Annotated in this window: 45 protein-coding genes and 1 tRNA gene (1 of these 46 running past the window's edge); 9 read left to right on the forward strand and 37 right to left on the reverse strand. The window is 42.8% G+C overall.

Going from position 1 to position 57,671, the window contains the following annotated elements; all coding sequences use genetic code 11:
- From INF28_RS07905 to INF28_RS07955, 11 genes are all read right to left on the reverse strand, one after another.
- Nucleotides 1-182, reverse strand: a 182-nt coding sequence (locus INF28_RS07905) for a hypothetical protein (protein WP_226392930.1), incomplete at its 3' end; no start/stop codon positions are given.
- The gene (locus tag INF28_RS07910; protein ID WP_226392931.1) at nt 163-2,190 is read right to left on the reverse strand and encodes a sensor histidine kinase; all 2,028 of its coding nucleotides are present in this window, start codon (nt 2,188-2,190) and stop codon (nt 163-165) included. The genes INF28_RS07905 and INF28_RS07910, both read right to left, overlap by 20 nt.
- 10 nt (nt 2,191-2,200) lie before the next feature.
- Nucleotides 2,201-2,899, reverse strand: coding sequence for a response regulator transcription factor (locus INF28_RS07915; RefSeq protein ID WP_226392932.1), 699 nt, complete (start codon nt 2,897-2,899; stop codon nt 2,201-2,203).
- 115 nt (nt 2,900-3,014) lie between these two features.
- Complete coding sequence (gene metG, locus INF28_RS07920) at nt 3,015-4,946, reverse strand: methionine--tRNA ligase (RefSeq protein WP_226392933.1); 1,932 nt, start codon at nt 4,944-4,946, stop codon at nt 3,015-3,017.
- A 13-nt stretch (nt 4,947-4,959) separates the two neighbouring features.
- Nucleotides 4,960-6,006 (reverse strand): Holliday junction branch migration DNA helicase RuvB, encoded by a 1,047-nt coding sequence (gene ruvB / locus INF28_RS07925; RefSeq protein WP_226392934.1) that lies wholly within the window; start codon nt 6,004-6,006, stop codon nt 4,960-4,962.
- 15 nt (nt 6,007-6,021) lie between these two features.
- Nucleotides 6,022-6,618: a Holliday junction branch migration protein RuvA gene (gene ruvA / locus INF28_RS07930; protein ID WP_226392935.1), complete on the reverse strand. Its 597-nt coding sequence runs from the start codon at nt 6,616-6,618 to the stop codon at nt 6,022-6,024.
- A 117-nt stretch (nt 6,619-6,735) separates the two neighbouring features.
- Complete coding sequence (locus INF28_RS07935; RefSeq protein WP_226392936.1) at nt 6,736-7,659, reverse strand: DUF2156 domain-containing protein; 924 nt, start codon at nt 7,657-7,659, stop codon at nt 6,736-6,738.
- A 14-nt stretch (nt 7,660-7,673) separates the two neighbouring features.
- Entirely contained in the window at nt 7,674-8,279 is a 606-nt protein-coding gene (locus INF28_RS07940; RefSeq protein ID WP_226392937.1) for a TIGR04100 family radical SAM protein, read from the reverse strand.
- Entirely contained in the window at nt 8,276-9,142 is an 867-nt protein-coding gene (locus INF28_RS07945; RefSeq protein ID WP_226392938.1) for a sensor histidine kinase, read from the reverse strand. The genes INF28_RS07940 and INF28_RS07945 overlap by 4 nt, the downstream gene beginning before the upstream one ends.
- Before the next feature lie 211 nt (nt 9,143-9,353).
- Nucleotides 9,354-10,025 (reverse strand): TIGR03936 family radical SAM-associated protein, encoded by a 672-nt coding sequence (locus INF28_RS07950; RefSeq protein WP_226392939.1) that lies wholly within the window; start codon nt 10,023-10,025, stop codon nt 9,354-9,356.
- Nucleotides 10,018-11,862 carry a TIGR03960 family B12-binding radical SAM protein gene (locus INF28_RS07955; RefSeq protein WP_226392940.1) on the reverse strand — a complete coding sequence of 615 codons (1,845 nt, stop codon included), beginning with the start codon at nt 11,860-11,862 and terminating at the stop codon, nt 10,018-10,020. The genes INF28_RS07950 and INF28_RS07955 overlap by 8 nt, the downstream gene beginning before the upstream one ends.
- Before the next feature lie 153 nt (nt 11,863-12,015).
- Between INF28_RS07955 and INF28_RS07960 the strand changes: the two genes are divergently transcribed.
- Together INF28_RS07960 and INF28_RS07965 are read left to right on the forward strand one after the other, a co-directional pair.
- Complete coding sequence (locus INF28_RS07960) at nt 12,016-12,429, forward strand: hypothetical protein (RefSeq protein ID WP_226392941.1); 414 nt, start codon at nt 12,016-12,018, stop codon at nt 12,427-12,429.
- Between the two features lies 1 nt (nt 12,430).
- Nucleotides 12,431-13,312 (forward strand): M50 family metallopeptidase, encoded by an 882-nt coding sequence (locus tag INF28_RS07965; protein WP_226392942.1) that lies wholly within the window; start codon nt 12,431-12,433, stop codon nt 13,310-13,312.
- Nucleotides 13,313-13,367: 55 nt separating this feature from the next.
- Here INF28_RS07965 and secF read toward each other — a convergent pair whose 3' ends face one another.
- The 7 genes from secF to yajC all read right to left on the reverse strand — a co-directional run bounded on the left by secF (nt 13,368) and on the right by yajC (nt 19,215).
- Nucleotides 13,368-14,477, reverse strand: a complete 1,110-nt coding sequence (gene secF, locus INF28_RS07970) for a protein translocase subunit SecF (RefSeq protein ID WP_226392943.1) — start codon at nt 14,475-14,477, stop codon at nt 13,368-13,370.
- A complete protein-coding gene (gene secD / locus INF28_RS07975; protein ID WP_226392944.1) occupies nt 14,477-15,781 on the reverse strand; it encodes a protein translocase subunit SecD in 1,305 nt (434 codons plus the stop codon). Before secD ends, secF begins: the two co-directional genes overlap by 1 nt.
- 205 nt (nt 15,782-15,986) lie before the next feature.
- The gene (locus INF28_RS07980) at nt 15,987-16,682 is read right to left on the reverse strand and encodes an HD domain-containing protein (RefSeq protein ID WP_226392945.1); all 696 of its coding nucleotides are present in this window, start codon (nt 16,680-16,682) and stop codon (nt 15,987-15,989) included.
- 23 nt (nt 16,683-16,705) lie between these two features.
- A complete protein-coding gene (scfB, locus tag INF28_RS07985) occupies nt 16,706-18,085 on the reverse strand; it encodes a thioether cross-link-forming SCIFF peptide maturase (protein ID WP_226392946.1) in 1,380 nt (459 codons plus the stop codon).
- A 119-nt stretch (nt 18,086-18,204) separates the two neighbouring features.
- Nucleotides 18,205-18,345 (reverse strand): six-cysteine ranthipeptide SCIFF, encoded by a 141-nt coding sequence (gene scfA / locus INF28_RS07990; RefSeq protein ID WP_226392947.1) that lies wholly within the window; start codon nt 18,343-18,345, stop codon nt 18,205-18,207.
- Nucleotides 18,346-18,366: 21 nt separating this feature from the next.
- Nucleotides 18,367-18,774, reverse strand: coding sequence for a TIGR04086 family membrane protein (locus INF28_RS07995; protein ID WP_226392948.1), 408 nt, complete (start codon nt 18,772-18,774; stop codon nt 18,367-18,369).
- A gap of 66 nt (nt 18,775-18,840) precedes the next feature.
- Entirely contained in the window at nt 18,841-19,215 is a 375-nt protein-coding gene (yajC, locus tag INF28_RS08000) for a preprotein translocase subunit YajC (protein ID WP_226392949.1), read from the reverse strand.
- A gap of 288 nt (nt 19,216-19,503) precedes the next feature.
- On the opposite strand from yajC, the gene INF28_RS08005 reads away from it, so the two are divergent.
- The 5 genes from INF28_RS08005 (at nt 19,504) to INF28_RS08025 (ending at nt 26,213) form a co-directional block, all read left to right on the forward strand.
- A complete protein-coding gene (locus tag INF28_RS08005; RefSeq protein ID WP_226392950.1) occupies nt 19,504-19,971 on the forward strand; it encodes a MarR family winged helix-turn-helix transcriptional regulator in 468 nt (155 codons plus the stop codon).
- A 55-nt stretch (nt 19,972-20,026) separates the two neighbouring features.
- Nucleotides 20,027-21,958 carry an efflux RND transporter periplasmic adaptor subunit gene (locus INF28_RS08010; protein ID WP_226392951.1) on the forward strand — a complete coding sequence of 644 codons (1,932 nt, stop codon included), beginning with the start codon at nt 20,027-20,029 and terminating at the stop codon, nt 21,956-21,958.
- Nucleotides 21,955-22,695, forward strand: a complete 741-nt coding sequence (locus INF28_RS08015; protein WP_226392952.1) for an ABC transporter ATP-binding protein — start codon at nt 21,955-21,957, stop codon at nt 22,693-22,695. Before INF28_RS08010 ends, INF28_RS08015 begins: the two co-directional genes overlap by 4 nt.
- Complete coding sequence (locus INF28_RS08020) at nt 22,692-23,876, forward strand: ABC transporter permease (RefSeq protein WP_226392953.1); 1,185 nt, start codon at nt 22,692-22,694, stop codon at nt 23,874-23,876. The genes INF28_RS08015 and INF28_RS08020 overlap by 4 nt, the downstream gene beginning before the upstream one ends.
- Nucleotides 23,877-23,945: 69 nt before the next feature.
- Nucleotides 23,946-26,213: an S-layer homology domain-containing protein gene (locus INF28_RS08025; protein WP_226392954.1), complete on the forward strand. Its 2,268-nt coding sequence runs from the start codon at nt 23,946-23,948 to the stop codon at nt 26,211-26,213.
- A 74-nt stretch (nt 26,214-26,287) separates the two neighbouring features.
- Here the strand turns inward: INF28_RS08025 and murD are convergent, their stop codons facing one another.
- The 12 genes from murD to proS all read right to left on the reverse strand — a co-directional run bounded on the left by murD (nt 26,288) and on the right by proS (nt 40,249).
- A complete protein-coding gene (murD, locus tag INF28_RS08030) occupies nt 26,288-27,673 on the reverse strand; it encodes a UDP-N-acetylmuramoyl-L-alanine--D-glutamate ligase (RefSeq protein ID WP_226392955.1) in 1,386 nt (461 codons plus the stop codon).
- A 120-nt stretch (nt 27,674-27,793) separates the two neighbouring features.
- On the reverse strand, nt 27,794-30,085 hold the full coding sequence (gene ispH, locus INF28_RS08035; RefSeq protein WP_226392956.1) for a 4-hydroxy-3-methylbut-2-enyl diphosphate reductase: 2,292 nt from the start codon (nt 30,083-30,085) through the stop codon (nt 27,794-27,796).
- Nucleotides 30,066-30,677, reverse strand: coding sequence for a lysophospholipid acyltransferase family protein (locus INF28_RS08040; RefSeq protein WP_226392957.1), 612 nt, complete (start codon nt 30,675-30,677; stop codon nt 30,066-30,068). The genes ispH and INF28_RS08040 overlap by 20 nt, the downstream gene beginning before the upstream one ends.
- 5 nt (nt 30,678-30,682) lie before the next feature.
- Nucleotides 30,683-31,372: a (d)CMP kinase gene (cmk, locus tag INF28_RS08045; protein WP_226392958.1), complete on the reverse strand. Its 690-nt coding sequence runs from the start codon at nt 31,370-31,372 to the stop codon at nt 30,683-30,685.
- Between the two features lie 20 nt (nt 31,373-31,392).
- Nucleotides 31,393-32,139, reverse strand: a complete 747-nt coding sequence (locus tag INF28_RS08050) for a precorrin-6A/cobalt-precorrin-6A reductase (RefSeq protein WP_226392959.1) — start codon at nt 32,137-32,139, stop codon at nt 31,393-31,395.
- Nucleotides 32,136-32,633, reverse strand: coding sequence for a zinc ribbon domain-containing protein (locus INF28_RS08055; protein ID WP_226392960.1), 498 nt, complete (start codon nt 32,631-32,633; stop codon nt 32,136-32,138). The genes INF28_RS08050 and INF28_RS08055 overlap by 4 nt, the downstream gene beginning before the upstream one ends.
- Nucleotides 32,634-32,677: 44 nt before the next feature.
- Nucleotides 32,678-33,775 (reverse strand): redox-regulated ATPase YchF, encoded by a 1,098-nt coding sequence (ychF, locus tag INF28_RS08060; protein WP_226392961.1) that lies wholly within the window; start codon nt 33,773-33,775, stop codon nt 32,678-32,680.
- A gap of 33 nt (nt 33,776-33,808) precedes the next feature.
- On the reverse strand, nt 33,809-35,164 hold the full coding sequence (gene glmM / locus INF28_RS08065) for a phosphoglucosamine mutase (RefSeq protein ID WP_226392962.1): 1,356 nt from the start codon (nt 35,162-35,164) through the stop codon (nt 33,809-33,811).
- A 176-nt stretch (nt 35,165-35,340) separates the two neighbouring features.
- Nucleotides 35,341-36,912, reverse strand: a complete 1,572-nt coding sequence (locus INF28_RS08070; RefSeq protein ID WP_226392963.1) for an NAD(P)/FAD-dependent oxidoreductase — start codon at nt 36,910-36,912, stop codon at nt 35,341-35,343.
- Between the two features lie 4 nt (nt 36,913-36,916).
- Complete coding sequence (locus INF28_RS08075; RefSeq protein ID WP_226392964.1) at nt 36,917-37,900, reverse strand: CdaR family protein; 984 nt, start codon at nt 37,898-37,900, stop codon at nt 36,917-36,919.
- Nucleotides 37,897-38,781 carry a diadenylate cyclase CdaA gene (gene cdaA, locus INF28_RS08080; protein WP_226392965.1) on the reverse strand — a complete coding sequence of 295 codons (885 nt, stop codon included), beginning with the start codon at nt 38,779-38,781 and terminating at the stop codon, nt 37,897-37,899. The genes INF28_RS08075 and cdaA overlap by 4 nt, the downstream gene beginning before the upstream one ends.
- A gap of 31 nt (nt 38,782-38,812) precedes the next feature.
- The gene (gene proS / locus INF28_RS08085; protein WP_226392983.1) at nt 38,813-40,249 is read right to left on the reverse strand and encodes a proline--tRNA ligase; all 1,437 of its coding nucleotides are present in this window, start codon (nt 40,247-40,249) and stop codon (nt 38,813-38,815) included.
- Between the two features lie 234 nt (nt 40,250-40,483).
- On the opposite strand from proS, the gene INF28_RS08090 reads away from it, so the two are divergent.
- Nucleotides 40,484-40,963, forward strand: coding sequence for a hypothetical protein (locus tag INF28_RS08090; protein WP_226392966.1), 480 nt, complete (start codon nt 40,484-40,486; stop codon nt 40,961-40,963).
- 122 nt (nt 40,964-41,085) lie between these two features.
- Nucleotides 41,086-41,162, forward strand: a tRNA-Lys gene (locus tag INF28_RS08095).
- A 199-nt stretch (nt 41,163-41,361) separates the two neighbouring features.
- Here INF28_RS08095 and INF28_RS08100 read toward each other — a convergent pair.
- The 7 genes from INF28_RS08100 to INF28_RS08130 all read right to left on the reverse strand — a co-directional run.
- Nucleotides 41,362-43,650 (reverse strand): AraC family transcriptional regulator, encoded by a 2,289-nt coding sequence (locus INF28_RS08100; RefSeq protein ID WP_226392967.1) that lies wholly within the window; start codon nt 43,648-43,650, stop codon nt 41,362-41,364.
- Between the two features lie 94 nt (nt 43,651-43,744).
- Nucleotides 43,745-45,322 carry an extracellular solute-binding protein gene (locus tag INF28_RS08105; protein ID WP_226392968.1) on the reverse strand — a complete coding sequence of 526 codons (1,578 nt, stop codon included), beginning with the start codon at nt 45,320-45,322 and terminating at the stop codon, nt 43,745-43,747.
- A gap of 71 nt (nt 45,323-45,393) precedes the next feature.
- Nucleotides 45,394-46,278, reverse strand: coding sequence for a carbohydrate ABC transporter permease (locus tag INF28_RS08110; RefSeq protein WP_226392969.1), 885 nt, complete (start codon nt 46,276-46,278; stop codon nt 45,394-45,396).
- Nucleotides 46,279-46,290: 12 nt separating this feature from the next.
- Complete coding sequence (locus INF28_RS08115; protein ID WP_226392970.1) at nt 46,291-47,247, reverse strand: ABC transporter permease; 957 nt, start codon at nt 47,245-47,247, stop codon at nt 46,291-46,293.
- 101 nt (nt 47,248-47,348) lie between these two features.
- The gene (locus tag INF28_RS08120) at nt 47,349-51,707 is read right to left on the reverse strand and encodes a DUF4962 domain-containing protein (protein WP_226392971.1); all 4,359 of its coding nucleotides are present in this window, start codon (nt 51,705-51,707) and stop codon (nt 47,349-47,351) included.
- Between the two features lie 45 nt (nt 51,708-51,752).
- Nucleotides 51,753-55,709: a discoidin domain-containing protein gene (locus tag INF28_RS08125; RefSeq protein ID WP_226392972.1), complete on the reverse strand. Its 3,957-nt coding sequence runs from the start codon at nt 55,707-55,709 to the stop codon at nt 51,753-51,755.
- Nucleotides 55,710-55,730: 21 nt separating this feature from the next.
- Nucleotides 55,731-57,671, reverse strand: partial view of an Ig-like domain-containing protein gene (locus INF28_RS08130; RefSeq protein WP_226392973.1) — the 3' portion only. Its footprint extends 591 nt past the window's final position; the window shows 1,941 of its 2,532 coding nt (coding positions 592-2,532); its start codon lies beyond the right edge, outside the window; its stop codon occupies nt 55,731-55,733.

The raw sequence follows: 57,671 nt of genomic DNA on the forward strand, positions 1-57,671 counted from the left end.
CTATTGAAAATATTTCTACTTGATTTCGTTCTTTCTTGTTTGTTCTTAGCATTTTTATCACCCAACCTTATTTTACCACATAACAAACAAAAAGCCCAGCTTTTGCTGAGCTTTTTCGACAGGCTGAGACCGCGGCAAATTTTTACCGCGGTCTTTTTTATTTTATTCTTTCTCTCCATCATTCCATACCGGAAAACCAACCGTAACCTTAAATAAATCTCCATCTACTGAAACGGCCATTTTTCCTCCGCAAGCCTCGGTATAGCTTTGCGCAATGGCAAGCCCAAGTCCGCTGCCTTCAGATGTCCGCGCCTTGTCCCCGCGGGTAAAACGTTCTGTAATTTCATCCGCCGAAAAATCCATTTCATAACCGGCAACATTTTTAAACTGTACAGATGCCCGCTGATTGTATACTGAAATGGATATATAAACCCTGGTACCAGACATGGCATATTTTATAATATTTCCCAGGAAATTTTCCATCACCCTGGAAAGCAGCCGCCCATCTGCCAAAACCATAACAGGAAAGCTTTCCGTCTGAAATCTACATTCCAATCCTGCCTGTTTCATTTGCGCTTCTACTTCTCCCACACATTGCCGCACCAATTCTGACAAGTTTAATTTTTCTGCACGCACTTCAATATTACCGCTTTGGGCTTTAGAAATCTCAAACAAATCCTGCGTAAGTGTTTTCAGCTTCTCGCTCTTTTCGCGAATAATCTGTACATAATCATTGGCGGGTTCTGGTGTCAACTCTTCTTTTCCCAAAAGTTCTGCATAATTAATGATGGAGGTCAGCGGTGTTTTCAAATCATGCGATACATTGGTAATCAGTTCTGCTTTCATTTTTTCAGCCCGTACCTCCTTTTGAACGCTTTGGCTGAGGCCTTCCGCAATGCCGTTGGCATTGACTGCCATTTCCCGCAGTATTCCATTCTCCGGAACTGGAATTTTGTAATTCAGCTCTCCCGCCCGGACTTTAGCTACCCCTTCGGCAATTTGAGAAAGTTCTTCCCCTCTTGTTGTCAAAAAACGAATCAACAGCACATCCGCCGCCACGGCCAAAAAAAGCCAAATCAAAATTCCATATGGTACTGCTCCTATTAAAATGCCTGTCAGAATGTGCACCATTGCAATAAGAAGAATCCATCGCAAAATTTGTGCGCGCAGAGATTTTTTTTGACTAATCCCCGTAAACAAGACGCCAAACAATTTCTTCCAAATTTTTATTATCCAGCGTATAAACTGTACAATAGCAGATCGCTTCAAAAAGCACTTATCCTTGACATTGCGTATTACACTAAAAAATACAGTAAGCCATAAACAAACCGACGCGGCAAGAGCCGTCAAAAGGGGAACTTTTACCAACTCCAGCATATCCGCCCGCGAGGCCTCTGCCCATCCCTGTACAACTCCGGCTCCTGTCAGAGCCGGAATCAAAGGGAGCAAAATACACAGACTGATTTCTGACCAAAGGCGATCGATTAACATGTGATGTATGCTATCATCTTCCGGTTTTTTCCCACAAACGATACATAGATAAAGAAGGCAAAGCAGCGCCAATATCAGCAAAATAACACTTTGGATAATACACCGCGAGATTTCTGCCGCTGTATATTCAAACGCTGCCTGCTGCGCAGCAGTGTAGGAATCATCCAAAGCAATATAGATACGATAGTTCTCCCGATCCGGAATGGGCTCCGAAGCAGAAATTTCCCGATGGCTGTCAAACCGCATACTGGTCTGCAGTTCCTCCATGTAAGACTGATCATCCTTTTGAGGATAATAGGTAAAAATCTCTGATTCATGGTCTGCCACCAAATAATTTTGCGCTGTGAGAAATCCAAACGCTTCCGGCGTATCCTGCTCAATGTTTTTGATGACCAAATCTCCCGCCTGTGCATAATACTGAACGCCTCCCATTGCATTCAATCTCTGCTTCCATGCTGAAATCTGATATTCCTGGCTCATAGTCCCATCCGTTGTTGTCCGGTAATCTAATATAGAATTCAATAAATCTGCCGCTTTCAGCTTATATCGATAACAACTGTAACTTACTGCATAATCCGGTGTTTTGATATCTTCTAACATCATATTCAGCTGACTTGCTTGGTACAGATTTTCCCAAACAGAAACAAATGCCCAACAAATCGACACAACGCACAGAAGAAACGCTGTTGCTTTAAGCAAAACGTTCCTGCTAATCTTTTTGAATTTTGTATCCAAGGCCCCACACCACCTTTAAATATTTCGGCTCTTTCGGATTGATTTCGATTTTTTCACGGATTCGTCGTATGTGCACTGCAATGGTACGGTCATTCACTACAATTTCTTCGTTCCAGACCCGGCGGTATATCTCTTCGGTGGAAAAGACACGGTTCGGATTTTTGCACAAAAGCTCCAAAATTCCGTATTCTGTAGGAGTCAACCGCACCTCGTTTCCGTCTACACTAACCGTCTTTCCCTCCGTATCCACCACAAGCCCGCCGATTTGAACCACTTCATTTTTCGCCGGCACCATGGTTCCAAGCATGGTGTACCGTCGAAGCTGGGATTTCGCTCTGGCAACCAATTCCAGCGGATTAAACGGCTTTGTAACATAATCATCAGCCCCAATGGTCAATCCCAGAATTTTATCCGCGTCCTCTGATTTTGCAGAAACCAGAATAATAGGAATGTTTTTGCTCTCCCGGATCTTCAGCGTTGCCTTAATACCGTCAAGATGCGGCATCATGATGTCTAAAATAATCAGATGAATTTCTTTCTCCTCCAAACAGCGCAAAGCCTCCAACCCATCATACGCTTTTACAACACAAAAGCCCTCGCTTTCTAGGTAAAGCGCCGTGCTATCAACAATCGCATGGTCATCGTCCACAATCAGTACACATTGCTTTTTCATACTTTCACTCCGTTTCACCGATACTATGATTATAAAAGCAAGTTTTTAAGGAAAAGGGAATAAATTATTTAAGAATTTCTTAAGAAAAACGCCGGCGCAAGGCCGGCGTACATTATTATACAATACAAGCACCAGACTGAATATCGTCCATGGTAGTGGTTACCACCAAATCCTCTCCGTACTCCGCAGATAAAATCATACCATTGGATTCCAGCCCCATCATTTTGCGTGGCGGGAGATTTGCAATAAACAGCAAATTTTTACCTATCATTTCCTCGGGTTTACAATACTTGGCAATACCGGAAAGGATCTGTCGACGTTCTGAACCCACCTCCAATTCAAACCGCAACAGCTTGGATGATTTGGGAACTTTTTCACAGGCAACGACCTTTCCCACACGAATATCCAGCTTTTCAAAATCAGAAAATTCAATCAAAGGCTTAATGGGTTCTATTTCAATTTCCATCTGCTGAGGCTGTGCAAGCTCCGCCTCCAGCTCTGCCAGCTTTTTCTCCGGATCTAACCGGGCAAATAAGGGCTGTGGATCTGAAACTTTTGTCCCGGGCTGAACACCCCCAAAGGAAGCTAGGCTCTCCCACGACAGGTCACCAAAATTCACCTGCTGTGCAATGGACACAGACGTATCCGGCATAAATGATGACAGTAAAGACGCAATAAACCGAATCGCCTCTGCCAAATGGTACATTACCGTTTTGAGTTGTTCTCTTCCCTCTTCCGTTTTTGCCAACACCCAAGGAGCAGTCTCGTCAATATATTTGTTGGATCGGTCCACAATTTTCCAAATTTGATCCATTGCATCTGCCACCCGAAGCTTGTCCATGCAGGCCGCTGTTTCTTTTGCACAAGACAAACAAACCGCCCGCAGACTTTCCTCTGTTTCTCCGCATTCTCCCGGTACAGGAATCTCTCCGTCAAAATACTTTTTAATCATGGAAACCGTCCGGTTAACCAAATTCCCCAAGGTATTAGCCAGATCGGAATTAAAACGGCTAATCAAAGTTTCAAACGTAATGGTTCCATCCTGAGCAAAAGGCATCTCATGTAAAAGATAATACCGTACTGCATCTACTCCAAAATTACGAACCAGATCATCGGCATAAATCACATTACCAATGGACTTGCTCATCTTGTCCTGTCCGTTTAAAAGCCACGGATGCCCAAATATCTGCTTTGGAAGAGGCAAATCAAGAGCCATCAGGAAAATTGGCCAATAAATAGTATGAAACCGGAGAATATCCTTACCTATGATATGCACATCTGCCGGCCAATATTGTTCAAACGGAGCTTCTACAGAGTCACCACGGTAACCAATTGCGGTAATATAGTTGGTCAGTGCATCCAACCAGACATAAATCACATGCTTTGGATCAAATGGCACTTGAATCCCCCATGTAAAGCTGGTTCTTGAAACACACAAATCCTGAAGTCCGGGTTTTAAAAAATTATTCACCATTTCCTTTTTTCGAGATTCCGGCTGTATAAACTCCGGATGTTCCTCAATATATTTCATCAGTCGGTCTGCATACTTGCTCATCTTAAAGAAATATGCTTCCTCATGCTGTTTATGCACCTCCCGGCCACAATCCGGACATTTGCCATCCACCAGCTGGGTATCTGTCCAGAAGGATTCGCACGGCGTACAATACCAGCCTTCATAGGAATCTAAGTAAATATCTCCCTGATCATACAGCTTCTGAAAAATCTTCTGCACCGTTTTTTCGTGGTAATCATCTGTAGTACGAATAAATTTATCATAGCTGGTATTCATTAAATCCCAAATGCTTTTGATCTCTCCTGCCACTTGGTCCACGTATTCTTTGGGAGAGATCCCAGCAGCTTCTGCCAACTCCTGAATTTTCTGACCATGTTCATCTGTACCAGTACAGAAAAAAACATCATATCCCATATATCTCTTGAACCGGGCAATAGCATCAGTCAGCACCACTTCATACGTATTGCCGATATGCGGCTTCCGCGAAGTATAGGCAATGGCAGTTGTAATATAATACTTTTCTTTCTGATCCATTTCAATCACTCCTTCAATCTTCGTCAAACATAGAGATATTTTCCACTGTTTCTCTTTGACCGTAGGGAATTCCAAAATGCTCATATGCTCTTTTGGTTACCACCCGTCCCCGCGGTGTGCGGTTGATAAACCCAATCTGCATCAAATACGGTTCATAGACATCTTCAATGGTGTCGCTTTCTTCGCCAATAGTAGCGGCAAGTGTATCCAATCCCACAGGGCCTCCGTCATAATGTTCTATCACCGTTTTTAGCATTCGCTTATCACTGGCATCAAGGCCCAAATCATCAATTTCCAGCTGCCGCAAAGCATGATCCGCCACCTCTTTGGTAATGACACCGTCAGAAATCACCTGAGCAAAATCCCGAACCCGCTTAAGCAAACGATTGGCAATTCGCGGCGTCCCCCTGGACCGGGAGGCAATTTCTGCTGCGCCAGATGGCTCAATTTCAATATTTAAAATACCGGCGCTACGAGAGACAATGGTACTTAACTCTTCCGTTGTATACATTTCCAATCTACTGATCACACCAAACCGATCGCGCAAAGGCGCCGTCAGGGCTCCAGCTTTAGTTGTAGCGCCAATCAAAGTAAATCGGGGCAAATCCAGCCGAATAGATCGGGCCGACGGCCCTTTTCCAATAATAATGTCTAAAGCAAAATCCTCCATAGCAGGATAGAGTATTTCCTCCACACTCCGGCTCAGGCGGTGGATCTCATCCACAAATAAAATGTCATCCTGTCCCAGATTAGTAAGCAACGCCGCCAAATCCCCCGGTTTTTCAATGGCCGGCCCAGAAGTAATCCTTAGATTGACTCCCATTTCGTTGGCAATCACCCCAGCCAGAGTCGTTTTACCCAATCCTGGCGGTCCATATAACAGTACATGATCCAGTGCTTCGCTCCGCTGCCGCGCCGCTTCGATAAAAACACGCAGGTTTTCTTTTACCTTTTTCTGCCCAATATACTCTGACAGTTTTTTCGGCCGCAAACTATATTCATTATCATTGTCCTCTGCCATTTCGCTGGAAGTGACAATCCTGTTTTCATCCTTATCCATACTTTGTTCCTGCCTTTAACCCTTCATCAAATTTTTCAATCCCGCTTTGATCATTTCTTCCAGAGAACCAGAAACCCCTTTTAAGGCCGCTTTGGCTTCTTGCGCCGAATATCCCAACACAACCAGGGCGGACACCGCCTCATCCGGCTCCTGCGCTTCCGGCGAAAAAATTTCCTCACCGGGGATTTCCTGAAGGTCTACTCCCTTAAATTTATCCTTTAATTCCAAAATGATTCTTTGGGCTCCTTTTGGTCCAAGTCCCGGCGTATGCGCTGACAAATATTTTGCGTCATTGGTAACCACACAAAGAGCAAATTTTGACGGCGAAACATTGGACAGCAAATTTACTGCTGTTTTTGCGCCAATACCGGAAACACCAACAATCATTTCAAAAATATTCAATTCTTCCATGGTGGAAAAACCATATAAAACACAAAGATCCGATGCTGTTTTAAGATTCATATACGTATACAGCCGGGCCGATTCCCCAATATCCCCCAAATTTTCCAGGGATACACGGGTTGAATACAGTTTATATCCCACTCCGCCGGCATCAATAACGGCAAAGGCATCGGTTTTATGCACCAGTTTGCCCGAAATATAATAGAACACAGTCACCCCTCCATATTTTTTTATTTTAGCATAACTGTACAAGATAATCAAGCATAACTTCAATACTTTTTTCATATACAAAAAACCTGCACACGCATCGCATATGCAGGTTAGCCTTTATGCCTTTACTTCCGACATCATAGTTGCAACGTATTTTTTCACCATAAATACGGGTCGGTAAGATTCCTTTGCCTTACGCATACCAGGAATTCCCATATCCTCCTCCCGGTTAACAAGCTCAAAATCTTGCCATTCATGCTCCAAAAACTGTTGATTCATAATGGTAAAAGCGCCCTCATAATCTGTATCGGCGTGTTCAAGGTGAATCACCGCCATCTTTTTACATAACGGCTCACCTACCGAAAAAGCTACCATCTTTCCGTCTACTCGAATACACCCGCCGGTAATATCTAAATCTTTCCAGTTCCGGAACAATTCCAAAACCGCTTCCCGCTCTTCCTCAATTCCTGGAATTTCATTTTTTTTATTGGTATACCACCGATCAAATAAAGCAATGCATTCCCCGCTGTTTTCCGGAGTCATTTTTTGATATTCCCAATGATATAGCTTTTTAAACCGGTTAATATGATTCTTTTTTCCATGATAACGTTTTCCAGCAAGCCGCGTTAAGTCCTCAACACGATAAACATAATCAAAATAATTCACATCTTCTGTGATCAAAAATTTTCCTGGAAACGCCTTTATCAATCTTTCCACAGCATCATCGTCATACAAACGAATCAATGGCTCTGCACCCGTTTCGCGGAAATATTCCAGCAACATTTCAATAACCGGAACAATATCACCTTCCGAACCATCTTCTCGCATAAAACCGATAGGGAACGTAGCGCTGCGTGGACCGCCACGGTGCTGTGGCATAATACAAAGCATATCATTAAGAATCACATAACGCATGTCATAGCTTTTACGCCACATAAATAAATTTGTAAAAGTAAACTCTGAGTTTTTACTGCATTTTCTCTGCAAATAACGACTAATAACATCCTTTTTATCCAGCGTTATCTTTTGTAATTCCAGCATATACCCTCCTGTTTTTATTTAATAAATTCCCTCACGCGAAATTTTACGCCACAATCCTGCGCAATTTTTCTGCATGCTTCAATTTCAGCTTCCGGCATAATATCTACCACGGAAAAAACCACTTCCGGCACATATTTGACAGCACGCGCCGCAAAATCCAAAATACCGGAAAATGCTGTTTCTCCGCCAAATTCACTTTGACAAAGCTTTTGATATTTTTCCGGATTTTCAGCGTTTAAACTAATAGATACACAATCAATACATCCAGCCATTTCCGGTGTAACATCTCTTTTGCAAATTAAATTTGCCTGACCATTGGTATTGATTCTGATAGGCAAATCCGGCTGTTTTTCCTTAAGCCATTTTGCAATCACAATCACATCATCAAAACGCATGGCCGGTTCACCATAACCACAAAAAACCACCGACGCATACTTTGACAAATCCCTCTTTTCAAAATCCGCTTTAATTTCTTCTAAAGATGGCTCACGCTCCAGCCACAGATTGTCCTTGCCATTGACATCATCATGTTTATTCCGCACACAAAAGGTACAGGCATTGCTGCAGCGATTGGTCAGATTAACATACAGTGAATGATAATATTCGTAAGTGATGGTCATTTATTTTCCTCCTTTATCATCCGGCTTGCATAAAGCAGCAACAAGTCAGCCATACAGCGCTCCAGCAAAGCAGGATCCGGCTGAAAAACGCACACTTCACGCAGTCCAGCCGACACTTGCGGCAGAACGACAGTAAAACGCGCACCAGAAACATAATTTTTAAACACAAGTTCACCATTCATATCTTTGGCAAGCTTCCTGCACAGCGGAAGCCCAAGTCCTTTGATCTGAGGCGGGAACATACCAAGCATTTGATTTTTAAAACTAAAATCTTCCAAAAAGCGATGAAAAATATGAGGTTGAATCTCTTTGGGGATCCCACCGCCGTGATCCCGCACGGACAATTCGAATTTATTTTTAAAATTTCGGCACCGAATTTCAATATTTTTATTCTGCGTTATGCCGTGCTCCAAGGCGTTGGATACCAAGTGATATACGATCATACAAATTCGGCGTGCATCAAAAGAAGCATCTGGTTCCGAATCTTCTGTCAGAGAAAAAGTGATTTCTCCTTTTTCTTTCAACCCCAGCGTCTCATTCATCTGATCCGTCAGTACAGTGAAAAACTGTGTCAAATTATAGGTCACCATCCGCACGCCGGAAACCATATCCTCAGAACCGTACAATTCCGCAATGGCACTAATTCTACCGACCAACCCACGGCAAAGCAATTCAGCACGCCGTGCCGCATCAAACTCTTCCGGCGTAAGACTGATATTATGCACAAAATACTGAAGCGTCGGTGTGACTTCGGCCATGGTTTGAAACACAACATGCTCCGCCACCCGGGCAATATCAAAACGTACTTCCCGCTCCTCCCCCATCTGATTAAATACTTGATTGTCCTTCTGCACCATCATCATCCTCATATGATATTTTATCTCATTATATCATATTTAAAACTGCTTGTAAAGCAATATACTGCGGCAAACTTTCACAAAATAGACGGGTATAGACTGACACTTTCGCTCAGTCTATACCCTACTGTCACGCAAAAAAATACATTATCGAATATCTTTTTGTATTTTCGCACATCAGATCAAAAAACGCCGTAAATTCCTCAATCAACAGTGCTTAAGCAAAAACCTCTCTGGTTCCATCCTTGTTATTACAGAAAATCTTACAACGATGCATTTCTTTTTCCTCAATACGCAAAGGAAGGAAATAATTTTCTATAGCTTTTGCAAGAATTTCCGGCTTTAAATTACGCTCTCCACCTGCATCCAGAACCACGCGAAGAGTAAATTCCCCCTCCTCTGCGATCAGCACCTCCCACGCATGTACATAATCCAAAATATTGATCTTCTTTTCTCCTTTGCGTTTGGTTTTTTTTACCGTCCATACCTCTGTTTGCCCGAAAAATTCCTGGATTTGTCTTTTGGTCACTTCTGTTGCTGTAGTAAACACCATTCTATATTCGGCCGCCGTAATCTCTGCCGCCGCATGTACCGGAGTTTCTACAGCCAAAACATAGAGATCCACCGGCAGATTCTGGTTTAGCTTCTGCCGTATTTCCGCATCAGACACTGTATCTTCAAAAACAATATCCACCGTCTCACATTCGCTGGTAACGCCCACAGGCAAAGGAAGCGCAAACGTCATCTTCTGGTGAGGATTAAACCCCTGCGAATACACCACCGGCAATCCGCTTCGCTGTATCGTTCTCGCAAAACACCGTAAAAGATCCAGATGGGAAATATACTTTCCCATTCCGGTTTTGGAAAAGAAAATTCTCCGTTTACTCAAAACACACACCTCCTCCAAACTGTGCGGCGCCGCATCCCATACATTTTTCACGGCAAGAAGGCGTAGTAATCCCAGCATATGCTCTTTGCAGCTCCTGCTTTAAAAACTCCTTGCTCACCCCAATATCCGCATAATCCCAGGGTAGAATCTCATCTTGTCCTATGCGACGGTGCGCGTAAAACGTCGGGTCAATGCCGCAGTCAGCAAAGGCTTGCTGCCATTTCGCATAATCAAAGAAATCTGACCAACCGTCAAATTTACAGCCCAGTTTTTGTGCCTGGATCAGCACTTCACCCAGTCTGCGATCTCCCTTGGCAAAGACCTCTTCCAAAAAGCTAACATCACTGGAATGCCAGTTATAGACAATTTTTTTATTGGTGATTGAATCCTTCAGTTTCCTTGCTTTTTCTTCCATTTCACTGATACGATTCTGCGGTTCCCATTGAAACGGTGTAAAAGGTTTGGGAACAAAGAAAGCTGTGCTGACCGTTACTGAAACACTTCTACCCTTGCGTACTTCCTGCGGCAATTCATAAAATGCATCTATCACTTTTTGCGCAAGCTTTCCAATACCTAACACGTCTTCCTCTGTTTCGGTGGGAAGTCCCAGCATAAAATACAGCTTAATCCGATTATATCCTCCGCTAAACGCAATTTTAGCCGTACGAATTAAATCTTCTTCTAAAACATTTTTATTGATTACATCTCTTAGTCTTTGGGTACCCGCTTCCGGGGCAAAAGTCAATCCGCTTTTTTTCACTTTCTGTACTTTTTCCATCAATTCCATAGAAAAATTATCTACACGCAGGGACGGTAAAGATAAATTAATTTTTTTATCCACAGTCATTGCCAAAAGCCCATCCGTAAGCTCAAACAGCCGTGTATAATCACTGGTGCTTAATGAAGACAAGGAGATTTCTTCATATCCAGTAGATTGAATACATTGCTCCGCCACTTCAAAAAGCCGCTCTGGAGAGCGCTCCCGTACTGGCCGGTAAATATATCCCGCCTGACAAAACCGGCATCCCCGGATGCAGCCGCGAAAAAGCTCTAACATAATTCTGTCATGCACAATTTCCATAAAAGGAACTATCAGCTTCTCCGGAATAAAGGTGTGATCCATGTCCTTAATAATCCGTTTTTTAACGCGCTGAGGAATTCCAGGCCGATTTGGTGCAAAAGACGCAATGGTTCCGTCCTCATGATAGGTTACATCGTAAAAAGAAGGAACATAAATACCCTGAATTTTTGCAATCTGCTCTAAATAAGCTTCCCTACTTTCCCCGCTGTCCCGCCATAGTTTAAAGACATCCATGATCTCACTGTTCACTTCTTCGCCTTCTCCAAGCACAAAAAAATCCACAAGATCTGACAAGGGTTCTGCATGATAAGCGCAGGGGCCGCCACAGTAAACAAAAGGCTCGTCCCGCTTCCGCTCTGCCGCACGCAGGGGCACACCTGCCAAATCCAGCATATTGACCAGATTGGAATAACTCATTTCATACTGCAAGGTAAAAGCGATCATATCAAATTCACGAATCGGTTTTCTGCTCTCCAGCGAAAGCAGCGGTATACCTTCCCGGCGCATTTCCTGCTCCATGTCATCCCACGGAGCAAAGACCCTTTCACAAACCGTATCTTCCCTTGCATTGAGCATATGATATAAAATTTTCATTCCCAAATGTGACATACCTACTTCATACACATCTGGAAAACAAAATGCAACCGACATCAACTCCGGAGTCCATTCCTTATGGATACTGTTAAATTCATTTCCAATATACCGAGCCGGTTTCTGCACTTTTTTTAAACATTGTTCAAATTTCATGGAATCCATCTGTTTCCTCCCACGGATAAAGAATTCTTAACTTATTTCTATATGATACACCACATATTCAAAAGTTGCAAGCATAAACCAGAAGAAACTTCCGTAAAATGTATCAAAGGTGTTGTCCATACCACACCTCACTTATGAAAGCAGGTGAAAAATATGAATGATATCTATCAGGATCATTCCCCAAGAGCCCAAAAGCCACGCAAATACACAAAATCCAAATCATCCACCTCTTCGAAAAGCCGTTTTTTCCCATTATTATTGAAACAAACTGCCGCCGCTGTGGTTTGTACTTTATTGGTATGGTGTATGCATACGCTTCCGGTAACGCGTCTAAATCAATGGATGGATGCTTTAGGCCGCGCTCTGCGGTATGAATCGGATCTTACTGATGTAAAAGAAACAGGAACGTATATTATCAACTGGTTCAGTGAACTTTTTTCTCCCACTGACAAACAGCCAGTACAGGAGTCCCCCGAACAAAATCCTGATAATAGTCAAGGAGCCGCTCCCGCTACATCCCAGCAAGACATACCGTCTGAATCCTCAGGCGAGATTACGGAGCATTAATATGCGGAAAAGATTCTTCTCTCATGCGGGTGAAATTCCCATTGGACATTACATACGTCTTCATGTTCTACTCCTGCCATTATGCGCTGCATCTATTTGGGGAAATTATTGGCAATTATTTAGTATAAGCTGGATTACAGCATTATGTCATGAAGCGGCACATATTATTGCAGGGAAATGCCTTGGAATTGATGTAAGCGGTATTACACTTCTGCCTTTCGGCGTATGCGCCAGGCTTAAGGAACCTTTTATTAAATCACCGGCCAAAGAAATCATTATGGCTTCTGCCGGTCCTCTTTGTAATTGCATCATTGCAATAGCTTTATATTGTATTTACCGTCTTCTCCCCTTTGCCTGGATTCCATATGCGATCACGGTGAATCTGGCAATTATGGGCATGAATCTTCTACCGTGCCTGCCGCTTGACGGGGGAAGGATTCTGCGTGCTGCCCTGACTTTGGGTTCGGACGCCATTACAGCCGGACAAACCACATTGCGCATCAGCCGATTTTTTTCCGCTGTTTTATTATGCATCTCGGGTCTCCTTCTCATTACTGCCCAATTTAATTTTTCCCTGATTTTAATCGGGGTATTCCTTTTGGGCAATCTTTACAGCGAGCAAAGAAATTTTTCAAAACAAACCATACGTGAAATTTTATATTATAAAGAAAAACTAGAGGAAAATACCCTGAACCGAACGACAACACTGACAGCCTATGCCAAACTACCTGCGCGTATGCTTTTACGGCATCTTTCATATCATCGCTATTATATTATTCAAGTAGTTGATGAACATCAGAGAATAATAAAAACCGTTACGGAAAGCCAAATTTTAGATGCACTGTTACATCAAAGTATCCGCATTACTTTAGGGGAAATATAATACATTTGAAAAAAACCGGCACGGAATATCCCGTACCGGTTTTATATTGCATTTCTTATTTAGCAGCAGCCTTTTTGCCTTTGACTGCCGAATCTCTCCAGAATGCCCACAGTGAACCAGACACAAATACCGAAGAATAGAAACCAACCACAATACCGATAATGATTGGCAAGGAAAATGCCTGAATGGAAGGTACACCTAGCAGATATACCATACCAATGGTCAGCAATGTGGTAATCGTTGTATTGATAGACCGGGTCATGGTCTGCCAAATACTGTTATTTGCAATTTCTGCATAAGTTTCTTTTCTTGCATGACGTGTATTTTCACGGATTCTATCCATGATAACAATGGTATTATTGATAGAATAACCTAGTACGGTTAATACCGCAGCAATAAAGTTGGTATCTACACTCCACTGAAAAACAGAATAAACTCCAAGCAAAATCAATACATCGTGAATTAATGCAAGAATCGCTACGACACCGGAAGTAAACTCAAACCGGAAGGTTACATACAGTAAAATAGCAAGACATGCCAGTACGGACATAATTACAGCCGATCTTGCCAAATCCCGGCCCGTTGACGGTGATACAATATCCTGGTTTTTCAATGTAACACCAGTAACAGATGCCGTGGCTTCTTCACCTTCTGTTTCAGGAGCTGTTGTTGCTTCCGCCTCAGGCGCTGTTGTCGCTTCCGCCTCAGGAGTCGCTGTTGCTTCCGCCTCAGGCGCTGTTGTCGCTTCTGCCTCAGGAGCCGCTGTTGCTTCTGCATTTTCATTATTCTCTGTATTTTCTGTATTTTCAACAGGGGTTCCGTATTTCTCCTGCAACGCAGAAGTAATTGCCGCAATCTTATTCATAGAAAAATCAGAACGCTCTTCATCGGTCTGCAAATTGTTATCAAAACCAAATTTTATAATAACCTCATTACCAGACTGTTGAACTGAAGAAGGACTTTGGTCAGAGCCAAGCGCATTATCCACAATTTCCTGAACTTCGGAAACAGAAAAGGCTGTATCTATTTGATAGGTAACCGCCATACCACCGGCAAAGTCCGTATCCAAATTAAATCCGCGGAAAATCAAAGAGGCAATGGAAACCAGCACAAGCACACCGGCAATTGTCAAGAAAATTTTCTTATTTTTAACGATGTCAAACATTATGCTTTGCCTCCTTTCAGTGTTCCATCTTGTTCTTTTTTACGAACACCATAGAACCACAAATTCTTTACATTCATACCAATCATCTGTTTGAGCAAGAACTTGGTAACAAAAATTGCGGAAACCATGGAAACAATAATACCAATAAACAGCGTAATACCGAATCCTTTAATGGTACCAGTACCCAGCACCCACAAAATAACAGCTGAAATAATAGTAGTAATGTTAGAGTCAATAACCGCGGAAAGGGCACGGTGGAAACCAGCATCTACAGCACTGCGAACGGTTTTCCCTAAGCGCAGTTCTTCCTTAACACGCTCAAAGATAACAACATTGGCATCTACCGCCATACCAATGGACAGAATGATACCGGCAATACCCGGCAATGTTAAGTTAATATGCAAATTTGCAATAATAATAAACACAATAGCAACATAACCGATCAAAGCCAAGTCCGCCATTAGTCCCTGCAAGCGATAAACCAAAAGCATGAACAGCAAAACTAGAATTAAGCCGATAATACCTGCTTTCATCGCATTACCCAGCGCCTCGTCACCCAAGGTTGCGCTGACCGTCCGAACTTCAACCTGCTCCAAAGAGAAGGGCAGCTGACCGGATTTGATATTAGCAGCCAAAGCCTTAGCCTCTTCCGCTGTAAATTCACCTGTAATAATACAACTGTTGCTGTCAATACGTTCGTGAACCTGAGGCATAGAAATAGGCTGATTATCCATCATAATAGCAATATAATTTTGCCCGGCTGGCTGAGAAGCCAATCTACCAGTTGCCTCAGCAAATTTGGTACGGCCTTCATCCGTCAGTTCAAGACTGATATAATAAGAACTCTTCGTCATTCCCTGCTCGGTTTGTCCGTATTCGGCAGTAGCATTTTTTACTTCCTTTCCGGTCATAACCTCCGCGCCGGTGGGATCTGCAAAAATCAGCTGTGCAGTTGCCCCCAGGGTCTCTACCGCTTGTTGTGCATCCTGAACATCCGGTAGCTCCACTCGAACTTTATCGACTCCCTGCCGTGTTAAAGTAGCTTCTGTATACCCCTGATTATCCAAACGGGTACGCAACATGCTGACAACCGTATTCATTTCATCATCGGTAGGATTATCAGACTGCGCCTTATAGACGATAACAGTTCCGCCTTTCAAATCAAGTCCCTGTGTGATTCCGTCTTCATCCAGAATACCAGGGAAACGTACTTTGTCCGTAATGTCAAGACCATAAAGTCCAACATAGAAAAGTGCGGCAATTACCAAAATAATAGCCACAAATTTGACTAAACTTCTGGACACTTTTACTTCCTCCTTTGTGTAAGCAAAGCCTACAAAATATAACTTCATCCACTGGCAACCTTGCCAGTTTAATTATTTTACCTCACCAAACCATTTTTTAATGGTATATAACAACCGAATTATTATAACCTTTCCTTTTCCGCAAGTCAAGCGTTTCAGAAAATTTGTTAAATATTTTTAAACTTAGCAGCAAAGCCATCCTAGTTTATACCAGTTTTGTACCATTAATAATTAGTTCAAACGAAGTACCCAATGAATCAGCTGCACGTTTACACATAACCATACGCGTCAAAAATATTTCAAAATAATCCATCAAAGAACAAATTTCCGTATCAATTTTAAGTTCCAGACGAATCGTCTTATCGTGAAGGACCGATACGTCTGATTGCGTTACCGCATAATTTACGCGGTCATGAATATCAAAAGAAGACATCTCTCGATTCCGTACTCTGCTGCGGCGCACATCGGTTTTATCAGCTAAAATCAATGCAGCTGCAATATGATTTACCGGGGTCCCGGTTCCTTCATCATGGTTGCCAATTGCCGCTATAACTTTAGCAATCTCCCGTGGTTCCATTCCCAGACGCGTAAGTATATGAAACGCAATCACTGCACTGCTTTGGGCATGGTCGATACGATTTACCACATTGCCAATATCATGGATATATCCTGCAATTCTTGCCAATTCCGCAGTGCGCTTATCATAATTCAATGCTGTTAGAATACTGTATGCCACCTTGGCCGCCCGTTGAGCATGAAGCAAGGAATGATCGGTATATCCCATGGTACCAATATACTTATCCCCTTTTTCCAGATAGGTCTTGATTTCTTCGTTTTTGACAATATCGTAAAAAGTTACGCCAGCACCGCGTTCTGTATTGCCTTTTTCTTTATTGGGCATAAGGCTCTCCCCTTTCTGCAATGTTAAAGGCCCAATTCCGCCTCAACCGCTTTCGCATACAGACTGCACTCCACCCGCTTCCGCTGAAGCTTACAGCTGATTTCATGCGGCTCATTGATATCACCATTAAGCAAACATGCGTTGGCCATGCATCCGCCACTACAATAAAACTTTGCGAAACACTCTCTGCATTTCGGCTTGGTATAAACATTACATTCTTCAAACATACCCCGCAGCTCCTGATTCAGTGTATCCTGCGCAATATTACCCATTTTATATTTTTCAGTACCGACAAACTGATGACATGGATAGATATCTCCATTGGGCGCAACCGCCAAATATTCACAACCTGCTCCACAGCCTGAAAGGCGCTTAATTACACAAGGTCCCTGCTCTAAATCAATCATAAAATGAAAGAAATTAAAACCTCTGCCTTCTTTTTTGCGTTGCAAATATGCTTCTACCAATTTTTCATATTCCTCAAACAGCTTGGGCAAATCCTCCTCAGTAATGGCATACGGCGCTCCCGGTTCGCTAACTACCGGCTCAACTGAAGTCTGTTTAAATCCCAAATCTGCCAAATGCAGAACATCCTTGGAAAAGTCAAGATTATATTTGGTAAAAGTCCCACGAACATAATAATTATCCTGATGCCGACTTTCCGCTACCTTAATCAGTTTAGGAACGATACTGTCGTAAGAACCACTTCCATCAACTTTGCATCGTACGCGGTCATTCACCTCTTTTCGCCCATCGAGGCTCAAAACCACATTGGACATATTTTTATTAATAAAAGCAAGGTTTTCATCATTGAGCAAAACTCCGTTGGTAGTTATGGTGAAACGAAAATTCTTATTATGTATTTTTTCCTGTTCCCGAGCATATTCTACCACTTCTTTCACCACATCAAAATTCATCAAGGGTTCGCCGCCAAAAAAATCTACTTCCAGATTTCTACGGTTCCCTGAATGCTGAATCAAAAAGTCCATTGCTTGCTTTCCAGTCTCCGCGCTCATTAGCTCACGCCGGTTATGATATGCACCTTCATCAGCAAAGCAATAGGCACAACGCAGATTGCAGTCATGTGCAACATGTAGGCACATGGCTTTCACCGGTGAATGACGTTTCATATTCACCGCAATATCCGCATATTCATCGGCAGAAAACAAAACCCCATTTGCATAAAGTTCTTTGATTTCATCCCAGCCTTCTTGTAGCGCATCACGTTGATATATCTTTCCCAGTTGATCCACAGTTTTTTCAAAAACCTCTGGCTCTGGCAGCAGATCATGATCGCAAAGGAAACAAATGATATCATAACACAGCTTGTCCAATACATGAACACAGCCGCTGTTAACATCCAGCGCAATATATTTATCCTTCATTTGAAATGCATGAACCATTGAAAATCTCTCTCTTTCCCTGAATGCTCTTGGTCTTTGCCGGAGCATTCATTATTAAAACACAAAAAGCGGACGCCCCCGCGGGCGTCCAGCTTTTTTTCTTTTCTGTAAAGTCTTGCTTACGCTTTTTCACATTTCTGATTTGCTACCGTACAGGAAGTCTTGCAAGCAGACTGACAAGAGGTCTGACATTCACCACATCCGCCTTTTGCAGCGCTTTTCTTCAAGGTTGCCTGATTTAGTGTTTGAATTCTTTTCATAAAACAATCTCTCCTTTAGATTTATCTTCTTTTCTTCGGTTTAGTATTAACACCAGCCATTCCACCAATTGCTCCGCATGCGATTCCAATAATAACGGAAAGAACAGCTCCGACCCGAAAAGCCAAAGCACCGTCTACCAGCGAACCGATCAAATACAGTATAACCGTATATCCCAATCCAAACAGCGCTCCGGTCAGCAGTCCATGCCTTCCAGCATGCCGAGCCGAACGAAATCCGCCCCACATAATACAAACCGCACTGATTACTGCTGTCAAAATATCGATAGCAGAATCCGGCATGGCAAAATATGCCGCAGCAACAGCCGAGACAAAAAGTAATACGATGGTTACCGCATAACTCAGCAATAGGTTTTTCGCTCCGTACACCATATCAAACCAATTGTTTCCATTGGGTAAATCTTTCGTCACAACGTCCGCCTCCTGCACTTTTTTACTAAAGTATATGGACAGGGGCGCTCGTTTATGACTTAAATTTTATTTTTCCTCTGTGGTATCCGCCGCATCCATCTCCTGGGGCTCATCTGGCAACGGTTCCAATTCTTTTTCTTTAGATGAACCTTCCTTAATCAAACGGCTAATTGCGCTTCTTTCCAGAGAAATAAAAGATTTGGTTGTTCCAACCCCACTTTCAAGCACAAATACATCATCTTTCACCCGAACAATTTTACCCCGGATCCCGCCAATTGATGCCACTTCATCTCCGACTCGAAGATTTGCAATCATTTCGCGCAGTTTTTTCTCCTTTTTCCGCTGCGGGCGAATCAGGATAAAGTAAAAGACTGCCAATACCAGCAACATCATAAGCAACGGCGCAAACGCCGCAGGTCCTGAAGCCACTTGTTGTTCCATAATATACCTCCTCAGTAAATATAAATCGTACTTCTTATGATTATATCCATATTTCGCTTATTTTGCAAGAGTTTTTTTTATCTTTTATCATTTTGTTATAATTTTATTAGATACATCAAAAAAATCCTGTGCATAATCCCCTTGACATACTATTCGTTTAGCGTTAAAATAATTAAGATTCTTAACAATATTGTATGATGCATCGTCCACAGAGAAAAAAGAAGAAAGGGAGCTTCCTTTTTCTTTGATAGTATAATTGAATGAATGCGTTTATTTGGGGGAATTTTTATGGATTGTACATTTATTGATCAATTTTACACAATTATCGAACGCTTGCGCCGCACAATGATGACGCAGCCGCATAGTGAAAACATGACCAAACAAGAATTTTTTACGATGCAAGTCATTGGCTGGTTGGAAGAGCACCACAAGAAAGCAACCACTGCACGGTTAAGCCAAGAACTGACCGTCAGCAAATCTGCAGTGTCTCAAACGGTGAACAGTTTGGAAAGCAAAGGCTTTGTTCGTCGAAAACTGGAAGCTACAGACCGGCGTCAGCCTTCTGTACATTTAACCGACCAGGGGCAACAGGCTCTTTTGCAGGAAAAAGATACATTGTATCATCAGCTTTTTTCCATATTTGGACAAATGGGTGAGGAAAAAAGCCGGCTTTTTCTTGATCTACTGCAAGATTTTACCCTGCTGTCCGAGCAATCTTTTCAGGAAGACAAAAAATCTCAGGCACTCGGGTCATAAACTTTAAAAAATATGATATGGATATAAATATAATCATCTAACGGGAGACGCATGAATGAATAAATTAAAAACCTTTGCAGCCGCGGCTGGCAAAAAACTCAAGCGCTTCTTTTTGGGAGTATGGAAATTTATAAAAGCGCATAAAATCTTATCTATTGTTATACTGCTCCTTTTGATTTTGGTACTTTTCATTTATAGCAGCGGGAAAAAACGCCAAGCCAACCTGAATCCGGGATTTTCTGAAGTTCCAGTATCGCGTCAAGATATTAAGGCTACTGTAACCGGCAGTTCCGTGGTAGAACCCAACGCAGAGTATTCTATTACACCTTTGGTCACCGGCGAAATTTTAGAGGCTCCCTTTGAAGAGGGCGACTATGTGGAAAAAGGCCAGCTTATGTACCGGATTGATGCCGAAACCGTAGAAACCAGTTTGGCAAGCGCCAATATTTCCATTCAGAAAGCACAGCAGGCTTATAACGATGCTGTCAACGCACATAACTCACAAACCCTGAGCAATAGCGTCCAAAGTGCGGATATTGCCGTACAAAAGGCACAGCAAAGTTACAATGATGCGGTTGATTCACAAAACGATCTTTATGTCCGGGCCGGCACCGAAGGGCGAATTACTGAGCTTTATGTCAAGCAAGGGGATACTGTAAACAGCGGCAGCAAAATTGCTGATTTAGTAAATGATACCTACTTAAAAATCCGCGTTCCTTTTAACGAAGCAGACGCAGAACAAATTTCTCCCGGCATGACTGCAGAACTGACGCTGGTAGGCACAGGCACTAAAATTACTGGTTCTGTAACTTCTGTCAGTAGCGCAAGCGAATCTACAACAGGATATATGCGGATTCGTTATGTAAACATATCCGCTGAAAATCCCGGGGCACTCTCAGCAGGAGATTCTGCCACCGCAATGATTGGCAGTATAGCCTGTAATGATGTAGGCGTTTTTGAAGCCTTTGATTCGATTAGCATTACCGCCAAAACCTCTGGCACCATTGCTTCTTTGCAAATCGAAACCGGTGACCGGGTTTGGCCTGATACTATTCTTGCTGTATTAGAATCTGACACACTGGATTCTCAGCTAACCAATGCAGAACTTTCCCTTCGCGATGCAGAACTTGCAAAAGAACGTTCTGAACTTCAGAAGGCAGACGATAACACCAATTCTTCTATCCTCTCTGCAAAACTCGCCTTAGACGATGCAATTTTATCCCGGGATAAAATTTTAAAACAATTGGAAGACTATAATATCACTGCACCAATCTCGGGTACCATTGTCACTAAAAATAAAAAAGCCGGCGATAAGCTGGAAAGCGGCATGTCTGCTTCGGCGGCATCCACATCCAGCACTGGCAGCGGCACGTCTTCTTCCTCCGGGAGTCTCGCCGTTATTTACGATATGAGCAGCCTTTGTTTTGACCTAGATATTGATGAACTTGACGTGAAGAAAATTCAAGTGGGCCAACCAGTAACAATAACTGCAGACGCCTCCGAAAAGACCTATACCGGTCGGGTAGAAAACGTCAGCGTCAACGGAACCGCAGGCACCAATGGTGTAACTACATATCCCGTTAAAATACGTATTTTAGATTTCGACAGTGATTTGCTTCCCGGTATGAATGTAGAAGCAGAAATTGCCATCAGCCAGGTCAGCAACGCACTGTCTGTTCCAGTCAGCGCTGTCAACCGCGGCGATATTGTCTATGTTAAAGGCGAAAAAAGCGATCCAAACGACACCGCTCCAGAAGGATTTTACTCTGTCCAGGTAAAGACGGGTATCAGCAATGAGGAATATGTAGAAATTACGGATGGATTACAGGAAGGAGATATTGTATACATCCAGCAAGCTTCCCAGGAAGAACTGTCCCCTGAAATGATGATGATGCGTCAAGGCATGTCCGGAGCTGGAGGTGGGCCGCCCTCAGGCGGCGGGGGGCCGCCAGCAGGAGGAGGCGGTGGCGGAGGTGGTATGAGATGAATACACCTCTGATTGAATTTAAAGACGTCTACAAAATCTATCATATGGGAGACACGGACGTCCATGCCATCGATGGCATCTGCATGAAAGTAGAAAAAGGAGAATTCTTGGCTATTGTAGGACAATCTGGAAGCGGAAAATCCACCTGCATGAATATCATAGGTTGTCTAGATGTACCCAGCAGCGGTCAGTATTTTTTAGAGGGCAAGGATGTCAGTCAGATGAATGATAATGAACTTGCTGAAATAAGAAATAAAAAGTTAGGGTTTATTTTTCAGCAGTATAATTTAATTCCGAAACTGACTGTACAGCAAAATGTGGAGTTACCCTTGCTTTATGCTGGAATGAGTGAAAAGGAACAGGCCCGACGTGCTCTTGCCTCACTTGACCGGGTTGGGCTCCGCTCCAAAGCGAAAAACCTCCCTGCACAGCTGTCGGGCGGGCAGCAGCAACGAGTATCCATTGCCCGCGCTCTTGCCGGAGATCCTTCTATTATTCTGGCAGATGAACCTACCGGGGCATTGGATTCCAAGACCGGAAAAGAGGTTTTGCAGTTTCTGAAACAACTGCACCGGGAAGGCAATACAATTGTTCTGATTACACATGATAATACCATTGCCGCGCAGGCAGAACGGGTGATAAGGATTCAGGACGGCAAAGTTGTGTATGATGGCATTGCTGATATCAATTTATTTGCACCCATTGCCCATGCGGGAGATGAGGAGGCGGCAGAATGAGTTTAAAAAAGTCTTTTTTATTGGCCCTCTCCAATATTCTGTATGACAAAATGCGTTCTCTCCTGACGATGCTGGGAATTATTATTGGTGTAGCTGCTGTCATTATTTTAATCAGCCTCATGAACGGAATGACAAAAATGATGACGGATCAGTTTGCCGAAATCGGAACCAGTACCATTACCGTCATGGTACAAAATCGTGGCGGCAGCCGCACCATTGATCCAGATACCTTCTATCAATTCCGGGACGAGCACACAGATCTTGTAAACTGGGTCACCCCAACTGTAACAGTAAGCCAGGCAACCGTAAAAACTGCGTCTTCTTCTGATTCCATTTCCACCTCAGTCACAGGCATTAACGAAGAATATGCTGATATAAAAAAGCTAGAACTGACGGAAGGCCGGTTCCTGCAATATATGGATGTTGAGCAAAAGCAAAAAGTATGTGTTATTGGTTCCTACATCCAAAAAGAATTTTTTGGTTCCGCCTCAGCCCTAAATCAATTGATAAAAATTAACGGAAATTCTTTCAAAATAGTTGGCATTTTGGAAGAAAAAGAAGACAGTGAAAGCGGAAGCGGAGACGAAGTCATCTATATTCCATATACCACGGCTATTAATTATGCGCAAACCGATTTTATCAGCAGCTATACCCTAAACGCCGTTTCAGATGACAAGGTAGATGCTGCCATGGCGCAAATTAATACTATGCTCCTACAAAAAGTAGGCGACAGCGATTATTACCAAGTAAACAGCATGAAACAAATTATGGATATGGCCAATCAATTAACAGGAACCATGAAAACCCTGCTTGTTTGTATTGCCGGCATTTCTCTGCTGGTGGGCGGTATTGGAATTATGAATATTATGCTGGTTTCTGTCACCGAACGCACCCGTGAAATCGGTATTCGGAAATCTTTAGGAGCAAAAGGCAAAGATATTATGTCCCAATTCGTCATTGAAGCAGGCACAATTAGTGGAGTGGGAGGCGTTTTAGGCATTATAGCCGGAAGCGTACTTTCTCTGACCTTTGGGAAGATGTTGGGGCTAACAGCTTATCCGTCTCTGGGCGCCATTGCGATCGCTTTTGGCGTATCTGTAGGAATTGGTATTTTGTTCGGCTATCTTCCTGCGAAAAATGCTGCTCGACTTAACCCCATTGACGCTCTGCGACACGAGTAAATACTATAATAATCAGAATAACAGTTTTTGCTGTTGACTGTAATGACTTTGACAAAGGAATGTATCATTATGAAAAAGAATTTGATTGCACTGTTCATCTTCTGTTTTTTATTAGCAACACAAATCCCCTCTGTCTTTGCAGCACAACCACAAGATGGCGTGCTCTCCTTACTGAATGAACTAAATATTATGCAGGGAGATCCGGATGGGAATATGCGTCTTGATGATGCGGTAACCCGGGCAGAATTTACCAAGGCCGCAGTAGCCAGTTCTAGTTTCCGCAACAGTGTTGCTGCCAACCTGGCCATTTCACCCTTCCCTGATGTGACCTATCAACACTGGGCTGCGCCTTATGTCCGTGTGGGGGTCACCAATGGTTTGGTCAGCGGCTATCCGGATGCCACCTTCCGTCCAGATGAAGGCGTACTCTATGAGGAAGCTGTTACCATGATGCTCCGGGTACTGGGCTATACCAATGATGATTTCGGTATTTCCTGGCCCTACGGCCAGCTTGGCATGGCTGAAAATCTTGATATGACAGAAAATATAGATTGTGCTGCGGGACAGGTTATGGATCGTGGGCAAGTGGCACAGTTGATTTATAACACCCTTCGCGTCAAAATGAAGGGACAATCAACAACACTTATCAGCCTGTTTGACGTTCAGCTCATGGAAGATATTACGCTAATTGCCGATCAAAATGATGATGCCTCTATTGCTTCGGATGAAATTTTTACCTCCAACGGCACGTTAAAAATTAAAGACAACTTTAACCGAAGCGTCCTGGGTTTAAAGGGCGATGCAGCCGTCAAAAACGGGAATCAGCTGATTGCTTTCATGCCGGATCCTGACAGCAGTGCCAATGAAGAGTACGTAGTTTATTCTGTATTGACAGATACGGTCATTGCTTATCAAAACGGCTCCATGAATCAAATAGACATTGATGATAACACTACTGTATACAAAGGTAAAACACAAACTACCTTTTCGGCAGTAAAACCAACCCTGGCAATGGGCGATAAACTAAGAGTAAAAAAATCAGGAGATAACATTGATTATGTAACTTGGCAAAAAGGAAGCGTGGATGGTCCAATTACTGTTTTAGCAACAGGTTGGGGCTCAAGCTGGGGGATTGATGAAAATACTTCTGTCATGAGAAACGGCGAAGCATCGTCTTATTCCGGGCTTCAGCCTTACGATATTGCATACTACTTAAAAGATCTGAATTTAGTTCTGGCTTACAGTGATAAAGTAACCGGAGTATTCGAGCAGGCTTCTCCCAATAAAGATATGCCCACCTCTGTTACTATTTCCGGAAAAACCTACGAGATAGAAGGCAGTACGGCATTTTCCAAACTTTCTTCTGGTGGCAGCTTTTTATTTGGAGATACGGTTACTGCTCTTTTAGGAAAAGACGGAAAGATCGCCGATGTAGTATCTCCCTCTGCTGGCATAAGTGATGATCTGATTGGTTATATTATTGAAACCGGGCGCAAAGATTTTAACACCGGCGCCGTAAACACTTATACAAGCTATTACGTAAAAACAGTTTTACCGGATGGCACAGAAACAGAATATACCACTGACCGGGATTACAAAGAGTGTAAAAACACCGTTTCCAAAATCTCCATTCAGGATGGGTACGCACGTCTTGTACCTGTTAGCAGTAGCGGAAAAGGAAATATAGGAGGCGTTTTTAATTGGCAAAGCCGCCTGCTGGGCAATACGCCGGTAGCGTCCGACGCTGCCATTTTGGACATTGGCACCATGGATACCAATGATACCAGCGTATATGCAAGGATTTACCCCCAACGCCTTGACAATGTGAATATTTCCTCCAGTCAAGTTTTATATGCCGAAACCAATCAAAATGGTGCCATTACCACACTTATTTTGCGAAATGTAACAGGCGATGGATTCCGGTATGGTTTAATGACAAGCGCCAGCAACAGCAGTGGAATGTCTATCAGCGGAACATATTCTTATTTGATTGACGGACAGCTTTACAATTTAAACACCAATGGCAGAATGTTTAATATTTCTTCCGGCTCCGGAATTCAAATCAGCGGATCACCTTCTAATCCGGATACCATTGTAAAACTGATAGAAGCCAAAGGCAAAATCAGCAACATTTCATCCAGTAAGATAGTAATCAATGACAAAAGTTATCCGATCAGCGCCAATGTTTCTGTTTACCAAAAGAGCAATTCCATTCCGGCAACCTATGTTAAAATTCCTTTCACAGATATCATTGGAGAAACAGACGGAGAATACTCTGTTTATTACGATAACGAACCTTCTGCAGGCGGACAGATTCGAGTCATTGTGGTCTATTAAAAAACCAATTTTACCGCATACCAAAAACGCTTCTGTATCCGAAAATAATCGGACGCAGAAGCGTTTTTCTCCTCTTATTCAAACTGGTTGACTATTTCTTTAAAAGTATTGCCGCGAACCTCAAAATTTTTAAATAAATCAAAACTGGCACATGCCGGTGACAAAATAACAATATCTCCAGGTTCGGCCTCTTTTCTTGCGGTGCAAACCGCATCTTCAAATTCCGTACATCGGAAAATTGGTAAATCCACATAATTTCTTGCAGCCTTTACAGCAGCTTCAATTTTTTCTGAGGTCAGCCCCACCAACACCAGTTTTTTTACATGGTCATTTACAACAACCCCAAAATCATCAAAAGGAATCTTTTTATCATATCCTCCGGCAATCAGAATCACTTTCTTTGTACCAAAAGATTTTAGGCCAGCCGTTGTTCGTGCCGGACTGCTGGCAATAGAATCGTTATAATATTTCACACCGTCAAGTTCCCGCACAAACTCAATGCGATGCGGAACCCCCTTAAAGTCACGTGCTGTTTCCCGAATCACATCATCTCCGACCAATCCATCTACCGCTCCTATAGCGGCCATATAATTCTCAACATTATGCATACCGGGAATGTAAATATCCCGAATATCCAAGATGTCTCTTTTAATCTGTCCTCCCTCGGCATAAACAATATGGTGATTTTGCAATGAATATCCGTTCGGAAGAAATTCCCGGGAACTGAAACAAACAGCACAATGTGCCTCCGTTCTAAATCCCCGTGTAATCTCATTGTCAAAATTTAAAATCACTTTCCCATCTTCGTTTTGGTAAGCAAAAATGGCTTTCTTTGCATCAATATACTCCTGAAAATTTTTATGCCAATCCAAATGATTTGGGGTTACATTGGTGACCACAGCAATATCAGGGCTTTGCTTCATAGTATGAAGCTGAAAACTGGACAATTCCAAAACCGCTACATCCCCAGGCTGTATTTTTTCTATTTCACCAATCAGTGGATGTCCAATATTGCCGCCCAGATAACAGGTATACCCAGCTCTGCAAAGCATATCATAAATCAAGCTAGTTGTAGTAGTTTTCCCATCACTTCCCGTCACAGCAATTTTCTTTGCAGGACACAGAGAGAAAAACAATTCCATTTCAGATGTAATTTCTGCGCCGCATTCTGCTGCTTTCAACAAAGCAGGAACATCATAACGGACACCGGGGGTTTTAAACACTATCTCTGCAGAGTCAGAAACACAATCTAAATAATGTTCTCCCAGCACAAGTTTCACACCCACCCCCGTGAGTTCGTCGTAAATTTCTCCAAGCTGCTCTGGAGTTCGTTTATCATGTGCCGTTACTTTTACACCGCAGTCTATCAAAAAACGGATCAACGGCAAATTACTGACACCAATACCAATCACCGCCATTTCGCGGTCTTTCGCCCATGTTTTCCATTCCTGTACGGTCATTTCTTTCTCTCCTTTATTATTACTAAAAACCCGTGCGTGGACAAAGGCCGCCGGTTACGGCGGCCTTTTCAAATGGCTCCCGTACACGGAAAGGCCGCCGATTGGCGGCCTTTTCTCGTTTTATTCGGCAGAACCATCAGAACCTTCAGAATCCAGAATATCTCCTAAAGTAAAGGAACTCTCCTCGGTATAGGACATATTTTCTTCCTCATCAGCTTTACTATCAGCGCTTTCGCCATCGTTCATCAGCGCTTTCATAGAAAGCCCAATTTGCTTGGTATCCTGATTGATTTCAATAATTTTAGCGTCTACTTCATCACCAATTGCCAAAACATCAGAAGGCTTATTAATTCTTTCATTAGAAATCTGGGAAATATAAATCAAACCATCCACATAGGGTGCAACCTCCGCAAATGCGCCAAAGGGCAAAATACGAACAATCTTACATTTAATGACATCACCCACATGCAGATCTTTTGTACCCTGAACCCAGGGACTGTCTTCTTCTTTTTTATATCCCAAAGAAACCTTGCCGGTCTCCTGATTCATATCCTTAATATAAACATCCAGTGTATCGCCAACTTTAACCACTTCAGAAGGATGCTTGATTCTCTGCCAGGACAACTCAGAGATATGAACCAAACCGTCAACACCGCCTAAATCCACAAAAGCCCCGAAGGAAGTCAAAGATTTTACCACTCCGGTATAATGTTTTCCAATTTCAGCGTTTGCCCAGAATTCGGCAGCTTTTTGTTCTTTCAATTCTTTTACCAAAGAAATACGATTTTCTTCTTTATTCAGCTCTTTGATATAAACCTCAATTTCATCTCCCACCTTCACTACCTCGGACGGATGAGAAATTCTCATTGGTGACAATTCGGAAATATGGATCAAACCATCAACACCGCCTAAATCCACAAAGGCACCGAACGAAGTCAAAGATTTCACAGTTCCCTTATACAGCTTGCCTACTTCAGCATTTGCCCAGAATTCGGCAGCAGCCTTTTCGTTTTCTTCCTTAATAACAGACTTAATCGAGCCAACCACTCTCTGACGGCCTCTTCTATCCACATCCATTTTAATAATACGAAAACGCTGTTCCGTATTCAGCAGAGTACCTAAATCTGCCAAGAACCGCTCTGCACATTCCGAAGCCGGGATAAACACCCGAACTCCCTTTGCAATGGTAACTACACCGCCCTTTACCAATTCAACAACACGGCCGGTGAGAATTTCATTATTCTCAAACGCTGTCTTAAGTTCTTCCATGCCTTTAACAGCGTCTATCTTCTTTTTAGAAAGAGTGACGATGCCGTCTCTGTCGCTGACATGCACTACATAAACGTCAACCTCTTCACCCATCTTTACCAGCGAATGAATATCCGCGGTAGTGTCATTGGTCAATTCATCAAAAGGAATGACGCCATCGTATTTGTTTCCAATATCCACTTGTACTTCTGTCGGGGTAATTCCAATTACAACACCCTTTACTACCTCACCTGAATTAAGCGGCTTTAAAGTTTCCTCCAAAGCCTCTGCAAAGTTCATTTCATTGTTTTCCGCCATGGTTAAACAGACCTCCTTGATTACCGCCTCCGGCGTGGATGCCCCAGCAGTAATACCCACTTTAAAATTTTTGTTCTTAGGGATAATCCCCTGTAAAATATAATAATTTAATTCTTTACTGTTTTCAACGCACCATGTGTTTGCACAATAATCCCTGCACACATCACACAGCTTGCGTGTATTGGAACTGTGTTTCCCGCCGACCACAATCATACAATCACTGCGCGCGGCAAGTTCCGCAGCCGCTTTTTGCCGTTGTGCCGTTGCACTACATATTGTATCAAATATTTCAGCATTTGTAAAATGTTTTTTTAATATTTTTGTAAAATTTTTTAAAAACTTGCTTTGAATCGTGGTTTGCGCTACAATTGTCACTGGAATTTCCGGATCCATCTGCAAAAAATACTCTGCATCCTCTTCTTTTCCAGCCACAAATGCTGCATTGCCGCACCACCCGTTAATACCCTGCACTTCCGGATGCGCAGCATCGCCGCAGATAATAACAGTTCTTCCCGCTTCATGTGCTTTCCGGACAATTCGGTGAATTTTTTTTACATAAGGACAGGTCGCATCTATAATCTCTGCGCCGCGTTCCGCAATGGCACTTTGTATCTCTTCCGAAACCCCATGGGCACGAATCAAAACCTGCATTCCAGGATGAACTGCCTCAACTGATTCTACAGCCGGCACACCCCGCTTTTCCAAGTCATCTGTTACATCTTTGTTGTGAATCAAAAGGCCCCATGTAACATGCTCTCCATCTTTATTGGCCAGCTCATAAGCCATTTTTACCGCACGATCCACGCCAAAACAAAAACCTGCCTTTTCAGCTACTTCGATTTTCATAGGTCTTCACCCCCGCCAATTCAGCAATCGCAGGCATGATCGTTTGGTCAGTAATCTCCTGGAGCACACTGCTTTCCAATTTTTTCCCAAAATATTCCTCAAGAATAATTGGTTTCCCAATTCGGACGTTAAGCCTGCCAAACAAACGGTATCGTCCTTGAATTCCCACCGGGAGAATATTGACTCCTGCCTTTGCCGCGATCAGCGCCGCACCCTGTTTGCCTCGGCGCATATATCCTTTATGGGATCGTCCTCCTTCAGGAAAAATAACCATAGATTCTCCATTTCTCAACATTTTGACAGCTGCACGCAGTGCACCCACATCGCTCTTGCCCCTTTTGATGGGAAATGCGCCTAAACTTCGAATCAATTTTGCAAATAGCTTATTATGAAACAGTTCTTCCTTCGCCATATATCGAAGCCGCATTGGAAAACATGTTCCCAAAAGCGGCGGATCCAGATTACTCTGATGGTTTGCGCAAAGCACAAAATTCGTTTCAGAAGGAATATTTTCCGTTCCTTCCACCTGTACACGAAAAGCGGTGCGGAAGAAAGAAGTAACTACCACTCTGGCAAATCCATAAAAACTCATTTTCGTCAGCTCCGTTCCGGCAGATCACCCGTCATCTGCCTTACCATATCGGTAATCTGATCAATGGTTTCCTGCAACGTCCATTCCGTGCTGTCCACAAGCACACTGTCTTCCGCAGGTCTTAAGGGTGCAAAGGCTCGACTGGAATCGTTTTTATCTCGAAAAAGCATATCCTGATAGACTTCTTCAAATGTAGTCTGTACACCCTTTTCCCTCAATTCATCATATCGCCTGCGTGCACGCGCCTCAGGCGACGCAGTCAAAAACACTTTCAACTGTGCATTAGGCAAAACATAAGTTCCGATATCTCTACCGTCCATAATGACATCCGTTTCCTCAGCAAGGGTCCGCTGAAGCTCCACCAGTTTGAGCCGCACAGCAGGAATCACCGCGACCAGCGAGGCCGCAACCGATATTTCTGGCATCCGAATCGCTTCCGATACATCTTCTCCGTTTAAAAAAATCATCTGCCCCTGTGGACCGTGTTTCATTGTCACTGTTAATTCATCCAAAATTTTTTCTACCGCTTTGGCATCAGAAGCATCAATACCGCGGCGCACGGCGCCTAATCCAATGGCTCGATACATAGCACCGGTATCAATATAGACAAAACCCATGGTTCGTGCCACCGCTTTTGCCACCGTACTTTTTCCGGCCCCTGCTGGACCATCAATAGCAATTTTCTTAGTTGACATGATATCCCCGCCTATCTTCCTTATCTCCGCCAGCTTTGAACCAACTCCCGGATTTCCTCCAGACGCAAGGCGGTATTTGTATATTCAATTCCCATATTATGTGTAATAATCAATGGAATATTGCTCTGTTCCGCAGCCTCGGCCTTATCTACAATACCTGCTGTCCCGTCACAAACAAGAAGTCTGGCCTCCAGCCTTTCTATCAAACTAGAAACAGTATCCTCAACCCCATCCGCTTCCAGAACATTCACCAACGGAATTCCATACTCCAATGCCTGTTCCACATCAAAAGATGCGCCGCGTAAAACCGATACATACAGGCAGGAACAATCCAAAACGCGCTTTGCAATAGCACGCACAGTTCCAGGGGCGGCATAAAAAAGCACATTCCCAAGGTGGGTATTAATCAATTCGGCTATCACCGCATAGGACCCCGTAACCATACCTTGTGTACATGGTTTGGACGAAACCGCTATACGCAAATACTTCACGTATGGCACGTTTGCCTCCCGGCATGCTACCATGGCTTCCAGAGACGGCTCGACACCGCCTCCAAAAATGGCATCAATAACCCCGCAAACATTATTTTCTTCAAATACTTTTTGAAAAAACCGGCGTCCCATTTTTCCCACCACGGCATTTCCGCGTCCATAATTGCCCGCTTCTGCCAAAGTCGAAAAAATACACAGATAGGGTATTTTTTCCTGTTCCAACAAACCAATCACTTCTTCGGATTCCCTTCCACCGCCGGCCAATATCAAAATCATTTTTTATCCTCCGCATCGGTATCCAATGTCTCCGCTGGTTCCGCTTTTTCTGCAGCTTCCATTGGTTCTGCTGCTTTAGCCGGTTCGGCTTTCTCTTCGCGAATTACAACATGCGGAACCTCCACCTCTGCTTCCACAGCCAAGTCTGCTCCGCAATGAGGACAATAATTTTGCTCCTCACCGCATTCACGTCCGCACACAGGGCAGGTGATTCCTTTTTTCATCTGGTTTTCTTTGGTTTTTAAAGCCGCAATCCTGGCCTTTTTTGCCTCAATAATTTCACATTTAATTTGTATATCCTCAGTCAGTGCCGTACTCTCTCTTAGTTCTTCATATACCAGTTTGCCGATTTCCAGATAAAGCTTCTTAATATCGTTGTTTAAATCATACACCTCATATTTAATTTTAGAAATCTCAACAAGTTCATTCGACTTCTGTGCCACTGTCTGTGCCACATTCACCGCAGTTTGTTTTACTTGATCCATAAAATCCATACAGCACACCTCCTATAACAATTCCATACGGCAAAACCGCAAATTTATACATTAAACCGAAATAAAATAATATCGCCGTCTTTTACAACGTAATCTTTGCCTTCTGACCGAACCAGACCTTTTTCCTTTGCTGCAGCCATACTGCCGCAGGCCATCAAATCATCAAAAGCCACCACCTCGGCACGAATAAAACCGCGTTCAAAATCAGTATGAATTTTACCGGCAGCCTGAGGCGCCTTCGTTCCCTTTTGAATGGTCCAGGCCCGAACCTCGGGTTTTCCAGCTGTCAAATAACTGATGAGTCCCAACAATTTATAGCTTGCTTTAATCAGTTTATCCAACCCAGATTCTGCAACTCCCAATTCATCCAGAAAAAGCTGTTTTTCTTCTGGATCAAGCGCCGCAATTTCTTCTTCGATCCGGGCAGAAATCACCATAACTTCCGACTTTTCCGCCGCAGCAAATTCCCGTATTTTCTGTACCCACGGATTCTGTGTTTCCGCATTGCTGTAATCATCCTCCGATACATTTGCAGCATAAATCACAGGTTTTAATGTTAAAAGCGACACATCAGAAAGCCACTGCCTCTCATCGTCTGACATTTCCATACTTCGTGCAGTTTTTCCATTTTCCAAAGTTTCATGCAGCCGTTCCAGAAAATCAAGCTGTTCCTGAAATTTTTTATCGCCGCCTTTTAAAGCCTTTTTCGTCTTATCAATCCGTCGGTCCAAAATTTCCAAATCCGACAAAATCAGTTCAAGATTGATGGTTTCAATATCCCGTATGGGATCCACCGAACCCTCAACGTGTACAATATTCGGATCTTCAAAGGCTCTGACAACATGGACGACCGCATCTACCTCACGAATATTGGACAGGAACTTGTTTCCAAGTCCCTCCCCTTTACTGGCGCCTTTCACCAACCCTGCGATATCCACAAATTCAATAGTAGCGTAGGTGACCTTATCCGGTTGATGCATTTTTACAAGTTCATCAATCCTATAATCCGGAACCAGCACCGTACCTACGTTTGGTTCAATGGTACAAAACGGATAATTGGCCGATTCTGCCCCCGCTTGCGTAATTGCATTAAAAAGGGTACTTTTTCCTACATTCGGCAATCCTACAATTCCCAGTTTCATTTATTTTCCTCTTTTCTCGCTCGTATGCATATACTAATTCAGTTTTTCTTCCAACAGAGCTGCCAATTCCTCCGCTCGTCTGCGGATCAATTCCTGGTCTTTGCCTTCTATCATCACCCGCACCAGCGGCTCTGTTCCCGATGGCCGAATTAATACTCTTCCCGAATTTGCAAATTCCTTTTCAATTTTTTCAATTGCTTCTTTAATTTCCGGGAAAGCCATATATTTATCTTGCTGTTTGTATTCGTTTTTCACATGGGCATTAATCAGCACCTGAGGATATACCTGCATCACAGAAGCCAATTCGGATAATTTCTTTCCGCTGCGCTTTAAAACAGAAAGCAACTGGAGCCCGGTCACCAAGCCGTCACCAGTCGTATTATGATCCAGAAGAATCACATGTCCAGATTGTTCACCGCCAATCTTGTGTCCGCATTTCAGCATCTCTTCGAGGACATAACGATCTCCCACTTTGGTACGCTTAATGTTTAAGCCTTGCTCCTCGCCCATAACAAAGAACCCCAAATTACTCATTACTGTGGCAACAATGGTATTATCCGGTAAAAGTCCTCTTTCCCGCATATCAAGAGCACAGATAGCCATAATTTTATCTCCATCCACATATGCTCCATTTTCATCTACTGCCAGTACACGATCCGCATCGCCGTCAAACGCTAAGCCCACATGCACATCATGATTTTTGACATACTCCATTAAACCTTCCATATGGGTTGATCCGCAGTTATCATTAATATTAATGCCATCGGGCTGGTTATGAATTACCAGAATCTCTGCGCCCAATTCCTCCAAGGCATATGGAGCGGTTACGGATGCCGCACCGTTAGCGCAGTCAATTGCTACCCTCAAACCGTCCAGACGGCATCCAATAGTATTTTTGGCAAACTCAATATAGTCTCTAACTAAATTTTCCGCATGAGAAATATGTCCAATGTTTTCGTGAGTTGGGCAGGTTACCTCTTCAGTATGATCTAGAATAATACTTTCAATCCGCTCTTCAATGGCATCGCTAAGCTTATACCCCTCACTGCTGAAATACTTAATGCCATTATGTTCAAACGAATTATGCGAAGCCGAAATCACCACTCCAGCATCAAATCCATGCGTCCTCACAAGATAAGCCACCGCCGGCGTTGGCAATACACCTACCAGCACCGCTTCAGCGCCAACACTGCAAATACCTGCAACCAATGCCGCTTCCAAAATGTCACCAGATATTCTTGTATCTTTACCCACCAGAATTTTGGGTTTTCCGCCTTTTTCACCCGTCAATACATAAGCTCCGGCCTGGCCGATTTCAAAAGCCAGCTGAGGCGTCAGCTCCGAATTTGCTACGCCTCTTACGCCGTCTGTTCCAAATAATCTTCCCATAAACTTCCATAGCCTTTCTGCCCACCACATCAGCAATATTTATCCATCTTACCGTGGGCGGATAAGATACGGACTGTTCCATTTCCAATGCCGGAGATTGCTCCCGCACAGCATATGCCAATAGATATACTTATTAAAGATTATATGCCAAAACCCTCATTTTGTCAATTCCTTTCTCATTCCATCCCATCCTGTTCCAGAAGCATCTGAGCGACACGAATCCCGTCCACTGCTGCACTAACAATGCCACCTGCATAACCGGCGCCTTCTCCGGCAGGATAAAGTCCTTCCACACCGATACTTTCCAGCATTTGACTGCGCAATATACGGACAGGTGCCGAAGTGCGCATTTCTACTCCAGTTAATACACCTTTTTTAGAGAAATCACGCAATTTCCTATCAAAATCATGCAATCCTTCCCTCAACGTTTGGGTAATAAACAGCGGAAGGCACTTTTTTAATTCTGCAAATCGCCAGCTTCCGGCAAAATCAGGATTGGTTTCCCGCAGTGCACTGGACGGCCGGTCATTCATAAAATCTACCGCCAGCTGTACCGGAGCACATCCATCACCACCGCCAATCTCAAACGCCAACCGTTCGTATCTACGCTGAAACGCAATACCAGCCATTGGATCTGCACCATCAAAATCCTCGGGCCTCACTGTAACCACCAATGCGCTATTGGCATTTCGCCCATCTCTTTGGTATCTGCTCATTCCATTAACAACAAGACATCCCTGTTCTGACGAAGCATTCACCACCTGCCCGCCAGGACACATACAAAAGGAATAACAGCTGCGTTCTTTCCCATTATATGCCAATCTATAATCCGCCGGAGGAAGATTCTCTGCCGCGCTTCCATATTGCAGATGGTTTATAAAACTCTGCGGATGTTCTACACGTACTCCTGCCGCAAATGCTTTGGGGACCATCGGAATACCCATGTCTGCGAGTATCTGATAAGTATCCCTGCTGCTGTGGCCAATGGCCAAAATCAATTTTTTACATGGCATAGAGATCGAATGATTTATTTCTATTTCTGAAATTTTTCCACTCTTTGTCTTAATTCCTGTCAAACAGCTATTAAATTGTACTTCTGCACCCTGCCGGATAAGTTCCTCCCGCATGGACCGCACAACAGCTTTTAAGCAATCCGTACCGATATGTGGCTTTGCTTTGTATAAAATATCCTCCGGCCCACCATGAGCGGCAAAAGTTTCCAAAACATACCGCTGACGGGGATCGCTGATTCTCGTAGTTAATTTTCCGTCTGAAAAAGTACCTGCTCCCCCTTCTCCAAACTGTACATTAGACTGCAAATTCAGCTTTCCGGTGTTCCAAAAATCCTGAACCGTTTGTGTTCGCCGATCCACATCCTCCCCACGTTCTAAAATGATTGGGGGATTTCCAGATAACATTAAAATATAAGCTGCGAATAATCCGCACGGGCCCATTCCCACTATCACCGGACGATACGGTAAATGCCGAGAAGTAGGAATATCCAAATTCGCACCGTTTTGCATCGGCTGTATTTGTTTTCCACAAGACGCAGGAAGATCCAGAGTTTCCGCAGAAACACTGTACACATAATGAATGTTCTGCTTTCGACGTGCATCCAGCGACTGCCGATAAATCTGGAAATTTTCTGCCCGAACACAATGCAGCCGCACAATTTCTTGTGCGGCCCGCAAAACATCTTCTTTTGTATGCCTGACCGGCATTGCAATGTCTTGAATTACAATCTGCATAATACTATCCTTCGTCCTGCTGGGTATTTTGCTGCAAGGTAACTTCCACCTCGCTAATATCCCGCAGTATTTTCACCCCATCCGGTATTTTGAGCTTTACTTTCACTTTTTGATTATTCAAAAATTTTTCAACTGAAATCGGCTCTGTCTGTATCTCTGTAATCTTGGCGGTCAACTGGTCATCACCATATATTTGTACTGTCTCCGGATTCACAGAACAATTAAAGTTTTGATTGGATACCGTCCCATCAGCCTGAACAACCGGTTCAAAATTCGGAACCACTTTTACTTCACGAAGTTTCACCACGGTACAATGGATCTTCGTTGAAGTTGCATCCTGCTGAATTCGCTGAAGAATCGCATCGAGGGCTGGAAGTTCCTTTCCGTCTGTACCATAAAGAATAATAGGAACTTCTTCATCAATATCCACATCCGCATTGGCATAGTCTAAAATAACACCAGCTTTAGCAATTTTCCCCACTACCGATTCTGGTCCTTTCACAGTAATGGTTTCAGGATCCGTCTTGATAGGCCCCGCCATATAGTTTGCCGCCAGTGTTCCTTTTGTAGTTACCTCTAAATTGAGTTGTTTTTCCACCAATTTCTCTACTTTTACATCTACATTATAGTGATTTTGAGAGGAAATTCCAGCATTTTCAAAAGGGACGACAACTTCTACTGGCAGCGAAGCCGTTCCTTCAGTTTGAATACCGGAAACATCCACTTTGGCAATAATGGTTTTCATATCATTGTTGCCCATTTTTTTACGGCTTCCTCTTACCTTCAAACTGATTGTAGTTGCCGATTCATTAACTACACTAAGACCGTTTGCGTTAAGCTGTTCCTCACCGATAAACTGAATGGGAAGATCCCGAACGTTCACTTCTACATCAGGGTCCAGAACAATAATGATATACAGCCAAATGACAATTGCAACAACAACAGATATTACTTTTAAAATATTATCATTGGCAAATGCCTTTTTCATTCCTCCTTCCCCCTTTTCGTGAGATTTTTCAAGCTGAATTTTCCTTCAGATGTATTTTGGGTCAGACCGGAGGAATTTAAAAGCTCAATAATCCGATCCCGCAGAGAATCCTCATGATATCCAGTATCTAAAACTCCCTTATAAGCGATAGATATTTTCCCAGTTTCTTCAGATACAATGATCACCACAGCATCAGACTCTTCAGAGATTCCTATGCCAGCTCTGTGGCGTGTACCCAGTTCCTGTCGAATATTGGGGTTCTGCGATAAAGGAAGTACACAAGTTGCCAATTCGACTTTGTTATCCCGAATGACTACCGCTCCATCGTGCAGCGGGGTATTGGGGACAAAAATATTTTCCAAAAGCTCGCTGGTTGTCTCGGCGTGCACCTTAATTCCGGAGCTAATTAATGTATCAATATTATCCTCATTTTCAATGACGATCAATGCTCCGGTATGGCTGTTAGCCATTGCCTGCGCTCCCTTAGAAACTTCACGGATCATCTGCATCGCTTCCGCATCAAATTCACCTTTAGAGTTAAACCATTTTCCCATAGAAGTTCTGCCCACATGTTCAAGAACTCGACGCAGTTCTGGCTGAAATACGATTAATAATGCAATTAATCCAAGCTGCAGAACATTACTTAAAATGTAATAAAGTGTATTAAGCTGGAAAAAATAGCTTAGCTGGGTAATGACAATCAACAAGACTACACCCTTAAGCAGGCGCATCGTGCGGGTTTCACGAATAAATTTCAGTGCTTTATATACAAGATAAGATACGGCTAAAATATCAATGACATCGGTAATCCGAAACAATGCCAATTGATTCAGCGCCGCATGATAAAAATTTTCCCACCACATTGCTTCGGTTACCTCCATTTTTTCAAAGTTCTAATTATTTTTAATTATTTTAATACGCCTTTCCCCAATAGACCATTTTAGCAGCAGGTTTTCCACAGCAGACACAGGTATCACTCAAGTTCTCCTGCTCAAACGGAATACATCTGGACGTTGCGGTAGTATCCTCTTTGATCTTCAATTCACAAGCTTCATCGCCACACCACATTGCCTTCACAAAACCACCTTTTTGAGCGATCTGTTCTTTGAATTCATCATAAGTAACTGCTGAACTGGTTTTTTCTTCCCGGTTTTTCAACGCGGCTGCCAGCATTTGTTCTTGAATGGCGGTTAATAATTTGTCAACCTCTTCTTCAATATTATCCAAAGATACAAAGGTTTTACTCCGATCCATCCGGCTAACCAAAACAGCCTGATTTTTTTCGATATCTTTGGGGCCTATTTCAATCCTGACAGGAACTCCCCTCATCTCATATTCGCTGAATTTCCAGCCAGGAGATTTCTCGCTGTCATCCAACTTAACACGGAATTTGCGCGCCAACTGATCCTTTAAGCTGCGGGCACGGTCCAAAACGCCTTCTTTATGCTGCGCAACCGGAACAATCACAGCCTGAACCGGAGCAATCCTAGGTGGAAGTTTTAATCCAGCATCATCACCATGCACCATAATGATAGCACCGATAATGCGTGTAGAAACACCCCAAGAAGTTTGATGTACATATTCCAGTTCGTTATTATCATTGAGATACTGAATGCCAAATGCTTTTGCAAATCCATCCCCAAAATTATGACTGGTACCAGATTGCAATGCTTTTCCGTCATGCATCATGCTTTCTATTGTATAAGTTTCCCTGGCACCAGCAAATTTTTCCTTATCTGTTTTCTGACCTTTAATCACTGGGATTGCCAATTCTTGTTCACAAAAATCAGCGTAAACATTCAACATTTGAATCGTTCTGCTTTGTGCTTCTTCTTCCGTAGCATGTGCCGTGTGCCCTTCCTGCCATAAAAATTCTGCACTCCGCAGAAAAGGCCGTGTCGTTTTCTCCCACCGCACCACACTGCACCACTGATTATAAAGCTTCGGAAGATCTCGGTAAGACCGAATCGTATTCGCATAATGCTCACAAAACAGCGTTTCTGAAGTCGGTCGCACGCAAAGCCTTTCCGGCAGTTTCTCATTACCACCCTGCGTTACCCACGCCACCTCAGGAGCAAAACCTTCTACGTGATCCTTTTCTTTCTGCAGCAGACTCTCCGGTATAAACATGGGCATATAAACATTTTCTACGCCCGTTTCTTTAAACCTGGCATCTAACGCTTTTTGAATATTTTCCCAAATTGCATATCCATACGGCTGTATCACCATACATCCCCGTACTCCTGAATAATCACAAAGCTGCGCTTTTTTAATAATATCTGTATACCATTGGGCAAAATCTTCCCCCATTGGTGTAATCTCTTCTACCAGCTTTTTCTCCTGTGCCAATGCTCTCATTCCTTCCAATTCACACAAACTTATGTATCCAAACCGCTTATCAAAAGCTTAAACACACATAACATCAGTATAAAGGAAATTCTGGCCAGTGTCAAGACTTCCAACCGGTTTTTTCACGGAAGAAGCAAAGTTTTTTTCTTGCTCTCAGGCAAAAATTTCCCTTGCTTTTCCATGTAAAATATGATACGCTTATAAAAAATTTATTTTACAAAGGAAGAAACTTTTATGCAAAGCTTTTTTACCAATACTCTGATTGTGTTACATCTATTATACACAGTGGCGCTTTGTGCTGGTACCGCCATAAGCTTATACACCATCGCCAAACGCCAGAACATTCCCCATGCATGGATTGCCTTTATTCCCGTACTGCAATACTATATTATCGGTTCACTTTGCGAAGAATATGTACTGCTGGGAATGCGCATCCGTTTTTTACAATGGATTATGGTTCTTCTGGAATTGCTGCAGGTCGTTCTGGGCTTTTTGGGCGGTATTCTTCTGTTCCCGCTTCGGATTTTCATTAATCTTTTGCTTGTATTGGTTCTGCATAAATTCTTTTATCTCTTTGACCCCAAACATGCTGTACTTTATGCAGGGCTGAGCTTGCTTGGTAGACTTCCCTTTGTTATTATTTTGTTTTTCCTTCGGAAAAAACCGATTGTTATGTCAGCAGGTGCATTCCCCTACCCGTTTGCTCGACGGTAAAGCCAATTTTTTCTTAAAAATTAAAAAAATCAAAAAAAGTATTGACAAAGCCCTCAAAAAATAGTATAATCTTTTTTGCGCTCAAGAAGAGAGTTCTAAGATTAGGACAAGCAAAATCGTATGCACCTTTAGCTCAGCTGGCTAGAGCACCTGACTCTTAATCAGGGTGTCCAGGGTTCGAATCCCTGAAGGTGTACCATACAAGGGCCCCGCAAGGTTTTACTTTGCGGGGTCAGATTGTAAAAAACCCTGTTTTCGTTTGAAAACAGGGCTTTTTTACAGTCTGACATAAAAGATCTGTCTTTTTTTCTTCGTGGTCTGTATCCTTATTTCATTTATAATTTTGTTTTATAGTTACTAATCTGTTGATCTACCTCTGCATTTTCTTCTTATATTTCTTATATACGGTTTTCATTTTTATAATGACCAGGAGTAACAGATGTCACCTTTTTAAACGCACGGATAAATACATTGGAGCTGCAAAAACCGACCTTTTCAGCGATTGCTGCCACAGTTTCATCTGTATTACGTAAAAGTTCCTTAGCCTTTTCCACGCGATACTTAACAATATATTCTGCCAATCCCTCAGACATCTGATCCTTAAAATAAAAGGATAAATAACTCACAGAGAGCCCAAATGCATTAGCAATCGAACTCACATTTAAGTTAGGATCCGCATAATGCGCTTCAATATAATTTTTAATATTCTCACACCGTGAATCCACGGTTTTTCTAGTGTTCTCTTCATAAAGTTTGCTGAGTTGCACGGTAAAACATTTCAGTTCCTCTATGACCCCTTCCATTTTAGAAAGATCTGTCAATTCTGAAGAAAGGCGGCAGACAGAACGAATGTCCATATCCTCCGGAAGTTTCATTTCCACCGTCATTTTTAGAATGGTACTAGTCAATTCTGCTACCAAAATCCGCACCATATCCAAACTCATCTTTTTATCCAAAAGATTTGTTTCAATTATGTGATGCACATAATTCGCCGCCTGTGTTCCCTGTCCTGATGCAATATATGTCTTTAATTGTTCCCCCATTTCCGGCGTATATTGATATACTTCTGTAGCATTCATCATTTTATCGTAAATAAATGTGTGTGTGTCCTCCGTCAGAAAACGATAGGTGATCATCTCATATGCTTGCTGGTACAACACGGGCAGCTTTATGGCTTCATTGCTTAAGCTACTGATTCCGCAAACAAATTCCATCTGTAAATGTTCCCGTAAAAACTGATTGGCATACTCCACTTTTTCCGCAATCAAAGTATTGGTTCCAGCATCACTCATGAAATTCACAACCGCAGCATACATATCTTCCACCTCGCAGAAATACACTTTGGCCATCCCACTCATAAGCTCTGCAAATACGTTCGAAATCACAAAATGTGCCATTTTGTAGCTTTCCCAGTCTGCCTCTCCGCTTTCATCTTCTACTAAGCCCAATTCCATGATGTTAAACAATACAACCGCAAACAGCGAACCGTCCAACTCAATACCATATTCCATAAGGTATTTATTGTTTTTACCTGCAATTTCCACTTTACCAAGCAACATTCGAGCCAAAAAAGTCTCACGTAGCGTGTTACGCTGACTGTTCATTTTCTTCTCAATTAAGGAATGATCATGCATCATGGTTGCCAAGCGATTTTCAATATATTCAAATTCTCCGCCGTCCCCTGGTTCCGCTTCACTGTCCGCCAAAGTGTGCAACAAACGCTTCACTGGCCGATAATTGATTTTAGCAAAAAAATACGCCATAGCCGCGCCAATACATATACATAGCAAGAAAGTAATCAAGAAGAAATTTCTTGTTGCATTAATCTTGCTGATATAAACCGAATTTTCCGTCATCTGAACATAATATGCACCGTCTAGCACAGTAGATTTTTCATAATTCACCACATATTTTTGTCCATGGTAAGCTTTGACCTTCATACCGTATTGGCCTTCCAACTGTAAATCCAATGGTTCCTCAATCGGGGATGCAGAAAACATAACTTCTCCCGTCGGATCAACAATCAGAGCATTACCGCCATTCGTTTCAGAGATTTTAGATAGATACTGCGCAAACACCTTTTGACTTACTTCAGTCACAACAACAACCGGGCTAAGCCCTGCAGTTGGAGACATATACAAATACAAAAAACGTGTATTTCCATTTTGATCTGTAATAATTTTATAATCCGTTAAGCCAGTAATGAACATATCATTGAGCCATGCATCCTTGCTGGAATAAAAATCATCATACCGGATTTCATATAATAGTTCTTTTGTATATTTCGCACCTTCATCAATACAAATATCTTTGTCCCTAAATAAAACTTCAGTGGTTTCGATCCATTCCTTGGCACCGTTGCTGAGCCGAACCGCTGCAATAAGATCCTGAAAAAGCTCCACCTCACGCTGATGTGTAACTTGCAGACTTGCCAGTGTTTGTACCGCTGGTGAATTAAGCATCTGGTAGCTATTGCTCTCAATCGCCTGAAAATAGCTATCATACACTATTTGCATCTGTGTCATGGCTCCGCGGTTAACATTTCCTACCTCTTGCTGCGTCGTCCGAATTGCATAAGAATATCCTACCAAATTCACCAACACCGAAACCGCAACAACTACCATATAACTGATGAACCAAAGCATGAACTGCCGTTTTTTTCTAAGAATTATTTTCAGCCAATTCATGTTTCCCACCTCTTTTCATACCATATATAGTCTATACAGCAGAGAAAGACGGCATTTTGCGCGCCGTCTTTCTCTCACGCCTATATCTATTATACTATCTGGCATTGTAACGATCAAGTGCTGCCTGATTAAGTTCTAGGATTCGATCCACTCCCATTGATTTTAAAGTGGAAATAAACTTATCATAATTTTCCATCGGCTCAGAGCCATTAATAAATTTAGTAACCATTTCTTCTACATAGGTAGTAACTTCTGTATTTAAACTGCTAAGTTCCTCGGCTTCCTCACTAAGCGAAGTAATCGGGGGCAGCATATACTCTCTTGCATTGTCAGTGTAAGTAGTCCATACATCCAATGCTTCTTGCTGCTCCGGAATCTGATAATACTGCTTAAGATAATCTTCAAGCTGATTATATCCTGGAGAGGGTTCATTAGCCCGGAAGTGTTTTGCCATTGCTTCAGCAATACTCAGTCCATCCGGATTATGCAAAATTTCATCCGTATAGACATAGTGGTCTCCCTCTTTATTATAGGTCACACCTTCCTGACCAAAATTCTTAACAATCATACCTTCAGGGCTATAGAGGTAATCTGCCCATTTGGCAGCTTCTTTTGGATTTTTACATGCTGTAGTAATAGCCAATCCAGATCCATAAACTTCAGTTTGGAAATCCATAAACATAGCTTCATCACCTTTGTTCATTACAGGATACTGACAGGCGGTCAACCTGTAATTCGGTTCCTTTGACTGCATTGCTGTCATATATTTTCCAATTGTTCCACCAATATATCCAAATACTGCTCCAGAAGAACCATTTGTCATTTTGGCATCCACCGCTGCACTGTTATTGGTAGCATATTCGTTATCCAAAAGTCCTTCCTGGTACCATTTATTCATCAAAGTCAAAAATTCTTTATATCCTGATTCCAACGGTCCATATTTAATCTTGCCGTCTTCCATGTACAGACCGTGATTTACCTTGAACGCATTATTAAAGGTAGACTTTAATCCATTTGATGCAAACAAAGAGGCATCGCCCGTAAACGGTGCTGTAGCACCTTTCTTTTCTTTAAATGCACGCAATACAGTTTCCCATTCTTCAATGGTTTCCGGCCGCTGGAGGCCAAGTTCATCCAACCAATCCTGGCGGATAATGATGCCTCCAAACGTTCTATATTTTCCTACATTTAAACCTGGGAAAGCATAATATGTATCATCATCCGTTTTTGCCTGGCGATCATATTCCGAATTCTCATCCAGCGCTTTTTTCAAATTAGGTGCACATTCTTCCATTAAATCATTCAGTTTAATAATGATATTATCATCGACAGCTTTTTGCGGTCCACCGGGATACCCCATCCAGGTCCATTCAATGATATCAGGCAGTTCCCGCGAAGCAATCATCAGGTTAAACTGCTCCTGCTCCTGTCCAGCTGGTGGATGAATGAAATTAATCTTAACTCCAGTCTCCTTTTCCAATTCTTTGTACATGGTAACCTCGCCCATTGTCTGATATTGCGAAACGATCGCACTGGGCATTTTACACCAATAACTAAATTCTTTACCATCTGCAGATGACGAACTTCCTTCATCCGTTCCGCCGCATCCAACCAACATTCCCATTGCCAGGGCGGCGGCCATAACGCCGCAAATTCGTTGATACTTTTTCATAACTTTCCTTCCTACCTTTCCTTATATTATATTTATTTTCTTATCGATGAAATTTCAATATATATAAACTTTTATCCTTTAACCGCGCCAATGAGCATCCCTTTGACAAAATATTTCTGAATAAATGGATACACCACTAAGATCGGCAAGGTAGCCACAATAATTGTTGCGTATTTAATACTTTCTCCAATGTTATATTTATCCACGCTGGAAGCATCTCCTGTCATAGCATCCGTGCTGTTGAGCAGTAAGATTTCCCGCAAAATCAGCTGCAGAGGATATTTGGCTCTGTCTCTGATAAACAACATAGCATTAAACCAAGAGTTCCAGTGTCCCACGCCATAAAACAGTGTCATGACTGCCAAGATCGGAAGAGATAGGGGCAAAATGATTTTAAATAAAATTACAATTTCATTTGCACCGTCAATCTTTGCGGATTCTTCCAGGCTGTCCGGAATCGCAATAAAATTAGTCCGCATGATAATCAAGTTGTAGGTGCTGATTGCGCCCGGCAAAATCAATGCCCAAAGTGTATTGCCAAGATGCAGCACTTTATAGGTCAGCAAATACCCCGGAATCATACCACCACTAAAATACATTGTAAAGATAATAAGAATGGTCAGCGTTTTTTTAATGGCAAACCGTTTTCTGGAGAGCACAAAAGCTCCAATGGACGTCATCAATACATTAACCAAGGTACCCACTACCACTAAGATCAAAGTCACACGGTAACTTGATAATATATTGGGGTTCCGCATTACCATTTGATAGGCGCCCATACTAAACCCTTTTGGCAAAAGCATAAGCCCCTTATCCCCAATAATCATATTACTGTCTGAGATAGAACAGGTAATGACATAGTAAAATGGATACAAAGTAATGACAATCATAAATAGCATAAACAGGGTATTGAAAATATCAAACACCTTACCGCTCCATGTTCGTTTTGTTACCATAACATCACCCCCTCAATATAAGCTTGTGTCCGTAAATTTTCTAGACACTGCATTAGCTCCTACCAACAAGACCAGATTTACTACCGATTGAAACAGTCCAACCGCCGTTGTATAACTATATTCAAAGGAGTTACCAAGACCTCGCCGATATACAAACGATGAAATGACATCTGCTGTTTCATAGGTGCTCGGGTTATAGAGAAGAATAATCTTTTCATAGCCTACACTCATTACTTGGCCAATTCGCATAATCAGCATAATAATAATAGTTGGTGCCAATCCCGGCAGCGTTACATGAAGCATCTGCTTCCAGCGTCCTGCCCCATCAATTACCGCTGCTTCATAGAGTTCCTGATCAATACCGGCTAACGCTGCCAGATAAATAATACTTCCCCAGCCCACGCCCTGCCATATATCCGTTGCAATATATATGGTCCGGAAATATTTTGCATCACCCAGATAATTGACCTGAGGTCCTCCCAACGCATGTATGACTTTGGTCACAATACCGTTGGTTGAAAAGAAATCCATAATCATGCCACAAATAACGACCAGTGAAATAAAATGTGGCAGATAAGTAACAGTTTGAATGGTTTTCTTAAACTTGCTTCCCTGCACCTCGTTGAGCAAAAGTGCGAAAACAATAGGTGCTGGAAAAGCAATCAATACACCATAAAAACTAATCAGAAGCGTATTACGTATCAGCCGATAGCAATACATACTGGAAAAAAACTCCTTAAAATACCGTAATCCTACCCATTCACCGCCAAACAATCCCGAAGATGGCGTATACTGTTTAAAAGCGATTACGATACCACACATAGGACCATAGCAAAAAATTAAATAATATAAAATCACTGGTATGGCCAAAATATATATGTATTTATTCTGAACCAATTCATTCTTCAATCGCACCCTTAACGGTTTTTTTACTTCTACCGTTTGCACCGCTGCCTTTTTATGTAACATGGCACTCTCTCCTTCCTTTGTCTGTTTTTATTGTATCTGTGACAGCTGCAAAAGTAAATCGCCACTTATTTGGAATTGATATACTTTTTTTTTGATTTCACTCAAAAATCCCATTGAATATCAGGAAATTCTGTATCTTCATAGGATAAATCCCAAATCGGGGTAAAAACTACCGCAATTTTCGCACTTGAAACATTGGGAAGATGAATGGATAATCTGTTGTGTCCCAACAAATCTCCTGCCGGATGGGGTGATTCTGGCAAGGGTTGTGCACGTTCCACCTCAAAAACTGCCCCAGCAGGTTCAGCAATTCTAATTTTTAATGTCTTTCCCTGCTGCTGAAGAACAGCTGTCCTCCCATTCTCTGAGATTGAAACAGAGGCAGGCGTCTGCAAAAACCAAAACAAATCTACTTCTGTTTCACAAGTTACCCAATCTTGCAGCAATACTTCTGTGCTGTCATGAAAGGTAGTCAGTCTGCGTTTTGCACTTTCCGCATATTCACTATATGCCGCCGACATATCCAACACTGCACTTGCGCCATCGTCCGTTTCTGTTATTTCTCCCATTTCTGCAGTCGCATACACATTTTGATCAGGCCCTTGGCCTGGATTCATCACCAAGGTATTATGTCCTTCTGCACGCTTGCGATAATAAGTCCATCTGCCAGCTGCCGCATCACTTTCCCAGTATCCATCACTATGGTAGTATGCTGCTCCCAATTCCTCTGCCCATCGCAAACCCATAGCATCCAGTACAAAGGTACCGATATCCAAATCACCATGACTGGATTGGTTATCTCCGCCTTTAATTGCTGCATATAATGCATTCTTGTCTGTCCAATTCTGGCGAAAAACCGCTATACTTTCTGCTCCTGACCATACTTTATTTAAAGATAAGCCAGCTTCTGCAGGATGCATAATATATGAAAAATCATACCAAAGCAAATCATACGCCTGCGGTTCCTCGGTTAAGGTTTCCAAATATCCTTGCGCAGGCTGCTGGTATTGCTTGGCCAGCCAAAATTGTTGTGGAGCCCACAGCATATTGTCGCCACTATCAGCGAAGTTAAAGGTTTTACCAATAGGAGAAGTCATATATAAGGGGAAAAAACCTGTATTGTTCATTCCAAGCATATTTTCAAGTCCAAAACTTTCACCTGCCGCTGTTTGAAGTGCCGACAAAAAATACACCATATATTCTGTGCCAAAGTCCCAATAACCCGGTCCCTCCGGATACGCTCCTTCTGGCGCCAGTGCATAGAATCCACGCATCATATATTGTACCGCATATGCCACAGCTTCAGCGCAATCATCTCGCCGTTCGGCAAAACACAATGCCGCTACACCAATTCCTCCATTGCATACACTATTCCAGTTGTTGGTGTTGTTTACAAAACCGCTTCCGCTCCGCATATAAGGCAGCGCTTGACTGATGCCAAGACGAATAATACCATCCTCTAGTATCTGTCGCCTTTCCGGCATCAGATAATCATACAGCCAATCATATCCTACTGCCAAAGCCAAGCTTCCCTCTCCAACATTTAAAAAATGCTCTGGATACAAGGTAGGAAATCCACACGTATTTTCCAGCTCTTTCCAACAGCATTCTGCATAAACCTTGTCCCCTGTAATCTGCCATAGACACGCCAAGGTTTCTACTCGCTTTTTTATTTCACGAATTTGATTCAAAAAGTCCTTTTTTTCCGATTCCACACTAGTCTGTACAAACGATACCGGAGAATATGTGTCTATACCTCCAAGGTCATCCGCATATTTTTTCATACTTTGCAACCATTGCCGATATGGCTCTTTGTTTGCATTCGCACGCACTCGATCAAAATCCTCTTTTTCTGCCATCAGCCGTGGATGTTCTCCCTGCGTCTTTTCCTGTACCAATGTTTGTACGGTTTCCCAATTCGGGACTTGTACATTGCCCTCTCCATAATCATATCCCAACTCATTCTGCAGTTTTTTTACCGCAGACATATCATAATCACCATAAAATAGATTAAGCGTTCCTAATGCAGACTGATCGTCTAAATAAATACGTACATACCGAATACCATCCGGTATTTCTTCATACATTTCACAGGCCTGCATAGGATGCGTAATAATTCGGTTAATGCTTTGTATCTCACACGGCAAAAGACGGTATTCTTCCCCGTCCGCCGAGCCTTGCACCGAGATTGTTCCTTCTAAACCCCGGTCTGTATAATACAGCAATTGGATGCCCTTAAGCTCTGCCGGAAGTTTATAAACAATAAAGCTTCCATTTTCTCCGGTTAAACGTTCAGTATCACCGTCATATGCAGAAGCCATATCTGTTTCTATTTGCAAAATTCCAGACGATGCTGAAATTTGAGACATATCCTGAAACAAATCCGACACTACGCCTGCATTCGCTCCAGCCTCTGTAACGCCACTGCGATCCAGCCGTACCGAGCTTGCAACCGGACACATCTTTGCACTTCCATCCCAGAAAAAAATCCACACTTCTTCCTCTGCTGAAACATCAAAAGGTGAAAAGACTATTTCCCCGCTGCCATTCTTGGTTTGTATTGCTTCCAATTGTCCATCCCTGCGTATACATGCTGCAATTAAAATTTCTCTATTCGTTTCTACCACTGGTGTAACAATTCCATCATCTGGAATGCACATCGTTTCCTTCCCTCTACTATCATAGAAAGTCACTGCACAGTGTTCTGCGGTAGAAAATCGTAAAGTTGCAGGGCTGCAAGCTGCTCCCTCAACCGTACAAAGCGAAGTACTGCTTGTAACCTCGTATTCTCTTCCAAATTCAAGTGGATCAGTGATTAATGTTACTGTTTTCTCATTTTCTTCCAAAACCGCCTCTACCGGATCACCATTCATGGTAAAACTGTTTGACAATGTTGCAGGATTTAATACTTGACTATAAGTAAGTCGAATTTTGGTATTCGGTCCAGCTAATTCAGTTCCCGGAACCGGAGTTGAAGCAATCAATTTTCCTCCAGAAGCAGCGAGACAGTTAATCTCTACCGAGGCAACTTTAGGCGTCCAGGCAGAAGAAGAGGTTTCATCTTCCTCTGCTCGCTGTAAAATCAATTTAAAATAAACATTGTTCGCTTCTACCGTCTCACAACTGTATGTATACATTGAAAATCCAGCTTCTTCCGGTTTTCTTTCATCTTGTGCACGCTGCAGTTGAACTGGCATATAATTGCTTCCGTCTGCAGATACCTCAGCAAGAACTTCGTACTTTGGCGGCGCAGCTCTGTCCGCTTCAAAGGTCGTAATGCGGCATGAATCAACCCCTTCTGGAAAATAATATACAATTTCAGAAGGCCCTAGATTAGTATCCAAGAAGATTCTGCTTTCATCTCCGCAATAGTTTGCCGGATTGGATCGATCAAAGTAAAAAGCAGGGGATCCATTTGCCTTCTTTGTATACGAAACTACATGATTGACCCCTTCTTCAACCGCATTCAATTCATCAATAAACCGATCATCTCGTACAGGTACTTCCTCTTGAAAAAGCCATATTTCCCCATTGATTGGTGTTCCAAAAATATCTTGTACCCCTGTATAGGAAATCTGATAAGTCGCTCCATCCTCCATACTTTGTGCAAAAGTCAAAACAACCGTATGCAAATCTGGTTGTATCTGCGCTATATACTCAATGGTCCGGCCTGCAGATGAAACAGAAATATTGGTAATGCTTTCTTTGTCTATGGGATAAGAAAACCGCATAACCGCTTCTGTTCTACTTCTCTTTTCAATTGCATTTAAAACGGCTTCTGCTCTTTGATAAACCCAAAAATTATCAATCAAAATCGTTTCTGCATTCCAGCTTTTCATCTTACATCCTACTGTAGAAATTTGCGTAATGCCTTCAGGCAAAAGCAACCTGTCTTGATTGAGTTTTTGTCCGTCAAAATAAACATCATAATTATCCTCATACAAAACAACACAGATATGATACCAGACATTGGCAGAAAAAGCTGGCTCCCGCAAGGAAGGGCAGGCCTTCAACACCACATTTCCAGAAGCGGTATTGGCAATAATGCCAACACTTCCAACCTCGCTTTCAGCATTTCCATTATCTAAAATCACAAGTGGTATATTTCCGTCCACAACAAATAAGTTTTTTACATTCGCCGTGGTTCCGCATAAAATTTGCAATTCCATAACAATCGGCCGGGCTTCTGTTGGCCATATCGGTTCTTCAAATTGCTTAAAAAAGCCTGACTCTTCTGGTATCATTTTGGGAGAAGCAATCCGCATTTTTAGCATTCCAGAATTTACATATGTCGATGCATTTCCAAAAACATTTAATTCCTGAAGGCTTTCGCTTTCTTCAAAATGATTTTCATAAATTATTTTAGCATCACTTGCCACAACCTGAAAGGGTGGAAGCCATGCTGATAAAAAAGTAACAAGGAGCGTCCATATCAAACACCCCCGTGCTTTTAGTTTCATATGAACGCCTCCTTGTCAATTATTAAATACATTACGCAAACTACATTATTTAAATTGTTGCAGACGATATAAAATCACCGCTGCTTGTGCCCTTGTCAAGCTTTCAGCAGGGGCAAAAATTTGTGAACTGGTTCCTTTCATAATCTCACTTCCCACTAGCTTCGATATTGCCTCTTTTTGTTCTTCATTCATCTGAGCAATATCTGTAAAAGCGGATATATCGGCAGTATTTAAATTGATTCCAGCTAAATCTGCCGCATGAGCCGTCACCATTGCAGCCTGCAAACGACTCATTTCCTGTGAATTTTCCATTTCCGTCAGCAAATCATCTTTAGACACTCCAGTTACCCTTGCTGCCCAATCAGCAAACACGTCTAAAGAAATAGTATTTTCCGGTCTATAGTATAGTGTAGTAAAACCATCAATCAATCCATCTGTAAATAAGCACTCAATTTCATTTTTAGCCCAGCATTCTGTAATATCTGTAAACGATTTCATTTGCTGTGCTTTCCCGTAGATAATAGCTTCCGTAACACTGTTCCATCCACTCGAGCTATTTCCGTGTCCAAAGAACCGAATATATCTGCCGCGTACCGGCTGTGAGAAAATATATGCTGCAAGCTTATCGGTGGTTCCGCTGGTTTCTCCTTCCCACACCGTAGTCCAGTTTTCATCATCGCTGGATACATCAATAGAGAAATAATTGGTACGTTCATTACCACTCATAAACGATAAACCCATTGCTCCCAAATCTTTTTCTTCTCCCAGATCATACCGGATCCACTGATCTCCCTCAGCGGCCCATCTGGTATCATAATCACCATCCAGCGTGTTTTCCGGAACATTTTCAGGTTCCGGTACATCACTGGCCTTGACTCCTACCGGGGTATAAGTTGGTGTATCTTCCGGAAGTGCAGTAACAGGCAACGTCACAAACCGTACCGCGTAAGTAGCCGGTGAAACATTGTCTTGATCTGGCGTCACATGGATCAGCGTTTGTCCCAAAACATCTTCCTGCTGGTCAATTTCCACCGTTCCATTATTGGTTGTTGCTTCTACTTTAATTGGATTTTCAACCCAATCCGGGACCTGAATGGTATATACATATTTGTTCGGAGCAAATTCTTCAACCGGCACGCCATCTACCGTCAAACTGCTCAGTTCTGCTTTTTCCATGTCTTCCATGATCCAATCGTCCAAATCCGCTACCTCAGGGACAACACGGTTCGGATCGATTTCACCTGTGTACAGCGGCGTTAAAATCACACGGATTTGCGCCGTTTGAACATCAGTCAAGTGAATCGACAAAACACTCATCCCGTTATGCGTAGCATTGCCTTCGGGATTGGGAGTCCCCTCTATAGGGGATGCCGGTCTTACTTCCAAAACGGCATCAGCCGGAGTTTGCAGCGTTACCAAACATTTTTCTCCACTCCGCGTCAAAATCGCCGTTTTGCCGTCTTCGGCAATATCTACCGTTGCCATCGTGTGCATGGACCAATATAATTCAGAAGGTTCATAACATTCGACTTCATCCTGAATCAAAACCTGCTGTTTTGAATCAAAAACCATCATGCCACGGCGGACACTGGATGCATCCTCTGCATAAGCATTTGACATATCCAAAATGGTATAACCCCCGCCTTTTACTGTGACAAAATCCGTAATTTCATCCACGGCCAATGGATCCTGATCCGGATCCATATCCGGATTAATGACTAGTGTATTATGTCCCTCGGCACGTTTCCCATAATAATTCCATCTTGCGCCTGTTGCGCCCGTATCCCAATAACCGGAAACATAATAATTTTCTGCGCCCAATTCGCTTGCCCAACGCTGCCCCAATGCATCAAAAACAAAGGTACCAATATCCAAATCACCGTGGCTGGATTGATTGTCACCACCTTTGATCGCTGCATACAAGCCATCAGTATCTTCGAACGAACTACGGAAAATACTAAAGTTTTCCGCCCCGCCGCGATAGCTATCTAATGGATAATCTACCTCTTCCGGGGTTGCATAATAATCGGGATTGTAATAAATCATATCCCAGGTTCCTCCGCCCGGATGTACATTCATCTGATACCAGGAACAAACCGGATTATTAAATTTTTCAGCAAACCAATAGGCCTGCGGACCATCTTGAATGCCCTCACTGCTGTCAGCAAAGTTAAAATTATTCTTTGATGGACTGGAAATAAATAGCAGAAAATCTCCGGCCTTGTCGAATCCTTCTACTTGAGACAGCCCATAATCCTGTCCCAGCACATGATCCATCGCACTCATCATATATACCAAATATTGGGTACCAAAAGCCCAGTAGCCAGGTCCTTCCGGGTAAACGCCATCCGGTCCCATTTCTGCAATACTTTTCGGGGTATGCTTTACCGCAGCGGAAACGATATCAGCACAGTATTCATAGTCCGTTTCCATAATCGCTATGGCGGCAACTGCCAAACCGCCGCAGCAAACACCGTTCCAGTTGTTGGTGTTCTGCGTAAAATATGTTCCGCTCATCATATATTCATAACCGGTATCCAATTGCTTGCGTATTCCATCCTGTGCCCTCTTGCGCTGCTGCGGCGTCATCCAGTCATACATCCAATCGTATGCCACCGCAAACGCAAAGACACCTTCTCCAACATTGAGATAATGTTCCGGATACAATGTCGGAAAATCCATGGCATTTACCATTTCTTCATAGGCGCGCTCTGCATACCTTTCATCGCCAGTGAGTTTCCACATCATAGCCAAATTCTCTAAACGAGCTTTAATCTCCCGAACTTGAGTCAAAAAATCTTTTTGCTCATTTTCCACATTGGTATCTACAAACTGTACCAGCTCAGCTTCAAAATACTTTTCGCAGGTTTCTGACAACGATGCAAACCATCCACTATATGGCTCATTGCCCAAGTTGGCGCGAATGCGTTCAAAATCCTCTTCTGTCGCCACAAGTCTGGGATGGACACCTTCCATCTTTCTTTCCTTAAAGGTTGCAATAATCTCTTCTGAGGTTGGCACTGTCACCGTTTCCATACCTACATTTGTGTTTTTCCCTTCCGTCGCCTCTAAAGCTGTATTCAACGGTCCATAATATAATTCCAAACGTCCGAGCTTGGGGCTCCAGTCCACCGTGTTCTCATTAATGTTGCTAAACTCAATCTTAAAATACCGCATACCAGCAGGAATTCCAGACAAAAGCTCATTCATTTCCGGAGTCAACCCAGTTCCGGTCATCGTCGTTGTGGTCATTTGTATTTCCTGCCAATTTTTTGCATCTGATGACAAATAATATTTCAGTGTTGGCTCAGTACCGGCACCGCGTGCGCTTCCAAAAAAGTTCTTCAGTCTAATGGCAGAAATATCATCTGGTGTCTGATATATAATACTTGCACCATTTTGTGCCGATCCACGCACCACGCGCGTTGCATCTCCTCCATGTTCCTCCGGCTTATCCGTATTAAGGGCAAAACCTGGGTCATAGGAATACATTTTAGAAAAATCAGCAAATTCATCAATCAATACATTATTACTACCGCCAGTATTTCTTGGTATTTGAGTATTCACCTCGACTCCTGTCACAGACGCCCCAGGCTGAAGTGTAATCTTCAAAAACCGGTTTTTCCCTTTGATTTCCTGCATACTGATACAGTCATTTTCCACTTCCGGCCGCTGTGTCCGATATGTCCCATCTTCCTCCACAGACAATGAAATCGTCACCGCTTCACTGTCACCGGTATAGTATACATAAAACTGATTGATATCTTCCGTAGATTTATATAAGATAAAACCACCGTCTTCACTGGTACATTCCAGGGCATTTACGCCGTTTTGCCGGCTCAATTTGACGTTTTCATAAGTTTTAACTTTTGATAAATCACTCAACTGATCTACGATGCCGGCCGGACGAATATTTTTTTCCAACGCCCATACAGCGGAAACAGAAAATATCATGGAAAAAGCCACCAACATTGTTATTATGCGTTTGATTCCTTTTTGCATGGTTAACCTCCTTTTCCTAAATCAACCGTCAATTCTCTGGGTCCCTGATGCATCTATTAATGTAATTCCAGACAAAGGCCGTTGCAACGCCTCGTTTGTCCGAGCAAAAATTTTAACATATGCATCATTTGCCTCCGTATCGATCTGCAATTCCGGCAATGAAACCGTTTTTGTTCCTTTTACCAAATTTTCTTCTTTTCCCATACTGATCCCCTGTATTTTACCATTGGCATAATACACTGCGTATACAGTTACCGAAGCACCATCTTTCAGGCAGGTGATATCCGCCTTTGGCGTAACTTTACCAGATGCCGGAAGTGTTTCCATACCAGCCAGACCCGCGTTTTCCAGTGCGGCCTGATGCGGTGAAAATAAAGTATAAGTGCCGCCCGCAATCGGCCTGCCATACAAATCCAAAATTCCTTCCCCGACTTCCAAAGAATATATACTGCTGTAATCTAATGGTTCTGCCAAAGTTAAAATCACCTTTGTACCGCTGGCATCCACAGACACCCCTTTTGCCTGCTGACCATTAACCACAAACTGCTCCGGCCGCAATGTCTGATCATCCAGCATAATCGTAAATGGGATGCCTGGAGCATCAACTGCATCTGCTTGTACCGCCTGAGAATCTTTAATTACTGCAACCGTTCCTTCTTCCGGCAGTAAACTGTTGAATTTAATATTTGCGATCTTGGTTGCCCATGCAGACCCTTCTATTCTTCTGCGCATACGAATAATAAAATATGGATACTCCTTTTCCTCTGCCCGATAGGTATATGAAAAAGGATAAAAGTTATCTTTTGCGCTCTGGGACAACTGAGTCTTTTCCACCTGATCGGTAACATCAATATAAGTCGAAGTATCATTTAAATCACCCAGAGACTCTGCAACTGCAAACTCCAAATCGTAAAATGCCGATTCGGTAGATGGATTGGGATTGTTATAAATCCGTAAAACCGCATCCCGAATACCCGAATCCAAACGATATATCAGCCGGGTATCGTCTGCAGCACCTCCCAGAAAAATTCGGCTGGTGTCTCCATCATAGTTCTCAGGATTTGCCACATCCACAGTCATACCCAGGTTATTGCTTGTAATGTCTGAAGGGTTCACCACTTTTCCGGTTTTATCGGTAATGCCCACCAGCTGCGGAATAAACCCCGTTGTACCAAACTCAAATTCATCCAGCACCATATCGGTTGTATAAGCCGTGGTAAAAGATACCGAAGCCGGGCTGATCTCCATTCCATCTTCCAGATCCCGAATGCCTCCCCCTAAGGTTACGGTATAGGTTCTGTTGGGACGCAAATCCTTGCCGAACGTCACGGCCACGGTGTTCTCTCCTTTAAGCGTTACAGCATCCACTTCAGCAACAGGCTCCGTGCTTACAACAGCCTGATCAATAGTGGAAGAATCCAGTGTTTTGTTAAACGTAAAGGTTACTTCCGGTCTTAAAGAAACTTCTTCTTCGCCATTTTCCGGAGATGTCATTTGTGCAAAAGCCGGAGACGGCTGTTCTCTTGTGGTAAACTGCATTTGCGTATCCAGTACGCTGCCCATAAGGTCTGACAAACCGCCATAATTTATGGTATAGGTATTGGAAAGAGTCAATCCCGCAGGGAAAGCAATATTAATTCGGGTCATATCGATGCTGTCCAGCTCCACCAAATACTGGTCGGCCAGCGTCCCGTTTGCATCTGTCACGGTAAGATTGCTGACCGTTTCCGGATTCAGAGGTGTGTTAAAGTCCAAAACCAGTTTCTGGGTTTTTTCAGAAACATTCACAGCACTCTCCTCAATGGTACTGCTATCCAACCGTAAGGCATCAAGGGGCTGAATGATCAGATCATCATAATAAGAAGATTCATTCGACCAGGTGCGGTGATTATTCACCACCCGGGTAATTTGTTTCTGATTACCGTTGCTCAAAATCAGTGGTGTATCATTCAGTTTTTCATT

The organism is Ructibacterium gallinarum, from assembly GCF_014982785.1.
Lineage (GTDB): Bacteria > Bacillota > Clostridia > Monoglobales > Monoglobaceae > Ructibacterium > Ructibacterium gallinarum.

Coding starts and splice junctions, on each gene's coding strand:
- INF28_RS07955 (WP_226392940.1), bottom strand. CDS start 11,862: ATGGATTCCATGAAATTTGAACAATGTTTAAAAAAAGTGCAGAAACCG.
- INF28_RS08010 (WP_226392951.1), top strand. CDS start 20,027: ATGAATAAATTAAAAACCTTTGCAGCCGCGGCTGGCAAAAAACTCAAG.
- glmM (WP_226392962.1), bottom strand. CDS start 35,164: ATGGGAAGATTATTTGGAACAGACGGCGTAAGAGGCGTAGCAAATTCG.
- cmk (WP_226392958.1), bottom strand. CDS start 31,372: ATGTCAACTAAGAAAATTGCTATTGATGGTCCAGCAGGGGCCGGAAAA.
- scfA (WP_226392947.1), bottom strand. CDS start 18,345: ATGAAAAGAATTCAAACACTAAATCAGGCAACCTTGAAGAAAAGCGCT.
- INF28_RS08075 (WP_226392964.1), bottom strand. CDS start 37,900: ATGAAAAAGGCATTTGCCAATGATAATATTTTAAAAGTAATATCTGTT.
- INF28_RS08120 (WP_226392971.1), bottom strand. CDS start 51,707: ATGAAACTAAAAGCACGGGGGTGTTTGATATGGACGCTCCTTGTTACT.
- INF28_RS08110 (WP_226392969.1), bottom strand. CDS start 46,278: ATGGTAACAAAACGAACATGGAGCGGTAAGGTGTTTGATATTTTCAAT.
- yajC (WP_226392949.1), bottom strand. CDS start 19,215: ATGGAACAACAAGTGGCTTCAGGACCTGCGGCGTTTGCGCCGTTGCTT.
- INF28_RS08115 (WP_226392970.1), bottom strand. CDS start 47,247: ATGTTACATAAAAAGGCAGCGGTGCAAACGGTAGAAGTAAAAAAACCG.
- scfB (WP_226392946.1), bottom strand. CDS start 18,085: ATGGTTCATGCATTTCAAATGAAGGATAAATATATTGCGCTGGATGTT.
- INF28_RS08005 (WP_226392950.1), top strand. CDS start 19,504: ATGGATTGTACATTTATTGATCAATTTTACACAATTATCGAACGCTTG.
- INF28_RS07945 (WP_226392938.1), bottom strand. CDS start 9,142: ATGATGATGGTGCAGAAGGACAATCAAGTATTTAATCAGATGGGGGAG.
- INF28_RS07960 (WP_226392941.1), top strand. CDS start 12,016: ATGAATGATATCTATCAGGATCATTCCCCAAGAGCCCAAAAGCCACGC.
- INF28_RS08050 (WP_226392959.1), bottom strand. CDS start 32,139: ATGATTTTGATATTGGCCGGCGGTGGAAGGGAATCCGAAGAAGTGATT.
- metG (WP_226392933.1), bottom strand. CDS start 4,946: ATGGATCAGAAAGAAAAGTATTATATTACAACTGCCATTGCCTATACT.
- INF28_RS08020 (WP_226392953.1), top strand. CDS start 22,692: ATGAGTTTAAAAAAGTCTTTTTTATTGGCCCTCTCCAATATTCTGTAT.
- INF28_RS07940 (WP_226392937.1), bottom strand. CDS start 8,279: ATGACCATCACTTACGAATATTATCATTCACTGTATGTTAATCTGACC.
- INF28_RS08015 (WP_226392952.1), top strand. CDS start 21,955: ATGAATACACCTCTGATTGAATTTAAAGACGTCTACAAAATCTATCAT.
- INF28_RS08040 (WP_226392957.1), bottom strand. CDS start 30,677: ATGAGTTTTTATGGATTTGCCAGAGTGGTAGTTACTTCTTTCTTCCGC.
- INF28_RS07935 (WP_226392936.1), bottom strand. CDS start 7,659: ATGCTGGAATTACAAAAGATAACGCTGGATAAAAAGGATGTTATTAGT.
- ruvB (WP_226392934.1), bottom strand. CDS start 6,006: ATGGATAAGGATGAAAACAGGATTGTCACTTCCAGCGAAATGGCAGAG.
- ispH (WP_226392956.1), bottom strand. CDS start 30,085: ATGAAAATCGAAGTAGCTGAAAAGGCAGGTTTTTGTTTTGGCGTGGAT.
- cdaA (WP_226392965.1), bottom strand. CDS start 38,781: ATGGAGGTAACCGAAGCAATGTGGTGGGAAAATTTTTATCATGCGGCG.
- INF28_RS08105 (WP_226392968.1), bottom strand. CDS start 45,322: ATGAAAAAGTATCAACGAATTTGCGGCGTTATGGCCGCCGCCCTGGCA.
- INF28_RS07965 (WP_226392942.1), top strand. CDS start 12,431: ATGCGGAAAAGATTCTTCTCTCATGCGGGTGAAATTCCCATTGGACAT.
- INF28_RS07915 (WP_226392932.1), bottom strand. CDS start 2,899: ATGAAAAAGCAATGTGTACTGATTGTGGACGATGACCATGCGATTGTT.
- INF28_RS08025 (WP_226392954.1), top strand. CDS start 23,946: ATGAAAAAGAATTTGATTGCACTGTTCATCTTCTGTTTTTTATTAGCA.
- murD (WP_226392955.1), bottom strand. CDS start 27,673: ATGACCGTACAGGAATGGAAAACATGGGCGAAAGACCGCGAAATGGCG.
- INF28_RS08100 (WP_226392967.1), bottom strand. CDS start 43,650: ATGAATTGGCTGAAAATAATTCTTAGAAAAAAACGGCAGTTCATGCTT.
- INF28_RS08125 (WP_226392972.1), bottom strand. CDS start 55,709: ATGCAAAAAGGAATCAAACGCATAATAACAATGTTGGTGGCTTTTTCC.
- INF28_RS07980 (WP_226392945.1), bottom strand. CDS start 16,682: ATGCCCAATAAAGAAAAAGGCAATACAGAACGCGGTGCTGGCGTAACT.
- INF28_RS08070 (WP_226392963.1), bottom strand. CDS start 36,912: ATGCAGATTGTAATTCAAGACATTGCAATGCCGGTCAGGCATACAAAA.
- INF28_RS08090 (WP_226392966.1), top strand. CDS start 40,484: ATGCAAAGCTTTTTTACCAATACTCTGATTGTGTTACATCTATTATAC.
- secF (WP_226392943.1), bottom strand. CDS start 14,477: ATGTTTGACATCGTTAAAAATAAGAAAATTTTCTTGACAATTGCCGGT.
- ychF (WP_226392961.1), bottom strand. CDS start 33,775: ATGAAACTGGGAATTGTAGGATTGCCGAATGTAGGAAAAAGTACCCTT.
- INF28_RS08055 (WP_226392960.1), bottom strand. CDS start 32,633: ATGGATTTTATGGATCAAGTAAAACAAACTGCGGTGAATGTGGCACAG.